Source organism: Streptomyces sp. NPDC006923 (genome assembly GCF_040635655.1).
Taxonomy (GTDB): Bacteria; Actinomycetota; Actinomycetes; order Streptomycetales; family Streptomycetaceae; genus Streptomyces.
In genome coordinates this window covers 1-57,671 of sequence record NZ_JBEYIF010000015.1, presented here as the reverse complement: position 1 = coordinate 57,671, position 57,671 = coordinate 1, and the positions used below count along the sequence as shown (strand labels likewise).

The 57,671-nt window shown below is 71.9% G+C and carries 42 protein-coding genes and 1 pseudogene (1 of these 43 running past the window's edge); 17 read left to right on the top strand and 26 right to left on the bottom strand.

Going from position 1 to position 57,671, the window contains the following annotated elements; translation table 11 throughout:
* Both ABZ707_RS26005 and mltG read left to right on the top strand, forming a co-directional pair.
* Positions 1–339, top strand: the 3' portion of a protein-coding gene (locus ABZ707_RS26005; protein ID WP_360179422.1) for an ABC transporter ATP-binding protein. 1,569 nt of this gene lie to the left of the window's left edge; only the last 339 of its 1,908 coding nucleotides appear in the window; its start codon lies beyond the left edge, outside the window; the stop codon is at positions 337–339.
* 189 nt (positions 340–528) lie between these two features.
* Complete coding sequence (gene mltG / locus ABZ707_RS26000) at positions 529–1,380, top strand: endolytic transglycosylase MltG (protein WP_360179420.1); 852 nt, start codon at positions 529–531, stop codon at positions 1,378–1,380.
* A 33-nt stretch (positions 1,381–1,413) separates the two neighbouring features.
* On the opposite strand, the gene ABZ707_RS25995 is transcribed toward mltG, so the two are convergent.
* The 7 genes from ABZ707_RS25995 to ABZ707_RS25965 all read right to left on the bottom strand — a co-directional run bounded on the left by ABZ707_RS25995 (position 1,414) and on the right by ABZ707_RS25965 (position 7,886).
* On the bottom strand, positions 1,414–2,487 hold the full coding sequence (locus ABZ707_RS25995; protein ID WP_360179602.1) for an NAD(P)-binding domain-containing protein: 1,074 nt from the start codon (positions 2,485–2,487) through the stop codon (positions 1,414–1,416).
* 101 nt (positions 2,488–2,588) lie between these two features.
* On the bottom strand, positions 2,589–3,773 hold the full coding sequence (locus ABZ707_RS25990; RefSeq protein WP_360179419.1) for an LLM class flavin-dependent oxidoreductase: 1,185 nt from the start codon (positions 3,771–3,773) through the stop codon (positions 2,589–2,591).
* Positions 3,770–4,819 (bottom strand): ABC transporter substrate-binding protein, encoded by a 1,050-nt coding sequence (locus ABZ707_RS25985; RefSeq protein ID WP_360179418.1) that lies wholly within the window; start codon positions 4,817–4,819, stop codon positions 3,770–3,772. Before ABZ707_RS25985 ends, ABZ707_RS25990 begins: the two co-directional genes overlap by 4 nt.
* 83 nt (positions 4,820–4,902) lie before the next feature.
* Entirely contained in the window at positions 4,903–5,661 is a 759-nt protein-coding gene (locus ABZ707_RS25980) for an ABC transporter ATP-binding protein (protein ID WP_360179416.1), read from the bottom strand.
* Positions 5,634–6,500, bottom strand: coding sequence for an ABC transporter permease (locus ABZ707_RS25975; RefSeq protein WP_360179414.1), 867 nt, complete (start codon positions 6,498–6,500; stop codon positions 5,634–5,636). Before ABZ707_RS25975 ends, ABZ707_RS25980 begins: the two co-directional genes overlap by 28 nt.
* A 209-nt stretch (positions 6,501–6,709) precedes the next feature.
* Positions 6,710–6,793 carry a putative leader peptide gene (locus ABZ707_RS25970; protein WP_329223698.1) on the bottom strand — a complete coding sequence of 28 codons (84 nt, stop codon included), beginning with the start codon at positions 6,791–6,793 and terminating at the stop codon, positions 6,710–6,712.
* 136 nt (positions 6,794–6,929) lie between these two features.
* Complete coding sequence (locus ABZ707_RS25965) at positions 6,930–7,886, bottom strand: NADP-dependent oxidoreductase (RefSeq protein ID WP_360179412.1); 957 nt, start codon at positions 7,884–7,886, stop codon at positions 6,930–6,932.
* Positions 7,887–8,017: 131 nt separating this feature from the next.
* Between ABZ707_RS25965 and ABZ707_RS25960 the strand changes: the two genes are divergently transcribed.
* Together ABZ707_RS25960 and ABZ707_RS25955 are read left to right on the top strand one after the other, a co-directional pair.
* Positions 8,018–8,905 carry a helix-turn-helix transcriptional regulator gene (locus tag ABZ707_RS25960; protein WP_360179410.1) on the top strand — a complete coding sequence of 296 codons (888 nt, stop codon included), beginning with the start codon at positions 8,018–8,020 and terminating at the stop codon, positions 8,903–8,905.
* Positions 8,906–9,420: 515 nt separating this feature from the next.
* Complete coding sequence (locus ABZ707_RS25955; RefSeq protein WP_360179408.1) at positions 9,421–10,146, top strand: alpha/beta hydrolase; 726 nt, start codon at positions 9,421–9,423, stop codon at positions 10,144–10,146.
* Positions 10,147–10,270: 124 nt separating this feature from the next.
* On the opposite strand, the gene ABZ707_RS25950 is transcribed toward ABZ707_RS25955, so the two are convergent.
* Positions 10,271–10,702: a secondary thiamine-phosphate synthase enzyme YjbQ gene (locus ABZ707_RS25950; protein WP_360179406.1), complete on the bottom strand. Its 432-nt coding sequence runs from the start codon at positions 10,700–10,702 to the stop codon at positions 10,271–10,273.
* Between the two features lie 161 nt (positions 10,703–10,863).
* On the opposite strand from ABZ707_RS25950, the gene ABZ707_RS25945 reads away from it, so the two are divergent.
* Positions 10,864–11,640, top strand: coding sequence for a SpcZ (locus tag ABZ707_RS25945; RefSeq protein WP_360179404.1), 777 nt, complete (start codon positions 10,864–10,866; stop codon positions 11,638–11,640).
* Between the two features lie 112 nt (positions 11,641–11,752).
* On the opposite strand, the gene ABZ707_RS25940 is transcribed toward ABZ707_RS25945, so the two are convergent.
* The 5 genes from ABZ707_RS25940 to ABZ707_RS25920 form a co-directional block, all read right to left on the bottom strand.
* Positions 11,753–12,643: a TauD/TfdA family dioxygenase gene (locus ABZ707_RS25940; protein ID WP_360179402.1), complete on the bottom strand. Its 891-nt coding sequence runs from the start codon at positions 12,641–12,643 to the stop codon at positions 11,753–11,755.
* Between the two features lie 78 nt (positions 12,644–12,721).
* Positions 12,722–13,417 (bottom strand): hypothetical protein, encoded by a 696-nt coding sequence (locus ABZ707_RS25935; protein ID WP_360179400.1) that lies wholly within the window; start codon positions 13,415–13,417, stop codon positions 12,722–12,724.
* Positions 13,380–14,423, bottom strand: a complete 1,044-nt coding sequence (locus ABZ707_RS25930) for a GSCFA domain-containing protein (protein WP_360179398.1) — start codon at positions 14,421–14,423, stop codon at positions 13,380–13,382. The genes ABZ707_RS25935 and ABZ707_RS25930 overlap by 38 nt, the downstream gene beginning before the upstream one ends.
* A gap of 190 nt (positions 14,424–14,613) precedes the next feature.
* Positions 14,614–23,802 (bottom strand): amino acid adenylation domain-containing protein, encoded by a 9,189-nt coding sequence (locus ABZ707_RS25925; protein ID WP_360179396.1) that lies wholly within the window; start codon positions 23,800–23,802, stop codon positions 14,614–14,616.
* Positions 23,799–27,803 carry an amino acid adenylation domain-containing protein gene (locus tag ABZ707_RS25920; RefSeq protein WP_360179394.1) on the bottom strand — a complete coding sequence of 1,335 codons (4,005 nt, stop codon included), beginning with the start codon at positions 27,801–27,803 and terminating at the stop codon, positions 23,799–23,801. Before ABZ707_RS25920 ends, ABZ707_RS25925 begins: the two co-directional genes overlap by 4 nt.
* A 1,080-nt stretch (positions 27,804–28,883) precedes the next feature.
* On the opposite strand from ABZ707_RS25920, the gene ABZ707_RS25915 reads away from it, so the two are divergent.
* The 3 genes from ABZ707_RS25915 to ABZ707_RS25905 all read left to right on the top strand — a co-directional run bounded on the left by ABZ707_RS25915 (position 28,884) and on the right by ABZ707_RS25905 (position 34,936).
* Positions 28,884–31,925 carry an amino acid adenylation domain-containing protein gene (locus tag ABZ707_RS25915; protein ID WP_360179392.1) on the top strand — a complete coding sequence of 1,014 codons (3,042 nt, stop codon included), beginning with the start codon at positions 28,884–28,886 and terminating at the stop codon, positions 31,923–31,925.
* A gap of 113 nt (positions 31,926–32,038) precedes the next feature.
* On the top strand, positions 32,039–32,407 hold the full coding sequence (locus ABZ707_RS25910; RefSeq protein WP_360179390.1) for a DUF6059 family protein: 369 nt from the start codon (positions 32,039–32,041) through the stop codon (positions 32,405–32,407).
* 309 nt (positions 32,408–32,716) lie between these two features.
* Positions 32,717–34,936: an NADP-dependent isocitrate dehydrogenase gene (locus ABZ707_RS25905; protein ID WP_360179388.1), complete on the top strand. Its 2,220-nt coding sequence runs from the start codon at positions 32,717–32,719 to the stop codon at positions 34,934–34,936.
* Between the two features lie 471 nt (positions 34,937–35,407).
* On the opposite strand, the gene ABZ707_RS25900 is transcribed toward ABZ707_RS25905, so the two are convergent.
* Positions 35,408–36,106, bottom strand: a complete 699-nt coding sequence (locus ABZ707_RS25900; protein WP_360179386.1) for an HAD family phosphatase — start codon at positions 36,104–36,106, stop codon at positions 35,408–35,410.
* A 144-nt stretch (positions 36,107–36,250) separates the two neighbouring features.
* On the opposite strand from ABZ707_RS25900, the gene ABZ707_RS25895 reads away from it, so the two are divergent.
* The gene (locus ABZ707_RS25895) at positions 36,251–37,309 is read left to right on the top strand and encodes a lactonase family protein (RefSeq protein WP_360179384.1); all 1,059 of its coding nucleotides are present in this window, start codon (positions 36,251–36,253) and stop codon (positions 37,307–37,309) included.
* A 197-nt stretch (positions 37,310–37,506) separates the two neighbouring features.
* Here the strand turns inward: ABZ707_RS25895 and ABZ707_RS25890 are convergent, their stop codons facing one another.
* From ABZ707_RS25890 to ABZ707_RS25880, 3 genes are all read right to left on the bottom strand, one after another.
* The gene (locus ABZ707_RS25890; RefSeq protein ID WP_360179382.1) at positions 37,507–38,427 is read right to left on the bottom strand and encodes a hypothetical protein; all 921 of its coding nucleotides are present in this window, start codon (positions 38,425–38,427) and stop codon (positions 37,507–37,509) included.
* Positions 38,428–38,522: 95 nt separating this feature from the next.
* Positions 38,523–39,524 (bottom strand): BadF/BadG/BcrA/BcrD ATPase family protein, encoded by a 1,002-nt coding sequence (locus ABZ707_RS25885; RefSeq protein WP_360179380.1) that lies wholly within the window; start codon positions 39,522–39,524, stop codon positions 38,523–38,525.
* Entirely contained in the window at positions 39,521–40,198 is a 678-nt protein-coding gene (locus ABZ707_RS25880; protein WP_360179378.1) for a uracil-DNA glycosylase, read from the bottom strand. Before ABZ707_RS25880 ends, ABZ707_RS25885 begins: the two co-directional genes overlap by 4 nt.
* 163 nt (positions 40,199–40,361) lie before the next feature.
* Between ABZ707_RS25880 and ABZ707_RS25875 the strand changes: the two genes are divergently transcribed.
* Entirely contained in the window at positions 40,362–41,369 is a 1,008-nt protein-coding gene (locus ABZ707_RS25875; protein ID WP_360179376.1) for a zinc-binding alcohol dehydrogenase family protein, read from the top strand.
* Between the two features lie 65 nt (positions 41,370–41,434).
* Here ABZ707_RS25875 and ABZ707_RS25870 read toward each other — a convergent pair whose 3' ends face one another.
* Both ABZ707_RS25870 and ABZ707_RS25865 read right to left on the bottom strand, forming a co-directional pair.
* Complete coding sequence (locus tag ABZ707_RS25870) at positions 41,435–42,406, bottom strand: DUF389 domain-containing protein (RefSeq protein ID WP_360179374.1); 972 nt, start codon at positions 42,404–42,406, stop codon at positions 41,435–41,437.
* 143 nt (positions 42,407–42,549) lie between these two features.
* On the bottom strand, positions 42,550–43,638 hold the full coding sequence (locus ABZ707_RS25865; protein ID WP_360179372.1) for an exo-alpha-sialidase: 1,089 nt from the start codon (positions 43,636–43,638) through the stop codon (positions 42,550–42,552).
* Positions 43,639–43,971: 333 nt separating this feature from the next.
* Here ABZ707_RS25865 and ABZ707_RS25860 point away from each other — a divergent pair, with 333 nt between their 5' ends.
* The 4 genes from ABZ707_RS25860 to ABZ707_RS25845 all read left to right on the top strand — a co-directional run bounded on the left by ABZ707_RS25860 (position 43,972) and on the right by ABZ707_RS25845 (position 47,559).
* Positions 43,972–45,078: an NADH:flavin oxidoreductase/NADH oxidase gene (locus ABZ707_RS25860; RefSeq protein WP_360179370.1), complete on the top strand. Its 1,107-nt coding sequence runs from the start codon at positions 43,972–43,974 to the stop codon at positions 45,076–45,078.
* A gap of 379 nt (positions 45,079–45,457) precedes the next feature.
* On the top strand, positions 45,458–45,913 hold the full coding sequence (locus tag ABZ707_RS25855; RefSeq protein WP_360179368.1) for a cyclic nucleotide-binding domain-containing protein: 456 nt from the start codon (positions 45,458–45,460) through the stop codon (positions 45,911–45,913).
* Between the two features lie 263 nt (positions 45,914–46,176).
* Positions 46,177–46,989, top strand: coding sequence for an MIP/aquaporin family protein (locus ABZ707_RS25850; RefSeq protein ID WP_360179366.1), 813 nt, complete (start codon positions 46,177–46,179; stop codon positions 46,987–46,989).
* Between the two features lie 219 nt (positions 46,990–47,208).
* Positions 47,209–47,559: a helix-turn-helix domain-containing protein gene (locus tag ABZ707_RS25845; protein ID WP_360179364.1), complete on the top strand. Its 351-nt coding sequence runs from the start codon at positions 47,209–47,211 to the stop codon at positions 47,557–47,559.
* A 33-nt stretch (positions 47,560–47,592) separates the two neighbouring features.
* Here the strand turns inward: ABZ707_RS25845 and ABZ707_RS25840 are convergent, their stop codons facing one another.
* On the bottom strand, positions 47,593–48,951 hold the full coding sequence (locus tag ABZ707_RS25840) for an FAD-dependent oxidoreductase (protein ID WP_360179362.1): 1,359 nt from the start codon (positions 48,949–48,951) through the stop codon (positions 47,593–47,595).
* Between the two features lie 199 nt (positions 48,952–49,150).
* On the opposite strand from ABZ707_RS25840, the gene ABZ707_RS25835 reads away from it, so the two are divergent.
* On the top strand, positions 49,151–49,975 hold the full coding sequence (locus ABZ707_RS25835; RefSeq protein ID WP_360179600.1) for a DUF6214 family protein: 825 nt from the start codon (positions 49,151–49,153) through the stop codon (positions 49,973–49,975).
* A 38-nt stretch (positions 49,976–50,013) separates the two neighbouring features.
* Here ABZ707_RS25835 and ABZ707_RS25830 read toward each other — a convergent pair whose 3' ends face one another.
* Positions 50,014–50,691, bottom strand: coding sequence for a DUF305 domain-containing protein (locus ABZ707_RS25830; protein ID WP_360179360.1), 678 nt, complete (start codon positions 50,689–50,691; stop codon positions 50,014–50,016).
* Positions 50,692–50,849: 158 nt separating this feature from the next.
* Between ABZ707_RS25830 and ABZ707_RS25825 the strand changes: the two genes are divergently transcribed.
* Positions 50,850–52,346 carry a hypothetical protein gene (locus tag ABZ707_RS25825; protein ID WP_360179358.1) on the top strand — a complete coding sequence of 499 codons (1,497 nt, stop codon included), beginning with the start codon at positions 50,850–50,852 and terminating at the stop codon, positions 52,344–52,346.
* Here the strand turns inward: ABZ707_RS25825 and ABZ707_RS25820 are convergent.
* The 5 genes and pseudogenes from ABZ707_RS25820 to ABZ707_RS25800 form a co-directional block, all read right to left on the bottom strand.
* Positions 52,340–52,975, bottom strand: a complete 636-nt coding sequence (locus ABZ707_RS25820) for a helix-turn-helix domain-containing protein (protein WP_360179356.1) — start codon at positions 52,973–52,975, stop codon at positions 52,340–52,342. The genes ABZ707_RS25825 and ABZ707_RS25820 overlap by 7 nt on opposite strands.
* Before the next feature lie 191 nt (positions 52,976–53,166).
* Positions 53,167–53,901: pseudogene (locus ABZ707_RS25815) on the bottom strand (HAD-IA family hydrolase).
* Positions 53,902–54,029: 128 nt separating this feature from the next.
* Entirely contained in the window at positions 54,030–54,722 is a 693-nt protein-coding gene (locus tag ABZ707_RS25810; RefSeq protein WP_360179355.1) for a phosphatase PAP2 family protein, read from the bottom strand.
* 33 nt (positions 54,723–54,755) lie between these two features.
* Positions 54,756–55,691, bottom strand: coding sequence for a M56 family metallopeptidase (locus ABZ707_RS25805; protein ID WP_360179353.1), 936 nt, complete (start codon positions 55,689–55,691; stop codon positions 54,756–54,758).
* A gap of 117 nt (positions 55,692–55,808) precedes the next feature.
* Positions 55,809–56,432 (bottom strand): DUF5134 domain-containing protein, encoded by a 624-nt coding sequence (locus ABZ707_RS25800; protein ID WP_360179351.1) that lies wholly within the window; start codon positions 56,430–56,432, stop codon positions 55,809–55,811.
* Positions 56,433–56,785: 353 nt separating this feature from the next.
* On the opposite strand from ABZ707_RS25800, the gene ABZ707_RS25795 reads away from it, so the two are divergent.
* The coding region (locus ABZ707_RS25795; protein ID WP_360179349.1) for a glycoside hydrolase family 71/99-like protein at positions 56,786–57,671 on the top strand (886 nt) is incomplete at its 3' end.

The window sequence follows — 57,671 nt, the reverse complement described above, 5'->3', positions numbered from 1 at the left end:
GAGGCGACCAGTGCGCTGGACACCCGTACCGAGCATGCCGTGCAGCAGGCCATCGAGGCGCTCTCCCGGGGGCGCACCACGATCACCATCGCGCACCGGCTCTCCACCGTCAGGGACGCGGACCAGATCGTGGTCCTGGACGGTGGGCGGATCGCCGAGCGGGGCACCCATGACGAGCTGCTCCGGCAGGACGGCCGTTATGCCGCACTGGTCCGCAGGGACGGCCGGGCGGCGGGCGCGGACGCTCCGGGGGCTCCCGGCGACGGGGCAGGCGAGGGCGAATCGACGCCCGGCGACGACGTGACACCGGCTCAGGACCTGGCGCCGGCCGCGCCCTGAAACCCCGACAGGCTGGAGGAGGCCGGACGGCCGACCAGGACAACGAGGGCGCCGTATTCGATCGTGCGTGCGAGCGCGTCGAGGGGTGCTCGCTCTCCGTGTCCGGGGTTGCCGTCCGTCCGTATGCCTTCCGTGTCGCCGGGACCTCAGGTGCCGGGATCGGTGATCACCCCGGGTTAGCGTGCGCGCATGATGAACGAGCCTCCGCGAGCCAGGCCCAGGCGCAGACCCCGTCTGACCCGCCGTGGCCGACTCGTCCTGCTGATGAGCACCGCCCTGGTCGCCGGGGCCGCGGTGCTGGTCCCGGTGCTTCTGGTGGACGGCGACCCGCCCACAGTGGAACGGACAGCGCTGGTCGTCCCGGAGGGCCGGCGCGCCATTCAGGTGTACGCCGCCGTCGACAAGGCCCTGGGCGCGCCCCCGGGCGCCACCCAGAAGGCGGCGGTCGGCGCGCGGCTCAAACTGCCGCCTGCCGCCCGGGACAATCCCGAGGGCTATCTGTTCCCGGCGACCTATCCGATCAACTCCTCAACAACCCCGCGCAGCCTGCTGAGCTATATGGTCAACACCGCGAACCAGCGGTTCGGGGCCGAGCGCATCAGAGCAGGCGCCCAGCGCAACGGTGTGACCGTCTATCAGACGGTCACCATCGCCAGCATCGTGCAGGCCGAGGCCGAGACGGCGGCCGACATGGGCAAGGTCGCCAGGGTCGTGCACAACCGGCTCGCGCAGGGGATGCCGCTCCAGATGGACTCGACACTCAATTACGCGCTCAACCGCTCCACCCTGGACACCACCCAGCAGGACACAAAGATCAACAGTCCGTACAACACCTATGTCCGCAAGGGCCTGCCGCCCACGCCGATCGGGAACCCGGGGGAGGAGGCGATGAACGCGGCGATCGCTCCCGCGCAGGGGGACTGGCTGTACTTCGTGACCGTGGCGCCCGGCGACACACGCTTCACGAACAGCTATGAGGAGCATCAGAAGAACGTCGAGGAATTCAACGAGATCCGCAGGAGCTCGCCCGCTCCCGGCTGATCCGCGGACGTGATCCGCGGGCGGCACGCGGTCTCAGGCCGCAGCCGGTTCGCGCTCCAGCAGCCGCGTGATGTCCCGTACCGCCGTCCGTCCGGCCCGGTTGGCGCCGATCGTGGAGGCCGAAGGCCCGTACCCGACGAGATGGACACGTTCGTCCCGCACGGCCCGGGTCTCCTCGACCTTGATGCCGCCGCCGCGCTCACGCAGTCCCAGGGGTGCGAGATGGTCGACGGCCGCGCGGAACCCGGTGGCCCAGAGGATCGCATCGGCCCGCACCGTGCGTCCGTCGGCCCAGACCGCTCCGTCCGGTGTGATCCTGGCGAACATCGGCAGCCGGTCGAGCACCCCTTCCTCGCGGGCCCGTGCGATGGCCTCGTTCACCGGCAGACCGGTCACCGACACCACGCTCTCCGGCGGCAGACCCTGGCGTACCCGCTGGTCGACCAGGGCGACAGCGGCCCGCCCCTGCTCCTCGCCGAAGGGCCCCTCGCGGAAGACGGGCGGCCGGCGTGTCACCCAGGTCGTGTCCGCCGCCACCTTCGCGATCTCCATCAGATGCTGCGTACCGGAGGCCCCGCCGCCCACCACGATCACCCGCAGCCCGGCGAACCGCTCGGGGCCCGGGTAGTCCGCCGTGTGGAGCTGGAGACCCCGGAACGTCTCCTGACCGGGATAGCGCGGCCAGAACGGACGGTCCCAGGTCCCCGTGGCGTTGATCAGCGCCCGCGCCGACCAGATCCCCTCGGACGTCTCCACCAGCAGCCGGCCGCGGGGCCCCTCGCGCACCGCGGAGACATCCACCGGCCGGTGGACGCGCAGCTCGAAGCGCTCCTCGTACGCGGTGAAGTACGCGCCGATCACCTCGGAGGAGGGCCGGCCGTCATCGGCCTCCGCGGTGCTCAGCTCCATCCCGGGCAGCGAGTGCATGCCGTGCACCTTGCCGTAGGTCAGCGAGGGCCAGCGGAACTGCCAGGCGCCGCCGGGCCGCGGGGCGTGGTCCAGTACCACGAAGTCCCGGTCGGGTTCGAGGCCCGCCCGCCGGAGATGGTAGGCGCCGGACAAGCCCGCCTGTCCGGCGCCGACGACCACCACATCGATGTCCCGCACCCCGAGTCCGCTCACGATTCTGCCAACAGCCCGGTGACCGGGGATCTTCCCGCCGGGCGGCCCGGGGCCGGTCCCCCACCCGGCGGGTCGCGGCAGGCCGGTCAGCGGCCTCCGGCGAACAGCAGCGGGGCGCCGCCGGGCGCCGGCCGCCCGTTCGCCGCCGCTGAGGGCGCCTGCGCGAGCAGACCGCGCGCCGCCAGCTCCGGAGTCACGCCCTCACCGAACCAGTACGCCTCCTCAAGATGCGGATAACCGGAGAGCACGAAGTGCTCGATGCCCAGCTCGTGGTACTCCTCGATCCGGTCCGCCACATCGGCGTGGCTGCCCACCAGCGCGGTGCCCGCACCGCCCCGTACCAGCCCCACACCGGCCCACAGATTGGGCGAGATCTCCAGCCGGTCGCGTGAACCGCCGTGCAGCGCGAGCATCCGCTGCTGGCCCACCGACTCGCTCCTGCCCAGCGCCTGCTGGGCGGCGGCGACCGTCTCCGGATCGAGATCGTCCAGCAGCCGCCGCGCCGTGGCCCAGGCGTCCTGCGCCGAGTCCCGCGAGAGGGTGTGCAGCCGGATCCCGAAGCGGACCGTGCGGCCCCGCTCCTCGGCCAGCCCACGGATCCAGTCGATCTTCTCCTTGACCTGGGCGGGCGGCTCGCCCCAGGTCAGATAGACATCCGCGTGCTCCGCGGCCACCGGCCCGGCCGCCGCCGACGAGCCGCCGAAGAAGATCTCCGGCAGCGGGTCCGGCGGCAGCGCCGTCAGGCCGCCCTCCACCTGGTAGTGCTCGCCGTCGAAGTCATAGGGACGCCCGCCCCAGGCCCCCCGGATCACCGAGAGGAACTCCGCGGTCCTGGCATAGCGCCGGTCGTGGTCGAGATGGTCACCGAAGCGCCGCTGTTCGGTCGAGTCACCGCCGGTCACCACATTGAGCAGCAGCCGGCCACGGGTGATGCGCTGATACGTCGCCGCCATCTGCGCCGCCAGCACCGGCGAGATCAGCCCGGGCCGGAAAGCCACCAGGAACTTCAGCCGCTCGGTCTGCTGCGCCAGCGCCACGGCCGTCAGCCAGGCGTCCTCGCACCAGGTGCCGGTCGGGGTGAGCACCGCCTCGAAGCCCAGCCGCTCGGCCGCCTTGGCGATCTGCGCCAGATACTCGATGTCCGGAGCCCGGACCCCGCTCACGGGTGTGATCCCGGAGCGCCCGATGCCCCCGTCGGTGTACGCGTGGCGGTCCACGAGCGTACGCCCGTCGCCCCCGGTCGGCAGGAACCAGTGCAGATGAACGCTCATCGGGAAGAGACCTTTCCATAGCTGCGCGCCGGTGAGGTCGACGGCGGCAGATCCTTGTTGAACCGGTCGTCCACGTACGTGGCGAAGTCGAAGCGGCGGGGGATGAGCTTGAGCTCGGCGAAGGTGTCCGCGATGTCCTGCTCGGAATCGATCGCGGCCTGGTCCAGTGCGACCGGCACCCGGGTGCCGTAGCTCAGCTTCACCGCGTCCAGGGCGACTTCGTACGGCAGGCCGGTGTCCTTCGCCCAGACCTTCGCCCACTCCTCCGGATGCTCGAAGACCCAGTCCTGTGCCCGGCGCAGCCGCTCGACGTAGTCGCCGATCGCGGCGGCCTTCTCCTTGTCCTTGAGCGCGGCCGGCGCGGCCACCTGGAGGTTCAGACCGTTGACGACCCCCCGGCCGTCGGTCAGCACCCGGCCCCTGCCGCCGTGCAGCACCTGCGAGGTGTACGGGTCCCACACCGCCCAGGCGTCCACCTTGCCGCTGGTGAACGCGGCCAGGGCGTCGGCCGGCTGCAACAGGGTGACCTTGATGTCGTCGAGGGTGAGACCGGCCTTCTTGAGGGAGGCGATGAGCTGGTAGTGCGCCGAACTGCCCTGGGCGACCGCGACCGACCTGCCCCTGAGATCGGTGGTCCGCTTCAGCGGTGAGTCCTTCCGCACGAGGATGGCCTCGCCCCGGGAGTCGCCGTGTGTCGCGGCCACCACCGTGATCTTCGAGTCGGCCCCGGCGGCGAAGACCGGCGGGGTGTTGCCGACGGAACCGATGTCGACGGCGCCGGCGTTGACGGCTTCGAGCATGGGCGGCCCGGAGGTGAACGTCGACCACGAGACCTGGTACGGGAGATCGTCCAGCTCGCCCGCCGCGCGCAGCACGGCTTCCGAACCGCCCTTCTGGTCACCGACGTTGAGGGTCAGGGAGCCCTTGCCGTCGGTATTGCCGCCCGAGCCGCCCGAACCGCCCGAGACATCACCGGACGAGGCACCCGAGCAGGCGGCGAGGAGCAGGGCGAGTGGCAGCAGGACGGCGGGCAGAACGCGTTTCATGGGAGGCCGGCTTTCTGACGGGGGCGGGGGACGGGGACTCCGCAGGGGGATGAGTGTGGGACGGGACCTGGGGCCTCTCGTTTCTAGGCGGCGGTGCCGGGCGCGGCCGGTTCGTCCACGCCCAGTTCGGTGAGCAGCCGGGAGCGCAACGCGGCGAAACCGGGATCGCCGACGGAGCGCGGACGGTCCAGCGGGACCTGGGTCTCGTAGGCGATGACGCCGTCCCGCATCACCAGTGCGCGGTCCGCGAGCAGCAGCGCCTCCTCCACGTCATGGGTGACCAGCAGTACCGCGCAGCCGCGCCGTTGCCACAACTCGGCCACCAGCCGCTGGGCCTTGATCCGGGTCAGCGCGTCCAGCGCGCCGAAGGGCTCGTCGAGCAGCAGAAGGTCGGGCTCCCTGACCAGGGCCCTGGCGAGCGAGGCGCGCTGCGCCTCGCCGCCGGAGAGTGTCTTGGGCCAGGCGCCCGACCGGTGGCTGAGGCCGACCTCCGCCAACGCGCTCTCGGCCACGGCCCGTTCCGGGTTACCGTCCAGTCCGAGCAGCACATTGCGCCAGACCCGTTTCCAGGGCATCAGCCGCGGGGCCTGGAAGGCGACCGCGCGCCGTTTCGGTACGAGCACCGTGCCCTCGATGTCGCGGTCGAGGCCGGCGAGCACGCGCAGCAGAGTCGACTTGCCGCAGCCGCTGCGGCCGAGCAGTGCTGTGAACTCGCCCGGCCGCAGGGTCAGATCGAGTCTGTCGATCACCGGACGGCCGTCGAAGGCGCGGCTGAGCCCCTCGACTCGTACCGCCGCACCGGAGGACACCGGACTCACTGGCCCGTGAAGGTCGGTCGCCATTGCAGCAGCAGCCTTTCGAGAGTGCGGACGACGGCGTCGGCGAGGAGGCCGAGAAAGGCGTAGACGACCAGGCAGACGACGATCACATCGGTGCGGAAGAACTCCCTGGCCTGGTTCATCAGGAAGCCGATGCCGGCGTCGGCGTTGATGGACTCGCCGAAGACCAGGGCCAGCCAGGCGGTGGCGAGCGAGTACCGCAGGCCGGTCATCGCGCCGGGCAGGGCGCCGGGCAGCACCACATGCCGGATCAGCCCCCAGCGGCCGAGCCCCAGCGACTGCCCCGCCTCGATGAGCTGCTCGTCGACGCCGCGAATCCCCGCGTACACGTTGAGATACAGGTGGAAGGCGACACCGAGCGCGATGAGCGCGATCTTGGGGGCCTCGCCGATGCCCAGCCAGATGATGAACAGCGGAATCAGACCGACCCAGGGCACGGTGCGCAGCATCTGTACGGTCGCGTCGACAAGGTCCTCGCCGAGCCGGGAGAGCCCGGAGACCAGCGCCAGCGCGATTCCCGTCACTCCGCCGAGCAGCAGGCCCACGGCGACACGCTGGAGCGAGATGGCCATGGCGGACGGCAGGGTCCCGTCCGCGATCAGATCACCCGCGGCCCTGGCGATGGTGCCGGGCGAGGCGAGGATGTCGGGATGCAGTACGCCGGTCGCGCTCAGCACCTGCCAGGCGATGAGGAGGATCAGCGGGCCCACGGTGCGGCGCAGCCAGCGGGGGACGGAGCGGCGCCGGGAGCCCGGCGCCGAGGCGGGGACGACCGGTTCCAGCTCGGGTGGTCGATTCGTTGACCGGGCGGGTATGTCCGGCGGGGCATGGTCGACGGTCATGGCGGCTCCACAGGCAGCGGAGGGGCGGGGGCGGGGAGCGGGAGAGAGGGCAGACCGGAGAGGCAGTGCCGGGGCGCGCCGGAAGAGAGCCGACCGGCCGTCCGCGCACGGCGGTGCCGGGACGGCGGGTGTGGCGCTCGGTCAGCGGGAAGCCGGGGAACCGGCGGGGCGCGGCCCGGAGGAGAGAACGGCGCGGCTGCGGGAAAAGGTCAGCGACCGCGACAACACGCGGCGGAAGCCACCCGCAGCAGGTCGATGTGACCGCGCGTGGTGAGCAGAGCTGAACGCAACATGGCGCCGAACGTAGCGAGCGTTTCCGGATCGGGTCAATGGCGTCTCGGTACGCGGACGCGCTGTCTCGGTGGCGGGACGGGATGGGCGACGCGTTACCGCGCGGGCCAGGACGCGGCCGGTCACGTGGTGTCAACGTCAGGATCCCGCCGTCACCGCGACCACGTGCTTGCCCACGACGCCGCCACGTTCGAAAGCCCGGTGGGCGGCGGCGATGTCCGCGAGCGGGAACACACTGTTGACCACCGGGCGCAGTGCGCCCGAGGTGACATGGCCGGCCAGCTCCCTCAGCACGGCGGTGTCGGGATTGGCGCTGAAGGTGCGGATGCGGCGGGCACCGTACACACTCGACGCCGCGATCGCGGCCAGAGCGGCGGCCGACAGGCCGACGGTGACCATCCGGCCGCCCTTGGTCAGCCGTCCTCGGTAGCAGTGCAGTTCCGACCCGACCGTGTCGACGATGACGTCGAACGGTCCGATCCGGTCCGAGGTGGTGGAGCCGTAGTCGAGGACCTCGTCGGCACCGAGACCGGCGAGGGTCTGGGCGTGCCGGTCGCGGGCCAGCGCGGTCACATGGCAGCCCAGCGCGTGTGCCAGTTGGACGGCGGCCGTGCCGACCCCGCCCGCCGCCCCGCGCACCAGGACGCGTTCCCCGCTGGTGAGGTGCACGCTGTCGCGCAGCGCGATCAGCGCCGTCGCGCCCGCGACCACCAGGGAGGCCGCGTCAACCGGGGAGAGGCTCGCCGGAGCGGGCGCGAGGCGGTCCACGGGGACCACCACGTACTCGGCCGCCCCACCGGTGAGGTGCCGCTGCCGGGGATGCACCGTGCCCCACACCCGCTCTCCGGCCGTGAATCCCTCCGCACCGGCACCGGTCTCGACGACGGTGCCCGCGAAGTCCAGCCCCACCCCGATCGGGAACCGGCGTCCCGACACGAACTTCAACTCCCCGGCACGGACGATCACATCGTGCCCGTTCACACTGGACGCCCCGACCGACACCAGGACCTCACCCGGACCGGGGACGGGGCGGTCGACCTCAAGGACCCGCAGGACGTCCGATGCGCCGTAACTCGTGATCTGAGCGGCCTTCATGTCGCTGTTCCTTCCGTGGACGGCTGTTGTGGAAGCGATCCTGGACCCTGCTCGCGACATCACGGTCGTTCGCTCTTTCCTGGGTCTGCCGGACCCACCCTCACCAGCCGCGCCGGGTGCATACTGCTGCCGTGACCGACACCCCCCTCACCGTGACCGACGACCCCCGACGCGAACTCGCCGAGTTTCTGCGGACCCGCCGAACCCGGCTGCGGCCGGAGGACGTCGGTCTGGAACCCGGCCCGAGGCGGCGCGTCGCCGGGCTGCGGCGGGAGGAACTCGCCCTGCTCGCCGGGGTGAGCTCGGACTACTACCAGCGCATGGAGCAGGGACGTGACGTACGGCCCTCCGAGCAGGTGCTGGACGCCCTCGCGCGCGCTCTCAACTTCTCCACCGAGGAGACCCGGCACCTGCACAGCCTCGCCGCTGCCGCGCGCACCCCGGCCCGCCGCCCGCGCCACCATGTGACGGAGGAGGTGCCGCCCACCACACAGCGGCTGCTCCGTACGATGACCTCGCCCGCCCTGGTCGTCGGCCGCTTCCTGGACGTGCTGGCCTGGAACCCGCTGGCCGGCGTCCTGCTGGGCGAGTTCACCCAGCGGCCGCCGACTGAGCGGAACCTGCTGTCACTGCTGCTGCACCCGGAGGCCGACCGGGCGTGTCCGGACCGGGCGGCCACCGTCGCCGAGCTGACCGCGATGCTGCGCGCACAGGTCGCGGCGGATCCGGGGCACCCGCGAGCCGTGCGACTGGTCGGTGAACTCTCGGTCCGCAGCGACGAGTTCGCCGTGACATGGGCCCGCCACGACGTGGCGGAGACAACATGCGGCCGGATGCGTGTCAACCACCCGCTGGTCGGAGAGCTGGCCCTGGACTGGGACGCCTACCCGATGCCGGGCGCCCCCGGTCCGGTGCTCATCGTCTACACCGCCGAGGAGGGCGGGCCCGATGACGAGCGCCTGCGACTGCTCGCCGGCCTGCTCGGCGCACCGGGCCCGTCGTCGGCTTCCGCCCGGTGACGGTGAGAGACCGGCGCCGGGCCGCGTCCGTTCGGGTCACCGGGTCGGACAGCCCTCAGGCAGGAAGGAAGGGCTGGTCGTAGGGGGCGGCGTCGGCGCCGTAGCGCTCATGACACGGCTCGGTGGCGTCCCCGGTGTTGTCCCGCCGTGACGGCCCCGCCAGGAATGTGCGCGGACGGGCAAAGCCCAGTACGCCGGCGGAACAATCGGGTGGCTAACGTAAATCCGGGGAATGCGGAATTCTCCAGTCTTCCGATGCATTCTCCTCTCCGAATTCGCCAACGAACAGTAATCGCAGCGCGTCCTTCACAATGTCCGGCCGGCGCGTCACCCCGAACAGCCCAGGCGGAGGCTGTCCTTCGTGGAACCGCCGGGATCAGTCGCCCCGTGCGAGAAGCGCCGTTCGTTCGGAGGGCGGGACTGCGGGGACGGCGCGCGACGCGCGCTGACTTTCCCCTTCCCGCGTCCCGTTCGGCAGCCCGCCGAACGGACTTTCCATGAAAAGGAACCACCCCATGTCCGATGCCTCCCGGCCCACTGTCGTCCTTGTCCACGGCGCGTTCGCCGACGCGTCCAGTTTCGCGAACGTCGTCCCCGCGCTGCTCGCGGAGGGCTACGGCGTGGTGGCGCCCGCCGTTCCCAACAGGAGTCTGATCGGCGACGCCGAGTACGTCGCCTCCGTGATCCGCCGCATACCCGGTCCTGTCGTCCTGGTGGGGCACTCGTACGGCGGCGCCGTCATCACCGTCGCCGGCGCGGAGGAGAACGTCAAGGCCCTCGTCTACCTGGCCGGTTACGCCCTGGAAGAGGGGGAGAGCCTCGGCGAACTCCAGGGCCGTTTCCCGGACTCGGACCTCGCCGCGGCGCTGGAGTACGCGCCCTTCCCCGTGCCGGGCTCCAGCGAGCCGGGCACGGACGTGTCGGTACGTCCGGACGCGTTCCCGTCCGTCTTCGCCGCCGACGTCGACCCGGCCCTGGCGGCGGTCCTCGCCGTCACGCAGCGCCCGCTGGCCGCTCTCGCCTTCGCCGAGAAGGCACCGGTCGCGGCATGGAAGACCAAGCCGTCCTGGGGCCTGGTGGCCTCCTCCGACCACACGATCAACCCCGATGTCGAGCGCTTCGGTTACCAGCGAGGACAGATGACCACGGTCGAGGTCGACTCGTCGCACCTGGTGATGTTGGCCCACCCCGAGGCTGTGGTGGATCTGATCCGCCAGGCCGTGAAGGGCGTGGGGGCCTGACACCGGTCACCACGTCGCACGAGCCCCGGGCGTGGCGGGTTTCCGCCTGCCACGCGCGGGGCTCGTCCCACGTTCCAGATGTGCGAGGGCTGTACCGCGGCCGTCGTCGCGAGCCCGGCGGGGATTACGGGGCAGACGTCAAGAAGCTCAGGCGGACCTGACGGTCAGGGTTGTCGGTGTTGGTGTCGACCAGGCAGACCGACTGCCAGGTGCCCAGCTCCAGCCGGCCGCCGAGCACCGGCAGGGTGGCGTGCGGCGGTACGAGGGCCGGCAGGACATGGTCCCGGCCATGGCCGCGCGAGCCGTGCCTGTGCTGCCAGCGGTCGTCACCGGGGAGAAGTGACTGAAGGGCCGTCAGAAGGTCGTCGTCACTGCCCGCACCCGTCTCGATCAGGGCCAGTCCCGCCGTGGCGTGCGGGGTGAAGACATTGAGGAGGCCGTCGCGGCCCCGGGCCACTTCCCGCAGGAACGACGAACATGCCTCGGTCAGATCATGAACGGTCTCGGCGGAACCCGTGCTCACATGGATGGTTCGCGTACTGAAGGTGTCACTCATGGACCCATCTTCGCGCCAGGGCCCTTTCCCGCCCGTGTGGCCCGGTCGTCCCCCGCGCACATGTCGCGGGTACGAGAGGACCGGCGGGCGGGCGTGCGGGGCGCCGCGGCGGGGCAGATTGTGCCCGCAGGAGCACAAGAAGCCCTGACAGGAGAGCGCACATGAGCCGTCCCCCGGCCGCCGTCGAGCCGTTCCCGCACTTCCTCGCCCGGCTCGAAGCCGTCCCCGAGCCCCCCGGCGACAAGGGTCCCGCGGAAACACCGCCCTGGCCGGCTCAGGTGGTCGCCGCGCTGTTCGAGGGGCAGGATCCCGCCGTGTCGAAGGACTGGGCGCGACGCGTCCACAGCGAGCTCGTACGACTCGGCGGCCAGGTGCCCTTCACCGTGGTGCACGACTGGCACGCCCGTGTGGTCGTACCGATGCTGGCGGAGGCGAGCGCCCGGGACGGCGGGGACACGGCCCCCCAGCGGGCCCTGCTGCATCTGCACACCAGGGCGCTGGCGGGTGAGCGGATCGGGGAAGCGGAGTGGAGCGCGGCGCTCGGCCCGGTGGTACGGGAGGCCCATCGCCGTGCCTACGCCTACGAGGACGCCTTCGCCACGGCGTACGCCGGTGCCCATGGCTATGCGAGGGCCAACGGTTTCGAGGAGAGCGCGGCGGCCGAGTACGCCGGCACCTACGCCACGATGAACACCGGCGCCAACGCCGAGTCCTACGCCGACGCCAATGCCCTGGCCAACACGCCGGTCCTGGCGCTCGCCTACGCGACGGGAGACGCCCGCGCCTACGCCGAGGCGTACCCCTTCGCTCAGGCGCGGGTGTGTGCCCACGCCCATGCCGGCCGACGGCAGGCCGAGGGCCGGCCCGAGCGGCTCCGGGCGGCCCATGGGCGGCTCGCGGACGGGCTGGCCGAGGCCCTGGCCCGCGCCGCGGCCTGAGCCACCCCGCCCGCTCCCGGCGCCGGTGTCATGGTGTGCTGTGAAACTGGCGCAGTCCGCCCGGAGGGCCTCGGGAGCCAGGTGGCACTTGCACACCACACCACGCATCCCCTTATGGCGCCGCGGTGCCTCCGGGCTGCGGCCGCAGGCCGTTGATGGCGACCCGCTGGCCGTAGCGCGAGTGCGGGTAGTAGTCCCAGGTCGCGTGGTGCTGGACACAGCGGTTGTCCCAGAACACCAGTGTGTTGGGCGCCCAGCGGACCCGGCAGTGGAGCATGGGCACCCGGGCGATATGGGCGAACAGCATGTCGAGCACGGCCCTGCTCTCGTCACGCGCGAGCTGCACGATGTGCGAGGTGTAGGCGCCGTTGACGAACAGCAGCTTGCGGCCGGTCTCGGGGTGGCGCGCCACCACGGGGTGTTCGGTCTTGGGGACGACATACTCGGGCGGCGGGGTCTGGCCCTGCCAGGCGAGCAGGCCGTCGTGGACCGCGGTCAGGCCGTCGAGGAAGGTCTTCATGGCCGGCGACAGCAGCTCGTAGGCGAGATGCATATTGGCGAACAGGGTGTCGCCGCCGCTGCCGATCTCCGGCGTACGGGTGATGTAGAGCATCGAGCCGAGTGAGGGTTCGGCGTCGGCCGTGCCGTCGGCGTGCCAGCCCGCTCCGGCCACCGCGCGCGATTCCCGGGTGGCGCTGATTTCGAGGATGAACTCGTCGGAGCCGTCGGGGGAGAGCGCGACGGGATGCAGTTCACCGAAGTGTGAGGCGAGGCGCTTGTGGTCCTCGCCCGACAGCGTCTGGTCGCGGAACACCAGTACATGATGGGCCAGAAAGGCCCGTTTCACCTCGTCCACCTGATCGTCCGTCAGTTCCTTGGCCAGGTCGAGGCCGGACACCTCGGCGCCGAGCAGCGGTGTCAGCGGATCGACCGCGATGGTGTCGTACACCTCCGGCTGCCTCGTGGTGACGCGTTCGACCGCGTCCAGTGCGTACTGTTCCATTGCGTCCTCCTGCGGTTGGGTGACCTCGGTCGTACGCGGCCGGTGACAGGGCGCCGGCCGGTGGTGTCGCGGGTTCGTTCACAGCCCGCGTGCCAGCAGGTCGGCCAGGATCAGCCGGCCGAACGCCAAGTTGCCGTGGATCGAGTCGTCCGCCTCGCACAGCTCGGGACGCTGGAAGCCCGTCCCGTCGGTGACCCGGGCGCGCAGATCGACGATCTCCACACCGAGGGGGACGAGCGCGCCGCGGACGGAGTCCTGCGCCGCCATGAAGACCACCGGATCGGACTGTGCGGGCACTCGCTGCGGTGGCATCACCGCGAGCACCCGCAGGCCCAGGCCGCGCGCGTGGCGGTAGAAGGCCAGCGCGTCGCGGACCATGGCCCGGACGATGTCGTCGAACAGCCGGCTCGTCAGGAACCCCGGCGCGAACCCGCCGCCGCGCGCCCGGTAGACCTGCCAGTTCTCCGTCGTGGCGACGAAGTGGGCGCTGAAGCCGAAGGTCGACACCAGCGGAACGCCGATCCGGCCGAGGCCGGGCACACCCAACTCGCCCAGGAAACGCCGGTAGAGCGTGTCCGCCTCGGGCTTGCGGAAGGCGAGATCGTCCCCGGCCGTGTCGAAGAAGCCGGCCGTGAATTCGCGCCCGGCGCCGATCGGGCCGCCGCTGAAGGGGATGCCGGCCGCCCGCGCCGCCCGGCCCACCGGACCGGCGTGCGAGTCGCCCAGCAGCAGAAACCTAGCCGTGGTTGTAGTAGTCGAGTACGGCGTCTTCACACCAGAAGTCCTCTCCGCTGACATGCCCGGCGCGGCGGGACGGCCGGGGTCCGGCCGGGCGCCGGTCGAGCGCGCCGAAGAACTGGCGCATGACGAAGGCGACGCCCTCCGGTGTGACGGTGCGCAGATTGGGCTCGAAGAACACCCCCTTGAAGGGGAAGCCGGTGATGAGCTCGTACGAGGGGAAGTAGTCGACATGGTCGTGTTCCTGGGCCAGTTGACCGGCCACGGCCCGCAGGACGGACTTGGAGTAGGTGGTGGCGGTCAGCGCGTGACCACCGGTGGCGGTCGCGGTGAGCGGTACGGGCGACACCGTGAGCAGGACGCGCAGCCCGGGGTTGGCGGTGCGGGCCAGCGCGACGGCGGCCGAGAGATCGCGGTGGACCTCGTCGAAGGTGTAGTTGTGGAAGACATGCCGCTCGGCGTCGAAGGTGCCGCGCACGGTGCCGGGGCAGACCGGGTGGACGGTGCCGTCGGCGCGGTCCTGCCAGGCTTCGGTCAGCCCCAGGGTGAAGATCAGGCAGCTCGCCTCGGCCACGGCGCGGCGAATCGCCGCCAACGTCGCCTGCCGGGCGGCGGACAGCGCCTCGGCCGACTCGTATCCGTCGGGCTCGACGGCCGGGCGGTACGCGTCGTAGTGGCGTCCGTTCTCGCTCCAGACCCCGTCGGGCGGTGTGGCGGTGTCATGGGCCCAGGTCAGCCACTGGAGCAGGGTGGCGGCGGTGTAGATGTTGCCGGTGCGGAAGGAGAACACACCGTAGTGCCGGGCCCGGCGCTCGTCCTCGGTGAGTCCCGGTGGGGCCGGTTCGGCGTCATGCCAGTTCATGCCCTGTTCGAGCAGGGCGCGGCCGATATGGCGGGCGAAGCAGGAGCCGGCGGTCAGGACGGGGTCGTCCTGGCCGATGGCGAATTTGGGTGTCCACAGGTCACCGATGCCGAGCGTGTCGGGCTCGGCGACGGCGGAGCGCCAGAACGAGCGGGGCGGCAGCGACTGGTAGGGGTTCATGGGAAAGGGCCTCGGCTCGTCAGTCGAGTGGCCGCGTGGCGGCGCGGCCCGCTGTCGGTGGTGGTCCGGACGGTGTGCGGACAAGGCGGTGGACCGGTCGCGGGCGCCGGGGACCACCGGGGCCGGGCCGGACCATCGGATGGGGCGTGTCCAAAGCGGTCTCTTCCTGGTGGAGTTGCGCGGGGACGCATCAGTGGGCTTCGGGGGCGGGCGGTGATGCCGCGTTGATGACCTCGGCCACCGCCTGGATCTGCGGCGGCCGGACGATGTCGTAGTGCGTGGTGTCCAGGCAGTGCCAGCTCGCCAGTCCGGGCAGGCGCGCCTGCCACAGCCGGTGTTGTGCTTCCGGTGTTCCCGGCGCCGGCAGACCGGCCACCGGCCGGCTCGCCAGCCACAGATGGCCGGAGGTGGCGGTCAGCCGGGGCAGCTCGTACTGGGCCATGCCGGCCAGATTGGCCCGGCAGCAGTGTGCCAGCCGCTCGGCGTAGGCCCTGCCCTCCTGGCCGGTCGCCGCTCCCTCCGGGCCCTGGCCCAGCTCATGGGCGAAGACCGCTTCGAGCTGGGCCTCGTCGTAGCTCTGGAAACGCGGCCCGGACCCCGGTGGCGGCGGGTCGAGCAGATAGAGCTCGTCGACCGGCCGGCCCGCCGCCTCCGCTTCCGCGGCCATCGCGGTCGCCACCCAGGCGCCGAAGGACCAGCCGGCCAGCCGCCAGCGCCACGCGCCGTGCGGGAACCGGGCCTGGAGCGCGGCGCGGTAGCGCACGGCCCGTTCGGTCAGCGACCAGGCCGGCAGCTCCGGCCGGCGCAGCGCCGGGTCGGCGATCAGGCAGACGGTGAGCCCGGGATCGAGCGCCGACACCAGAGCGCGGTACGCCTGGATGTCACCGCCGACGGGATGGATCAGGCAGAGCAGGTCGTGCCCCGTGCCCGCCTGCCAGACCTCCAGCGTCACCGGCTCCGCGCCGGCCGGATCCGGTGACCCCTGCTCGGCCAGCAGCGCCAGTACCTCGGACAGGCTGACCCGGTGGCTCAGCTGGGAGAGTTCGAGGTCGACGCCGAAGCGGCGCTTCACCTCGCCGATCAGGTCCAGCAGGGTCAGTGAGTCGGCGCCCAGCTCGTAGAGCGAGGCGTCCGGGTCGAGGAGTTCCAGCCCCAGCCAGTGACGCAGCCAGTCGGCGAGCTGCTCGGTGGCCGAGGCGGTGGCAGGGGCTGGCTCCGCCATGACCGCCGCCGCCTCGGCCGGCGCCGTGTAGAAGTCGCGGGTCCGCTCGATGTCGGTGGTGGAAACCAGCAGTTGGGGGAGTTGCAGCCGCAGCGCCCGAGCGAACAGCCGCTGTCCCTCCTCGACCGTGAGTCCCACCGCGAGATGGGCCTGGTGGCGGGTGTCCGCAGGCAGCGCGTCCCGTGCCATGCCGGCCTCGCTCCAGATGTCCCAGTCGATGCCGAGGCGCAGTGTGGTCTCCGCGTCGTCGGCCCGGTGCCGGGCGAAGCCGTCCAGGAGACCGTTGGCGGCGGCGTAGTCGAGCTGGCCGACACCGCCGAACAGCGCCGACATCGAGGAGCAGTAGGCGGCGTAGGCCGGCCGGTGGCGTTCGATCAGCCGCTCGGTGAGCAGGGCGCCGCGCAGCTTCGCCGCCGTCGCCTGACGCATCGCCGCCGCGTCGCGCCGCACGATGAGGCCGCCGGCCGCCACTCCCGCGGCGTGGATCACCCCGTCCAGCCGTTGGGTGAGCCGGCCGATTCTGGCCAGGACCGACTCGACCGGGGTCTCGGCCAGATCGGCCTCGATCAGCTCGACCCGGGCCGCCCAGGGCGCCAGCTCGGGCGGCAACTGCGCGCGCCGCGCCAGCAGGATCACCCGGCTGTCGCTCTGTTCCCGCAGCAGCCAGGCCGCGAGGGCGCAGCCGATGCCGCCGGTGCCCCCGAGGACGAGATGGACGCTCGGTCCGGCGGGGAGCACCGAGGGAGCCGCCGGGGTGGGCGCGGTCACCGGCAGTACCGTCGGCTGCCACCAGTACCCCTGCCGCAGCGCCAGCCGCCCCGGCAGTTCCGCCGGGACCTCGGCCTCGGCCAGGAGCGCGGACAACAGTGGTGCCCAGTCGGCGAGTTCGCCGTCCGGAAGATCCAGCCAGTGGCCTTCGAGGCCGCGTTCCTGCGGTGCCACCTCAGACACACCCGCCAGCAGGGCGAGTTCGGGCCGCTGTACGGCGCCGTCCACCGGCTGGGCCCGGTGCGACAGCCACCAGGCCCGGACGCGCGGGGCCCGTTCCAGGCCGGCCATCGCCTGGAGCAGCGCGGCGGGCGAGTCGAGACAGGCCCAGCGGGCGCGGGCCAGCGCGTCCTCGCCGACTGCCCCGTCGACCGTCAGCGGCAGCGCGTGCAGCCAGTCGACGCCGGTCTCAGCCGCGTCGCCCAGCGCGTCGAGCAGGAGCCGCAACGAGCCGGGATCGGCCGGATCGACCTCGTAGACATCGTCCGCCAGCCGGGCGAAGGCGTCGGCCGCGCTGACCCGGACGACCCGGGCCCAGCCCGCCTCGAACGGCCGCAACGCCTCCGGTGCCGGCGGCTGCGCCGTCATCGCGACCAGTACCCGGTCCGTCCTGGCGCCGGTGCCGGTGACGGCCCGGCGCAGCCGCACCCAGTGCGGCTGGTGCAGCCAGCCGGCCTCGGGCAGCCGCCGGGGACCCTCGTCGTGGGTGTCCTCGGGGGCCGGCGCGGCCGGCGGCGCGGCGCGCTCGAAGTCGTAGTCGGCCAGTTCGAAGGAGGGCGGCGGGAAGTCCCACGGCGCCTGTGCCGGTCCTGCCGGCCAGCGGATCTCCTGACCGGCCAGCCAGGCGGCCGCCAGCGCGTCGGCCGTACGGCCTTCGGCGGAGCAGGTCACCCCGCTCGGCCGGACCGCGACGCCGGCCTCCGTACGCAGCAGGCGCACCGCGTCCGCCGCGTCGGCGCAGGCCGCCGCCAGCCGCCAGCGGCCCGGCGGACGACCCGCCTGAAGGTGGCGCAGCACCTGGCCGTACGCCTCGGGCCTGGCCTCCAGATAGTCGGCGACGCGGGCGGCGTCGGAGCGCAGCGCCGCCGCGCTGCCGCTGGAGAGCATCAGACACGGTACGGCGGTGGGCCGCGCGGCCGGCTCGCCCGCTTCGATCACCACATGGGCGTTGGTGCCGCCGATGCCGAAGCTGCTCACCGCCGCCACCCGCTTCCGCCCGGCGGGCCAGGGCCGGGCCTCCGTCGGTATGTAGAACGGCGTCGGGTCGGGGCCGATCCGCGGATTGAGACCGCGGAAGTCGACATTGGGCGGGATCAGACCGTGGTGGACCGCGAGCGCGGCCCTGACCAGTCCGACCACACCGGCGGCGGCGCCCAGGTGACCGATCTGGCTCTTCACCGACGCCAGTGCGCAGCGGTCCGGCTCGGCGAGGTCGAACGCCTGCCGCAGCGCGCCGACTTCGACCGGGTCACCGAGCTGGGTCCCGGTGCCGTGCGCCTCGACATAGCCCAGGTCGGCGGCGGTCCGGCCACTGCGGCGCAGCGCGGTCCTGATCACCTCGCGCTGGCCGGCCAGCGAGGGGGCGCTGTAACTGAGCTTGTCGGCGCCGTCGTTGTTGATGGCGGAGCCTGTGATCACCGCGTACACCGTGTCGCCGTCGCGCCGCGCCGCGCTGAGCGGTTTGAGGACGACCACGCCGACACCGCTGCCGCCGACGGTGCCACTGGAGTCCTCGCTGAAGGGACGGCAGTGTCCGTCCTTGGAGAAGATGTGCTGCGGCCGGTACTCGTAGCCGTCACCGAGCTGGGTGTCGACCAGCACACCACCGACGAGCATCAGTCCGGCGTCGCCCTGCCGCAGCAGACCTGCCGCGACATGGACGGCCACCAGCGAGCTGGCGCAGGCCGCCTGCACGGTGAAGGCGGGGCCCCGCAGCCCGAGGTGGTAGGCGGCCTTGGTGGCGAGGAAGTCCTTGTCGTGGTGGAGGGCAAGCTGGAAGCCGTCGGGCAGTTGTGTTGGATCGGCCTCGCGCAGCATGGCCTGGAAGTAGGTGTTCTCACCGCAGCCGGCGACCAGTCCGACGCGCTCCCGCGCCGGGTCGGCGATGCCGGCGTGCGCCAGCGCCTCCACACAGCTCATCAGCAGATGGCGCTGCTGCGGATCCATCAGCCGCGCCTCCTGGCGGCTGATGCCGAAACGCTCCGGGTCGAAGGCCAGCAGCCCGGCCATCTGACTGCGGGCGCCGACCAGACCGTCGGCGGCGTCGAAGTGCTCGATACCACGGCCGCCGGTCCTGACCATCTCCCAGAAGGCGGCCAGGCTGTCGGCGCCGGGCAGCCGCACGGACATGCCGATGACGGCGACCGGCTCGTCGGCCGGGACCGGCTCGGACGCGTCCGGCTTCGCGGACACGTCCCGGCTCGTGCTGGCCGGCCGTCCTTCGAGGAAGCGGGCCAGCCGCCCGATGGTGACATGCTCGAACAGATCGGGGATCGTGAACCGCATCCCCAGCTCGGCGGTGCAGCGCAGGTGGAAGCGCATCAGCCCGAGGCTGGAGGCACCGGCGTCGAAGAACCGCTGCTCGGGCCCGATGGGTTTGCCGATCACCGCTTCGAACACCTCGGTGAGCTGGGCCTCGCGCGCGGAGAGGACCGGCGCGGCGGCGCCGCGCGGGCGCAGTTCCTCACCCGGTGCTGTCAGGGCCCGTCGGCGGTCCAGCTTGCCGCTGGGGGTACGGGGCAGCGCCGCCAGCCGGCGGAAGCGGCCGATCCGTACATACGCGGGCAGCAGCGGCGCGAGATGGCTCGCCAGCTCCTCCGGTGCCGGGCTCTCGCCACGGCACTGCAGACAGGCCACCAGGTGCTCGCCGTCGCGCACCACGACGGCGTTGATGATCCCGGGATGGCGCAGCAGGGCCGCCTCGACCTGGCCCAGCTCCAGCCGGTGGCCGCTCAGTTTGATCTGCTGGTCGTCGCGTCCGAGATAGTGCAGCAGGCCCTGCCGGTCGAAGCGGGCCCGGTCACCGCTGCGGTAGAAACGCCCGAGGCCGGGCAGCTCGGCGAAGCGGTCCCGGTTGAGCTCCTCGTCGTCCAGGTAGCAGGGCACGGCCATCGGGCCGCCGATCAGCAGCCGGCCGGGGCAGCCGGGCGGGACGGCCTCATCGGCATCGTCGACCACCCGGAGCCAGGCATTGGCCACGGGCCGGCCGATGGCAGGACGCTCGGGCCAGCTCGCCGGGTCGCCCTCCAGGAGGTGGCTGCTGACCACATGGGTCTCGGTCGGGCCGTAGTGGTTGAACAGACGCGCCCCCGGCAGCCCGGCGAACCAGCGGCGGATGGCGTCGGTGCACACCAACTGCTCGCCCGCGGTGACCACCTCCCGCAGCCGTGACGGATAGCGGCCCAGGTGGACGGCGTGTTCTGCCAGGAGTTGCAGCGCGACATACGGCATGAACACGCGCTCGACACCGGCCTCTTCGAGCTGAGCCAGCAGCGCCGGCCCGTCCTGTCGCCAGCCGGGCCGCACCAGGTGCAGCCGGCCGCCGCCGCAGAGGGTGCCGAAGATCTCCTGGAAGGAGACGTCGAAGGACAGCATCGAGAACTGCTGGGTGACGGCGGGGCCCGCCAGACCGCCCGACTCGCGCTGCCACCGCAGGAGATTGCACACGGTGCTGTCGGGCACCTGCACGCCCTTGGGGGTACCGGTGGAGCCCGAGGTGAACAGCGTGTAGAGCGGTCGCCCGTGGTGCGCGGGCGGCTCCGGTGCGGCGGCGGCCGACAGGACGACCGGATGGCGCGGCGGGCCGCCCGGCGTGACGGCGTCGAGCGCCGCCTCACCGCCCGGTGCCAGCAGGACGCAGAGCGGCTCCACCTGGTCCAGGATCTGCCGCAGCAGCGCCGGGGGATAGGCCGGATCGAGCGGCACGATGGTGAGATTGAGCCGGGCCAGCGCCAACAGCGCCACCACATGCTCCACCGAGGGGTCGAAGTGGAGCGCGACACAGCGCGGACGGTCGTCCCCCGGCGGCAGTGGATGGCGCTCCCGCAGTTCGGCGGCGAGCGCGGCGGCGTACGCGTCGAGTTCCGCGTACGTCAGCTCGCGGTCACCGGTCACCAGCGCCGTCGCGTCGGGCGTCAGCCCCACCTGGCGGGCGAAGCCCTCGGCGACCGTGGTGAAGTCGGGCGGCACCGACGCGCCCCGGCCGGGCTCGGCCAGACCGCGCCGGTGCGGCGCCACCAGCTCGGCAAGGGTGGTCGGCGCGCCCTCGGCCAGCCGGTCGAGTCCCTGCCGGAACAGGTCGGCCATCGCCGCCACCTCGTCGGCGTCGAAATGGTCGTCGGCGTACTCCCACAGGCAGTCGAAGCCGTCCTCGTGCTCGACCACCGACAGGGTCAGCGGGCACTTCGCCTCGGCCGGCACCAGCCATGCGGGCCGGGTCTCGCAGCCCGGCAGCGCCAGCGCGCCGAAATCGGTGTTCTCCAGGACGAACATGAAGTCGAACGGCGGGCCCTCGACACGGAATTCCTGGTCGGCGAGTACATCGGCCAGCGCCACGTCCTGCCGGTCCAGCACCGCCCGCACACCGGCGCCCTGCTTCCGCAGACGGGTGCGCAGCTCCTCGTGCGGCGCCAGCTCCACCGGCAGCAGCACGGTGTTGGCGAACATGCCGACGCCGTCGTCGAAATCCTGCACCGGCCGGTTGGCCACGGGACCGGCGATACGCGGATGGGTGCGGCCGGTCACGCCGTAGAGGCTCCAGGCGAAGACGCCCAGCAGCACCTGGAAACGGGTGAGTCCCAGCTCGGTGCTCAGCCGGTCGAGGGCGGCCCGGCGGACCAGGTCCAGCGAGGTGTGGAGCAGCCGGCCCTCGGCGCGGCCTCCGGAGCGCACCGGCTCCAGCGGCGCGGCCACCTCCTCCAGGCCGGCGTAGTGGGCCCGCAGGGCGGCGCGCTGCGCGAGATAGTCCGGGCGGCCGAACCACTCGGCCTGCCAGGCGGCGTAGTCCAGCGGTGTCGGCACGCCGGCGGCCGCCTCCTCCTGGCCCTCCTCCGGCGCGTGCCCGGCCCGCGCGGCCGTGTAGTCGGCCGAGATCGCGCGGAAGAGCACATTGAGCGACCAGCCGTCGACCGCGATGTGGTGCAGACGCAGCACCAGGATCCCGCCGTCGTCGCCCGGCAGCCAGTACGCCTGGAACATGCGTGGGTCCGCCAGGTCGAAAGGGGTGGCGAGGAGCCGGCCGGCGAACGCACGCCAGCGTGTCTCGTCCGCGCCGGGGCCCTGGCCGGAGCCCTCGCCCGAGCCCCGGCCCCAGTCCGGGCCGGCCTCCGTCCAGGGGTCGTAGGGCTCGGCCACCGTCTGGCGGAGCCCCTCGGCCGTGGCGTCGAAGGAGGTGCGCAGCGCCGGATGGCGTACCACCAGCCGCCGGAGGGCCCACCGCAGCGCGGTGATGTCGACCGTGCCGCGCAGCCGGAAGGCCAGCCCGACGTTGTAGGCGCAGGAGAGCGGATCCCGTTGTTGCAGGAGCCACAGCCGCTGCTGCTCGGAGGTGGCGGGCGCCGAGCGTGCCCCCGTCGGGACCGGCGGCGCCGGGTAGGACGAGCCGCCGGCCGCCGGTGCCGCCTCGATCGCGGCGGCCAGCTCCGCGAAATCCGCCCGCAGTACCAGCGCCTGGGGCAGTTCGCGGCCCCAGCGCCGGCGGACCTCGAAGCGCAGCCGCAGGGCCTTGAGGGAGTCGCCGCCGTTGGCGATCCAGCGGTCGCCCAGCCGCAGTTCCGGCACTCCGAGGATCCCGCCCGCCAGTTCGAGCAGTGCACGCTGGTGGGAGGTGGTGGCGGTGTCGGCAGGGCGGGTGCTGCGCCAGGGCGGGTCGTCGCGGTCCAGCAGCGCCGCCCGGTCGACCTTGCCGTTGGCGTTGAGCGGCAGCGCTTCGACGAGATGGATCCGGTGCGGGCGCATGTACGACGGCAGGGCCGTGGCGAGATGGCGGTCGAACTCGTCGAACGACAGATCGGCCCCCAGCACCAGGTGGGCCAGCAGCTCGTTCACCCCCAGCGCCTCGTCGCGCCGGGTGCACACATACGCCTGCCGCACCGCCGGATGGGTCAGGATCTGCCGCTCCACCTCGCCCGGCTCGATACGGAAGCCGCGGACCTTGACCTGGCGGTCGGCGCGTCCGACGTAGGCGACCCGGCCCGTGGCATCGCGGCGCACCAGATCGCCGGTGCGGTAGTAGCGGCGCCGGCCGCCGTCGAGCCAGGGCAGCCGTACGAAGCCGCGCGCCGTCTCCTCGGGCAGATCGCGGTAGCCGGCCGCCAGCGCCTCGCCCGCGAGGTGGAGTTCGGCCACCTCGCCGGGGTCGGCCTGCCGCGCGCCCTCGGCCACCAGCAGGGCCTCGGTGCCCGGCAACGGCCGCCCGATCGGCACCACCTCGCCGTCGAAGTCGCGCGGAACGGGGTGGCAGAAGGCGAAGGTGGTGGCCTCCGTGGGCCCGTAGACGTTGTAGAGCTGAGTGGTGCTCGTGGCGTTGTCCCGGTACCAGCGGCGGATCAGCGGGGCGTTGAGCTGTTCGCCGCCCACCAGCACCTGGCCGACTCCGGCGAAGCAGTCGGGCACCTTGTCGACCACCGCGTTGAACAGCGCCACGGTGATGAACATCGTGTCGATGCGCTCACGCGACAGCGCCGCCGACAGGGCGTGCGGCGACTGGACATCGGCGTCGCCGAGGATCACACAGCAGCCGCCGGTCAGCAGCGGCACCCAGACCTCGAAGCTCAGCGCGTCGAAGGCCGGATTGGACAGACAGGCGTAGCGGGCGGCCTCGCCCAGCCGGATGTAGCCGGGCCTGGCCAGCCGCAGGACACCGGCGTCCCGTACCTCGACACCCTTGGGCCGGCCGGTGGTCCCCGAGGTGTAGAAGAGGAACGAGACCGGTGCGGCGGCGAAGTCCGGTGCGGGGGTGCCGGGAGCCGGGGCGAGCAGCGCGTCGACCGCCAGCGGCCGTACGCCGTCGGGCAGGCCGTCGGGCACCGCGTCCCCATGGATCAGCGCCACACTCGCCGAGTCGGTCAGGACATGGCCCCGGCGCTCCGCCGGGCTCTGCGCGTCGAGGGGTACGACCACCGCGCCCAGCCGCAGGATGCCCAGCATGGCGCAGACAAGCTGCCAGGAGCGTGGCAGACAGACCGCCACCGCCTGGCCGGGCCGCACACCGTGGCCGCGCAGCGCACCGGCGACGGACGCGCTCGCGATGTCCAGCTCCGCGTAGTCGAGAGCGCGCCCGCCGTCGGTCAGCGCGACGGCCGCGGGGGTGCGGCGGGCCTGAGCGAGCACGCTTCCGGCCAGTCCGGCGGCCGGAGATCCGGCCGGCGGGTTCGATCCGGGCTCCATCATGCCTCCTGCGCCAGGGCGGACTCGGCCTGCCGTCCGGCGGACGGCAGCGGACGGGACGCCGGGAAGCGCGCCAGCTCGGCCCCGAGCAGCGCGGCCACATTCAGCACCTCGGCGGTTTCCAGGATTTCCCAGTGGTCGCAGCGCACCGGCTCGACCAGGAAGCCGGCCTCCGCGCGGCGGCGCCAGAAGTCCCGCACCGCGGCCAGGCCGGGGGTGTCATGCCCGTCCGCGGTGGCCTGCACCAGGACCGTCCGGGCCGGCGACGGCGGTGCCGGGTAGTCGCGCGCCGTCATCCGGTTGTGGTTGTAGAGGTGGAAGTACTGCTCCACCTGCTGGTCGTCGATACCGGGGTACATGCCGTTGAACTTGACCAGCTTCTCCCGGAATTCGGCCCTGTCCACCGGCGCGGTCAGGGCACGCTGTTCCGCGTCGTCCGTGCCCTGTGTGTCGAGGAGGACCACGCTCAGTTCGGTGTGGCCGGCCCGCGCCAGCAGCCGTCCCATCTCGTGGGCGACCAGGCCGCCGTAGGAGAGCCCGGTCAGCACCAGCGGGCCGTCCAGCAGCGGTTCGACGAGCCGCACATACGCCTCGGCCATGGCCTCGACCGTGGGCAGGAACTCTTCGCCCGGATTCACTCCCGGCGACTGGATGCCATAGACACCGCAGGTCTCCGGCAGCGCCTTGGCCAGCGACAGATAGCAGAAGGCGGTGCCGCCGGCCGGGTGCACACAGACGACCCGCCGATGGCCGTCGCCCGCACGGAACTCGATCAGATTGCTCGGCGGCTGCCCGGAGGCTCCCTGCCGCAGCCGCCCGCCCAGCGCCTCGATGGTCGGATTGAGGATGATGTCGCGCACCGGCAGGGTCACCCCGAATTCCGCACGCACGGCGTGGGCCATCTTGATGGCCGAGATCGAGGTGCCGCCGATGTCGAAGAAGCTGTCACCGATGCCGATGTCCGGCTGGAGCAGCAGACGCCTCCAGATCTGATAGAGCGTCATCTCGATATGGTCGCGGGGGCTCGCCTGGTTGACCTGGACGGGCCCGCTGTCGCGCGCCCGCCGGAGCAGCGCCGCGCGGTCCAGCTTGCCGTTGGCGGTCCGGGGCAGTCGCGGCAGCTCGACGAAGAGCGCCGGGATCATATGGGCGGGCAGCCGCCCCGACAGCGCGGTCCGCCATTCAGCGGCCGGCCGGGGCGCCGTCCCACCGCCGCCCACGCAGGCGACCAGCCGGGGTTCCCCGGCGGCGTCGTGGTCGGCGAGCACCACCGCCTCCGACACATCGGGCCGGTCGAGCAGCGCGGCCTCGATCTCGCCGGGCTCGATCCGGAAGCCGCGCAGCTTCACCTGGTGGTCGGCGCGGCCCAGGAAGTCGAGCTGCCCGTCGGCCCGCCGTCGCACCAGATCGCCGGTGCGGTACATCCGGGTGCCCGGGGGACCGTACGGATCGGCCACGAACCGCTCCGCGGTCAGCCCGGCACGGCCGAGGTAGCCACGTGCCAGGCCCGATCCGGCGACATACAGCTCGCCCGTCACCCCGACGGGGACGGGCTGAAGACGCCCGTCGAGGACATACACCCGGGTGTTGACCACCGGGGTGCCGATGGGCGGGGTCAGGGCGCCGGACAGGGGGCCGCTCATGGTGGCGCAGACGGTCGTCTCGGTCGGACCGTACGCGTTGATCATGCGGCGCCCCGCCGACCACCGGCCGGCCGTCGCCGGCGGGCACGCCTCACCCGCCACGATCAGCGTCGTCCCGTCGGGCAGGGCGTCCTCGGGCAGCACCGTCAGGGCCGCGGGCGGCAGCGTCGCATGGGTGACTCCGTGGCGGCGCACCACGGCCGCCAGGTCCTCACCGGGCAGCAGTTCCTCCGACGGCGCCATCACCAGCCGGGCCCCGGACAGCAGCGCCATGCACACCTCCCAGGCGGCGGCGTCGAAGCTCGGCGAGGCGAACTGCAGCACCCGGCCGGCGGAGGTGACACCGAGGCGCTCGGCCTGGGCCGCCGCGAGGCTCGCGATGCCCCCGTGGGTGACGACGACCCCCTTGGGCCGGCCGGTCGACCCCGAGGTGTAGATGACATACGCCGGAGACCCCGGCAGCAGCGGTGCGCTCCGGTCGGCGTCGGTGAGATCGGAGGGGTCGGCCGTCTCCGTCCGCGGGCTGTCCACCATCACCAGCGGGCCTGCCGTGCCCGGCAGCGCGGGCGCGGTGGCCGGGTCGGTGACCACGCAGACGGGCCGCGCGTCGTCCAGCATGTACGCGATCCGCCCGGCCGGGTACTCCGGATCCACCGGCAGATACGCCCCGCCGGCCTTCATCACCGCCACCACCGCCACCAGCCACTCCACCGAGCGCGGCAGCGCCACCGCCACGATCCGCTCGGGTCCCGTTCCCAGGCCCGTCAGATGCCTCGCCAGCCGGTTCGCCCGCGCGTTCACCTCCCCGTAGGACAGCGACAGCGAACCGAAGCACACCGCGACCGCCTCGGGCGAGCTGCGTACCCGCTCCTCGAACAGCTCCGGGAAACAGGCTGCGGGCACCTCCCGCGCGGTGTCGTTCCATCCCTCCAGCAGCCGCGCCCGCTCCGCCTCGGACAGCATCTCCAGCGCGTCCGCCGGCCGGTCGGGACCGGCGGCCATCTCCTCCAGCACCCGCCGCAGACAGCGGCCGTAGCGCGCGACCGTCCCGGCGTCGAACAGGGCGGCGGCGTAGTCCAGGGATCCGACGAGGCGTCCGTCCTCCTCCGCCAGCGACAGTGTCAGATCGAACTTGGCTACGGTGTAGGGCGAATCGAGCGAAGTGACCTCGACACCCGGCAGGGCCAGGGCGCCTTCCTCGTTGTTCTGCCAGGCGAACATCGTCTGGAACAGCGGCGTGTGGGCCATGCTGCGGTCCGGATTGACCAGCTCGACCACCTGCTCGAACGGCAGGTCCTGGTGTGCCAGCGCCGTCAGTGCCGTACGGCGCGTCCGCTTCAGCAGTTCGGCCACGGTCGGGGTGGCGGACAGGTCGATCCGCAGGGCCAGCGTGTTGACGAAGAAACCGATCAGCCCTTCGAGTTCGGCGCGGCGGCGGTTGGCGGTGGGGGTGCCGATCACCACCTCGCTCTGCCCCGACAGCCGCGAGAGCACCAGCGCCCAGCCGGCCAGCAGGGTCATGAACAGGGTGCTGCCGTGCCGCCGGCTCAGGGACGTGAGGGCCGTGGTCAGATCCCGGTCGAACACGAGCCGTAGCTGTCCGCCGCGATAGTCCTGCTCGGCGGGGCGCGGCCGGTCGGCGGGCAGTTCGAGCAGTGCCGGGGCGCCCGCCAGGGCCTCCTTCCAGTAGTCGCTCTGTCCGGCCGGTCCGCCGTCGGCCAGCCACTTCCGCTGCCACGCGGCATAGTCGGCGTACTGCACCGGCAGCGGCGGCAGCGGGTTGGCCTCACCACGGTGGAAAGCGGTGTACAGCGCGCTGAGTTCCCGGGTCAGCACGCCCATCGACCAGCCGTCCGACACGATGTGATGCATCGTCAGCATCAGGACATGGTGGTCCGCCGCCAGTACGGCCAGCCGGCCCCGCGCCAGGGGCCCCCGCGCGAGGTCGAAGGGCGCGGTGGCCTCCTCCCGCCGTACGACGGCCAGACACGCCTCGGCGTCGGGCCGGCCGGTCAGATCGTCGATCCGGCAGGCGAAGCCCACCTCCGCGGGGTCGATCCGCTGGAACGCCTCGCCCTCCGTGGTGACCAGACGGGTACGGAGCACCTCATGGCGGGCGACCAGCGCGTCGAGCGCCCGGGCCAGCGCCTCCCGGTCCAGCGGACCGCGCAGACGGAGGGCCAGCGGCATGTGGTACGCCTCGCTCGCGCCCCGCATCTGGGCCAGGAACCACAGCCGCTGCTGGGCGAAGGACAGCGCCAGCGGCGCGTCACGGTCCGCCAGAGGCTCGACGGCGGTCTGCTTCCGTATCGCGGGTGACTGCTCGGAGACCGAATTTCGAAACGTCTGATTCGCCGGCAAAGCGGGGTCTTCCCCTCTGGAGGAGGCTTGTTCACAGGGGTGACTGAAGGTCAGCGGCGCAGGCGGCCGGGACAGCTCCGGTCCGGCCGGGGGAGTCTGGTGTCGTCTGGACGAGTGCGGGGGATGCCGGGCGGGGCACCGTGGAACGGGGGCCGGGACGTGTGGGAGGCAGGGAAGGCCCGGTCATCGGGTGCGCGCCATCGCGCCGCTCGCCGGTGCCACCGCGGGAGCGCGTACGGGGCCAGGGGCGGGGTGAGGTCCGTCCCGGAGGTTCATGGCGCCGGTCGAGGGCGCCGAACGCTGGTCGAGGTGGTCAGGACGCTGATCACGGTGGTCAGGAGTGATCCTGCACGGGACACCGGCCGGGGACGCGGTCCGGCCATGGAGGCACGGGAGATACGGGAGGCACGGGAGATATGGAGGATGCGGGAGCTACCGGGATATACCGGGATAGGGGGGCGGGGCCCTGGTGCCGTCCGCGCTCGGCCCGGCGCGCCGGGCCGTTTTTTTGGGGGAGAGGGAGACCGACGACACCCGCCCCTGGGCGGCGCGCGGTGCTCGGTCACGCGGTCGGTGGCGGAAGCGGAAGGTCGTGCACGGTCGGAGAACGCGGCCGGCGGCGTCGGCCGGTGCCGCCGCGCCCACCACCCCATACGGTCATGACGCGCACCAACTTCCTTGTCCGCCGGACTGACAGATGGGTGAACCGGTGGTCCCTCCAGGTGCTCCTGCCGACCACCTGGAGTGCACCGAGATGATTGATCAGGGCTTCGGAACCTGTCAATGGCCAGTTGTTCCGGTACCGCTGCGAACTGGACCACCGGTATGTCGAGTTCGCCGTACGGAAGGACGTCGACCGGCGAGGCCCCGGGCCGGAGAACCCGGATCCGGAATCGTTTGGGACGAGCTTTCTGGGAAATGAAAAAAGCTAGTCAAGATCCATCGCGTCATTGCATATTTCGATCAGGCTCAGGCAGATTGAGTCAGCAGATCGGCACGGAGGAAGCTCCCGGCCGCACTACCCGGGACAGCTCCCCCCGTCCGGACCACCATCCCCACGACGGTGACAGGACGTGTTCGATGTCCGATGCTCCTGCCGGCCCTTCCCCCGCGATCCAGCACCGGCCGGAGGCGCGTCCGGCCTCCGCCGCGCAGAGCGGCATCTGGTTCAACGAACTGCTCGACGACTGCGGAGCGGTGCACCACGTCCCGTTCGTCGTGAGCTTCGAGGGCGATCTCGACATCGAGGCGTTCCGCCGCGCGTGCGCCGCCGTGCTGCGCAGGCATCCGGGCCTCACCAGCGTCGTCGAGGACCGGTCCGGCGCACCGTTCCTGATCCCGGGCGCCGCGCGGCCCGAGCTGGTGGTCGAGCGAAGGACCGGCCAGGACAGCGTCCTGGCCACCCGGCAGCACATCCTGGCGCCGTTCGACCTCGCCCGGGGGCCGCTGTGCCGCCTCATCCTGCAGATCGCGGGCCCGCGCGCACACCGGCTGCTCGTGGTCGCCCATCATCTGGTCTTCGACGGCAGGTCGATGGAGTTGCTGGTGGCCGACCTCGCCACGTACTACGCAGCGGAACTCGGCGGAGGCGGGCAGGGGCCGGCCGGACCACCGGAACTCCCACCGGACGAACCGGTGGGCGCCGAGGAGGAACGGATCGCCGCCAGGCTGCCCGCGGCGCGCCGGTACTGGGCGGAGCATCCGCCCGGCGCCGACGAGGTGGTGCTTCCCGGCCTGGACCGGCCCGCCCGGGGAGTCGGCGCGGGCGAGTCGGTGGAGTTCCGCTTCCCCGAGGAACTGCGGGCCCGGCTCGGCCCGACGGCGGAACGGATCGGGGTCACGCGGTTCGAGCTGCTCGTCGCGTCCGTGCACGCGCTGCTGTTCCGTTACGGCAACACCGCCCCGGTCACGGCGCTCGACCTCGGCACCCGGACACCGGATCAGCGGGACCGCGTCGGGGTGTACGTCAATGAACTGCCCTTCTCCTCCGCGCCGGAGGCCGGGACGCCGTTCGCGGACTTCGCCCGCGAGGTCAGGACCGCGCTCCGGGAGCTGTACCGGATACGCGACGTGCCGCTCGGACGGGTCGGCGCGGGAGTGAGGCCGGGCGTCGCCCTCGCCCCGGTCTCGCTGTCGTACCGCCGTCCGGCACCCCCACCGGAGTTTCCCGGGGTCACCGCGTCGGTGGACTGGGGACCGTCCAACCACACCGCCCGCAACGCGCTGCGCCTCGAACTGGTCGACGGAACGGATGAGTTGAGCGTACTGATGCAGTATCCGCCGCGGTCCATCGCGCGCGCGGAGGCGGAGAGCATCGGCCGGCACTGGCTCACCGCTCTCGGCCGGGTCACGGCCGCGCCCGGGACCACGCTGGCCGAGCTGCCGCTGCTGGACCCCGACGAGCGGGCCAGGACGCTCGCCGACGGGGACGACACGGCGGTGGCGTATCCCGGGCGGACCGTCCCGGAGCTGATCGCGGAACAGGCCGCGCGGGCACCGGACGCCACGGCCGTCATCCACGCGGACCGGCGCCTCACCTACGCCGAGCTGAACACCGCCGCGGACCGGCTCGCGGAGCGGCTGCGCGGCAAGGGCATCGGCCCCGGCGCGCTGGTCGCGGTACGCGCGAAGCGCTCGGAGCGCCTTGTGGTGGGCCTGCTCGGAGTCCTCAAGGCCGGCGCCGCCTACATCCCGCTCGACCCCGACTATCCGGCGGCACGGCTCGCATTCATCGCGGCGGACTCGAAGGCCGTCCTCGACCTGGGCGACGCCGACCTGACGATCGACCCCCTGTGCCGTGACGGATCCGCTGGATCCGCTGAATCCCGCGCGCCGGGCCCCGGCGATCTGGCCTATGTCATCTACACGTCCGGTTCGACCGGCCGCCCCAAGGGCGTGCGGATCGAACACCACTCGCTGACCAACCTGCTGCTGTCCTTCCGGGACCTGCTCGACGCCGGACCGGCCGACCGGTGGCTGGCGCTGACCTCCGTGTCGTTCGACATCTCCGCCCTGGAGATCTTCCTCCCGCTGATCACGGGCGCCACGGTGGTCGTGGCGGCCGAGGGCCAGACGCGTGACGGCGCGGCGCTCCGCGAGCTGGCCGCCCGGCACGGCGTCAGCCACATCCAGGCGACGCCGACCGGCTGGGCGATGCTCCTGGACGCCGGTTTCGACGCGCCCGGCGTCACCGCGCTCACCGGCGGCGAGGCGCTCCCGCTGACGCTCGCCCGGCGGCTGCGCCCGAGGACGGGAAGGCTTCTCAATGTCTACGGCCCCACGGAGACGACGATCTGGTCGACGGTGGACGAGGTCGGGCCCGACCCGGACCGGGTGACGATCGGCCGTCCCCTCGCGAACACCAGGATCCGGGTGCTCGACGAGCACCTCGCGCCGGTCCCGGCCGGCGTCCCCGGTGATCTCTTCATCGCCGGAGCCGGGGTCGCCAGGGGCTACCTCGGCAGGCCGGAACTGGACAGCGAACGGTTCCTGCCCGATCCGTACGGACCGCCCGGCGAGCGGATGTACCGGACCGGCGACCGGGTGCGCCGCCGCGTGGACGGACGGCTGGAGTTTCTCGGCAGAGCCGACGACCAGATCAAGCTCCGGGGCCACCGGATCGAGCTCGGCGAGATCGAGTCGCGGCTGCTCGCCGTGGACGGTGTGCACCGGGCCGCCGCGGCGGTACACGACGGCAGGCTGGTCGGCTATCACACCGGCGGCGCGGACGCGGGCGCACTGCGGAGAGAACTGGCGGCGGCGCTGCCCGCCTACATGGTGCCCGAGGTCTTTGTCGCTCTTGACGCGCTGCCGGCCACACCCAACGGCAAGCTCGACAGATCCGCGCTTCCGCCGCCGCCCGAGCCGGTGCCCGCGCCCGCGGCCGGCTCAGGGACCGTACGGGAGACGGTGCGGGTGATCTGGTGCGAGGTGCTCGGGCTGCCCGGCGTGGGCGACACCGAGGACATCTTCGACCTCGGCGGCCACTCGATCACCATGACCCAGATCTCGACCCGGATACTCGACCGGCTCGGCGTCGACGTCCCGTTGTACGCGTACTTCGAGGAACCGACCGTGCGGGGCATCGCCGACGTGGTCGACGACCTGCGCACACGGATGTGACGGTGCCTCGGCCGAGGGCCGTCCGGCAACCCCCGCCCGGCGCAAGAGGATTGGCCAAAGTTATTGCTGCGGCCACCCTGGCGTGGTCCTGGAGACTCGGGCATCCTCCGGACATGCGCACTCTTCTCGTCCGGTGCCGGCGATCCGTGGTGAACTGGCTGATCGCGTTCGGCCAGATCTGGGTCTACATCCCGCCGACGGCTCCCACGGCCTCGCCGGCGCCCGCCGGTCCCGCTCCGGGCCATCCCGAGCGGCTCTGCCCCGAAGTGCCCCTCAGCGAGGTGGAGAAGGCACTGCTGCGGCAGTTGCTCGGCGGCGGCGAGGAATCGTACGGCCCGCGAGGCGACGCAGGCGGTCCGGGGCGGCGCCGGCACGACACGGCGGACGGCGGTACCCGGCGGAGCCCCGGTCCGCTCCCCGGCGTGGACACCACCGGCCACCACCGCGCGGCGCCCCGGACGCCCAGGCCCCCGGCGGCATAGCCCCCGTCCCGTTCCGGGCCCGCGCACCGGCCCCGGATCCGCGCGCTGTGGCGGTCCGTGTCCGGCCGGGCACGGAGCGGCTCCGCACCTCTCCACCGCCCGGGCGGGAAGGCCGCCCGCCGCCCCGGCCCGGCGAGCGCCGCAGGTCAGGGGGGGGCGCACCGGCGCACGCCCCCGGACCCTGCCGACCGCCGCGCGGACGGGGTGACACGTTTCCGCCCACGGTGAAGCAGGGCCCTGTCGAAAGGGGCTCGAACAAGAGATATCTTGATGTCAAGCAATGTTGCGGACGTGGAGCGGAGCACCCGGGTGACTGACTCGACCATCATCTATACACACACCGACGAGGCCCCGGCCCTGGCAACGTATTCGTTCTTGCCTGTGATCGAAGCGTATGCCTCGACAGCCGGGGTCACTGTGGAGAACCGTGACATCTCTCTCGCGGGGCGGATCATCGCCGGCTTCCCCGAGCGCCTTGAGGAGAGTCAGCGGATCGACGACGCACTCGCGGAGCTGGGTGAGCTGGCCAGGACTCCCGGCGCGAACATCATCAAGCTGCCGAACATCTCGGCTTCGATCCCGCAGCTCAAGGCCGCGATCGCCGAGCTTCAGCAGCAGGGCTACGCGCTGCCCGACTACCCGGACGACCCGAAGTCCGACGAGGACCGCGAGGTCCGCGCCCGCTACGACAAGGTCAAGGGCAGCGCCGTCAACCCGGTGCTGCGCGAGGGCAACTCCGACCGCCGCGCGCCCGCCTCGGTGAAGAACTACGCCAAGGCGCACCCGCACTCGATGGGCGTCTGGGAAGCCAACTCCAAGACGAACGTCGCGCACATGGACGCGGACGACTTCCGCTCCACCGAGAAGTCCTCGGTCATCGCCGAGGCCGGCTCGCTGCGTATCGAACTGGCCGGCGACGACGGCAGCACCACCACGCTGCGTGAGTCGGTGCCCGTGCTGGCGGGCGAGATCGTGGACGCCTCCGTGATGCGGGTACCGGCGCTGCGCGAGTTCCTCACGGCGCAGATCGCCCGGGCCAAGGCCGAGGGTGTGCTCTTCTCGGTGCACCTGAAGGCCACGATGATGAAGGTCTCCGACCCGATCATCTTCGGCCACGCGGTGCGGGCCTTCTTCCCGAAGACCTTCGCCGAGTACGGCGAGACGCTCGCCGCGGCCGGCCTGAGCCCGAACGACGGGCTCGGCGGCATCCTCAACGGCCTGGAGTCGCTGCCCGAGGGCGCGAAGATCAAGGCGTCCTTCGACGCCGAGCTCGCCGACGGTCCCGCCCTGGCGATGGTCGACTCCGACCGGGGCATCACCAACCTGCACGTACCGAGCGATGTCATCGTCGACGCCTCCATGCCGGCGATGATCCGCACCTCCGGTCACATGTGGGGCCCGGACGGCCAGGAGGCGGACACCCTCGCCACCATCCCGGACAGCAGCTACGCCGGCATCTACCAGGTCGTCATCGACAACTGCCGTGCGAACGGCGCCTTCGACCCGGCGACGATGGGCTCGGTGGCCAACGTCGGCCTGATGGCGCAGGCGGCCGAGGAGTACGGCAGCCACGACAAGACCTTCGAGATCCCGGTCACGGGCACGGTGCGGGTCCTCGACGACCGCGGCGACGTCGTGCTCGAACACGCGGTGAGCGCCGGCGACATCTGGCGCATGTGCCAGACCAAGGACGTACCGGTCCGGGACTGGGTCAAGCTCGCCGTCACCCGCGCCCGCGCGACCGGCGACCCGGCGGTGTTCTGGCTCGACGAGGGGCGCGCGCACGACGCGAACCTCATCGCGAAGGTCAAGGAGTACCTGCCCGAGCACGACACCGAGGGGCTGCGCATCGAGATCATGGCCCCGGTCGACGCGATCGCCTTCTCCCTCGACCGTATCCGCCGGGGCGAGAACACGATCTCGGTCACCGGCAATGTGCTGCGCGACTACCTGACCGACCTGTTCCCGATCCTGGAGCTCGGCACGAGCGCCAAGATGCTCTCGGTCGTTCCGCTGATCAACGGCGGCGGACTGTTCGAGACGGGTGCCGGCGGCTCCGCGCCAAAGCACGTCCAGCAGCTCGTCAAGCAGAACTACCTGCGCTGGGACAGCCTGGGCGAGTTCCTGGCGCTCGCCGTCAGCTTCGAGCACCTCGCGCAGAAGACCGGCAACGCGCGCGCCCAGGTGCTCGCCGACACGCTCGACCGTGCCACCGGCACCTTCCTCAACGAGGACAAGTCGCCCAGCCGCCGGGTGGGTGGCATCGACAACCGGGGAAGCCACTTCTACCTGGCGCTCTACTGGGCGCAGGAGCTGGCGAAGCAGGACGACGACGCCCAGCTCGCGGAGGCGTTCGCCGGGCTCGCCAAGACACTGGCCGACCAGGAGCAGACGATCGTCGACGAGCTGATCGCCGTCCAGGGCTCGCCGGCCGACATCGGCGGCTACTACCGCCCCGACGCGGCCAAGGCGTCGGCGGTCATGCGTCCGTCGGCGACGTTCAACCGGGCCATCGCGACCCTGGGCTGAGCGGGAGCCGCAGCGACGGCACCGTGCGGTGACCGCGCCCCGGCCGGACTTCCCCGTCCGGCCGGGGCGCGGTCGCGTTCACGGGCAGCCGGGGCGGAGATGCTGTCCGCCGGCTCCGACTCCGTCATTCCGGGGGAGATGACCGCGACACGGAGGTGGCCGGCCTCCTGCCGCGGCCCGTCGGAGATCGCCCGGCACCCGGGCCGTGCTGTGCGTCGTCCATGACACGCCGAGGCTCCCGCGATCGCCACCACCCCGAGCCCCGTCGCCGGCAGAGCCGCGATGCCCAGCCGTCGTCCGGCCCGCATGATTCCCCTCCCTCGCCCGCCCGGGACGGGCGGAGCAGCCGATGTGCGCCGGCCGTCCGGCCCCACCGCCGGATCGCCGTCTTCGCACGTCAGGGCCCATGATCCGGTAGCACTCGGGGCGGTTCACGGGCGGGTGCCGGGGGCGTGGTCCGGACGAAGGGCCCTACGCGCCGCCGCCGTCCGCCGGGAAGATCCATTCGTACGCGGCCCGCGCCGTGAACTCGCGCCGGCCGCCCGGAAAGACCAGCCCGGCCGTGCGGTATGCCGGGTCCGAGGCGGTGTCCGGCAGATACGGGATCGCGACGCAGCGCATCCCGGCGGCATGCGCCGCCAGCACCCCCGGCGCGGCATCCTCCACCACCACACAGTCCGCCGGCCGGGCTCCCAGCCGGCGCGCGGCGTCCAGGAAGACATCGGGCTCCGGCTTGCCGTGAGGGACCTCGTCGGCCGAGACGGTCGCGGCCATGTACGCGTCCAGGCCGGTGACCGACAGCGCGGCATCGATGGCGGCGCGCGACGAGCCGGACGCCACGGCCAGGGGCACGCCGCCCGCGTGCAGCAACTCCACGAGCTCGCGCATCTCCGGGAACACCTCCGTCGAGGTGCGTACCAGCTCCAGATAGAGGCGGTCCTGCTGAGGGTGCAACTCATCGACGGGCGTGGCGATCCCGTACTCCTCGCGCAGCGTCTCCAGCGTCTCCCGGGTGCTGATGCCAAGGAAACGGCTGTGCTGCTCCCAGCCGAAGTCGTGTACGCCGTAGTGGGCGAGGAGCCGGCGACCGGCTTCGTAATAGTTTGGCTCGCTGTCAACGAGCGTTCCATCGAGATCGAAGATGACCGCCGGGGTACGCGAAGTGCTCATGCGTCTCAGCATGCCAAGTCGGTTCTCCCCGGACGACGCCGGACGATGCCGGACGAGGCGGGGAATTGGTCCAGACCGCCTGCTACCGTCGGCCGGGCAGCGGCGCCGGACCGTTGAGGATCAGCCGAAGAGGGGACACACACTGTGAGTGGCAGGAACGACGGGCGGGCCTTCATCGGATCGTTCACCTCGCCGGGAGGACGGGGGATCATCGTCGCGGCCGTGGACGCGGAGACCGGGGCCCTGACGGAGCGGGGAGCGACCGACGCCGTCGCGGACCCGTCCTTTCTCGCGCTCGCGCCCGGCGGATCCGTGCTCTACGCGGTCAGTGAGCAGGAGGAGGGCGCGGCGGCGGCCTTTCTGGCTCCGGCCGCCGACGCCGTGGACGCGACACCCCGGCTGATCGGGGAGCCCGTACCGGTGTGCGGCGCGGGCCCCACACATCTCACGCTCACCGCCGGCCATCTGCTGACCGCCAACTACGGTTCGGGCAGTGTCTCGGTGCTTCCTGTCGGCGGCGACGGCGCGCTGCGCGCCGTGAGCGGTGTGCTCCAGCACGAGGGCGGCGGACCGCACCCGGACCGGCAGCGCGGCCCGCACGCGCATCAGGTGACCGCCGATCCGAGCGGGCGCTGGGTGCTGAGCACCGATCTCGGCACCGACTCCGTCCGGATCTGCGCTCTGGACGCGGCCTCGGGCGAGCTGACCACGCACGGCGAGACAACACTGCGCCCCGGCGCCGGTCCGCGCCATCTCGCCTTCCACCCGGCAGGCGGCCACGCCTATGTGCTGTGCGAGCTGGAACCGACGCTCACCGTCTGCCGCTGGGACGCCGCGACAGGGGTGCTCGAACCGGTGGGTGAGACGTCCGTCCTGCCCGACAGTGCCGCCGTCGAGAGCTTCGCCTCCGCGGTGGTCGTGGCGCGGGACGGCAGGTTCGTCTGGGTGGCCAACCGGGGACACGACAGCATCGCCGTCCTCGCGCTCGACGAGACGTACGAGAAGGCGGAACTGGTCACCACCGTGCCGTGCGGCGGCCGCTGGCCGCGCGACCTCGCACTGGACCCGGCAGGCCGCCGTCTCTACGCCGCGAACGAGCACTCCGGGGATGTGACCTGGTTCGACATCGACCCGCACACCGGTGTCCCGGTCCGCGCGGGCTCCATAGAGGCCCCCGCGGCCTCCTGTGTGATCTTCGGCTGACCGAAAGGCCCCGAGGTACCCCGCTCCGTACGGCGCGGACGCGGGGAGCCGTACACGCGCCGGGGAGGGCGCGCGGCGGCCGGCTCGCGGAAGGGCCCGCGCCGGAGCGATCCGGTGCGGGCCCTTTCCATGCGCGTACGGGTGAGTCGCCTCCCCGCAGGCAGGGGTGTCTCCCCGGGTCCCCGTGCGGGGACATGTCAGTTCGCCGACGTGCCCTGCGGCTGCGGCGCGATGCCCAGCGCGGTCGTGTACTTCGACAGCACCAGCTTGCCGATCGCGGGGTAGGCGCCGAGCGGCTCGGCCGCGGCGCAGTCCGCCTCCTTGAGAGCCACGTCGAGCAGCCCCTCGGGCAGCTCGGGGCCGACCAGGTAGGGAGCGAGCGCGAGCTGGGTCGCACCGGCGTCCCGGAGCTGTTCGGCGACCGCGGTGACCGAGCCCTCGACATCGAGCGCGGCGGCCATCACCGGCACGGCGAGGCGCGCGGCGAGCAGCATCCCGGTGATCCCCGCGGTCTTGACCGCCTCCTCGCCACCCACCGTGACCAGGATGATCCCGTCGGCCGCCGTGGCGACGGTGAACAGCCGCGCGCGGTCGGCACGGGCCAGACCCGCCTCCGAGAGGCGCACATGCAGACCCTCCGCGAGCAGCGGGTGCGGCCCGAGGACATCGGTCAGCTCCGCGGCGGCGGAACTGTCCGCGACCGCCTGCTGTATCCGCCCGGCCAGGTCGCTGTCGGGACCGGCGAGCAGCGGCACGACGACGGCGGCGGGGCCCTCGGGTTCGGCGACCTCACGGCCCGCGGCCTTCGCCAGCTCATAGCGTTCCGTACGCTGCGTCGCCGTCCGGGTCAGGACGCTCCCCAGCGTGGGGTACTCGGAGTCGTCGCCGTCCAGGAAGCCGATGGCGGCGTCCAGGCCGGGCAGCTCCGAGCGGGCGATGCTGACGACCTCCTCGGCCAGGCCCCGGACGGCGGGCGAGGGCGTGCCGGGAACGGCGAGGATCAGCGCGGGCGCACCTTCGGGCGCCGCCACGGGTTCGGGACGGCGGTGGCGCCCCGACTGGCGGGGTCGCGGCATTCGTACGGGCAGGCCGGATGCGGGCCCAGTGGGGGTGCTCATGGCGCCGAATGTTACTGGTTTTGTGGGAGCGACTGTTCGGGGAGGGGGCGGTCGTGAACCTTCTGTCCTTATTTATCCGTTAGGTATTTTTCTGCTCATCTATCGTGTTGTGTCGGGACGTTCAGCATGCGGGGATCCCCCGGCAGCCGTAGGGAGTCCGTGGCGAGCGCCGCCGCGATCAGCAGTGCCCCGGCGAGCGGATCATGAGCCGCGGCGACCGTCGTGGCGTGCGGGAGCTGACCGGCCAGTTCCGCCCGCAGCGGCACGAGCAACGGATCGCCCAGCTTGAACAGCCCGCCCGTGAGCGCGACTTCGCATGCACCGGACGGCGGGCAGACAGCCGCCGCGGCCTCCGCGATATGCCGCGCCGCTGTCGCGAGAATGCCCTCCGCGACCGGGTCGCCGGCGGCGCACCGGGCCACTTCGGGTGCGAACGAGGCGAGCACGGCGGGCCGGTCCGTACGCGGATAGAGCAGCCCCGGCATTTCGATGGCGGGCCCGAACGCCAGCTCCATTCTGGAGAGCAGCGCTGGCGATCCGCCGCGCCGGCCGTCGTGGGCGCGCATCGCCGCCTCCAGTCCGGCCCGGCCGATCCAGGCTCCGCTGCCGCAGTCACCGAGCAGATGACCCCAGCCGTCAGCTCGGCGCCAGCGCCTCAGATCGGTACCCAGCGCGATCATGCCCGTACCTGCGGCGACAACCGCTCCGGGACGCTGTCCGAGCGCCCCGGCGTATGCCGTGACCGCGTCGGCGGCGAGTGCCAGCCGGCGTACGCCCAGGGCCCGCTCCAGCGCCGTCGGCAGCTCGGCGCGGAGTCCGTCGCCGAGCGTCGCCATCCCGGCCGCGCCGATCGCGACGGCGGACAGGGTGTCCGCTCCGGACTCGGCCAGCAGCGCCTCCACCGAGGGCAGGAGCTGACCGAGCAGGTGACCGGCGTCAATGCCGGCGGGGCCGGTGCGCACCGGCACGGTGGAGACGGTGGTGCCCACCGTGGCAACGGCGGCAGACGGGGAGCCGGCCGTCCCGGTGGGGGCCGTGCGGCCGAGTGCGACGCGCACACCCGAACCGCCGGAGTCCACACCGAGCACCCAGCTCACGGCAGTTGCCAGTCCACCGGCTGTGCTCCCTGCCGGAGCAGGAGGTCATTGGCACGACTGAACGGACGCGAGCCGAAGAAGCCGCGGTCCGCCGACATGGGGGAAGGATGGGCCGACTCGACCGCCGGGAGATCCCCGAGGAGCGGCCGCAGATTGCGGGCGTCACGTCCCCACAGCACGGACACCAGCGGCTTGCCGCGGGCGACCAGGGCGCGAATGGCCTGCTCGGTCACCTCTTCCCAGCCCTTGCCCCGGTGCGCGCCCGGCTTGCGGGGCGCCGTGGTGAGGGCCCTGTTCAGCAGCAGCACCCCCTGCCGCGTCCAGGGAGTCAGATCACCGTTGGAGGGACGGGGCAGGCCCAGATCCGTGTGCAGCTCCCGGAAGATGTTCTCCAGGCTGCCGGGCAGGTTCCGCACGTCGGGAGCGACCGAGAAACTGAGCCCGACGGCCATTCCCGGGGTGGGGTAGGGGTCCTGACCCATGATCAGGACCCGTACGTCGTCAAAGGGTTGCTGGAAAGCGCGGAGCACGTTCGCCCCGGCGGGTAGGTAGGTGCGGCCGGCCGCGACCTCGGCCCGCAGAAAGTCCCCCATCGCCGCGACACGTCCGGCCACGGGGGCCAGCGCCTCTGCCCAGCCGGGCTCAACAACTTCACTCAAAGGTAGTCCCGCCACGACGCGCCACTTTACCCGTGCGCAGAGGGTGCGCCCTGCCCGGGACAGCCCCGTGGAGCCGCTGCCGCCTTTCTCCGTTGTGCGCTTACGGTCTCCGAGGCGGACCCTGGAAGGGGTGGCGGGCGGACGTCCGGTCCGCCCGGACCGTCCGAAGGAGCCCACCATGGCCAGGCAGATGATGCACGCGATCGCCAGCTACAAGGGACTGCCGATCGATGACCCGGAGAGTCTTCAGGATGTCGAAGTGCCCGTCCCGGCACTGCGGCCCCGCGATGTCCTGGTGCGGGTCCGGGCCGTGTCGGTGAATCCGGCGGACGTGAAATCGCGGGCCGGACTCCCGGAGGGCGAGGAACCGCGGATCCTGGGGTTCGACGCGGCGGGGGTGGTGGAGGCCGCCGGGCCGGAGGTGAGCACGCTCTCGGTGGGAGACGAGGTCTGGTACGCGGGTGATGTCACCCGCCCCGGAGCCAACTGCGATCTGCACGCGGTGGACGAGCGGATCGTCGCTCTCAAGCCCGCCTCCCTCGGCTTCGCCGAGGCCGCCGCGATGCCGCTGACGACGATCACGGCGTGGGAGACGCTCTTCGACCGCTTCGGGCTGACGGCGGACTCCACCGGCACACTGCTCGCGCTGGGCGGGGCCGGCGGGGTGGGATCGATCATGATCCAGCTCGTCAAGGAGCTCACCGGCCTGCGGGTACTGGCGTCGGCCGGCCGCCCCGAGTCCCGGGAGTGGGTGAGGCAGTTCGGCGCCGACGATGTCGTCAACCACCATCAACTCGCCGCCTCCACGCGTGAGGTGGCTCCCGATGGCGTGGACTACCTGTTCAGCCCGCACTCGCGCGGCAATGTCGAGGCGTTCGCCGAGATCGTCCGGCCCTTCGGGCACATCACCGCCATCGACGAGCCGGAGGGACTGGACCTGCTGCCGTTGAAGGCCAAGAGCATCGCCTGGCACTGGGAGCTGATGTTCACCCGGTCCATCTACCAGACCGAGGACATGATCGAGCAGAAGAGGCTGCTGGAGGCGGTGAGCGCACTGGTCGACGACAAGCGGATCCGCACGACCCTCAATACGTCCATCGACGACTTCTCCGCCGCCGGTCTGCGCGAGGCACACCGCCTGGTCGAGGCCGGTCGCTCCACCGGCAAGGTCGTTGTCACCCGCTGATTCCCTCCGGCCGGCGGTGCTGTCCGTGCGGCGGTTTCCCGTACCGGGACGCGCCCGCGGGGATGTCACGCGGTCGGGCCGGCTTCCAGCGGGCCGTCGGGGGGAATGGGGGCCACGCGCATGCCGTACCGGGCCCACAGGGCCCGCTGCAGAAGCAGGGTGAGGGTGCCGGCGAGGAACATTCCGGCGAGGTTGACGCCGAGCTGTACGAAGGAGGCGCCCACCTCGTGCCAGTGCGCGAGCGCGATCGCCACGGCGATGTTCCCCGCCGCGGGGACCGTGGTGACGGAGATGAAGACGCCGATCAGCGCGGACGACTTGCCGGCTGTCAGGGACAGGATCCCTGCCACCCCCGCCAGGACCGCCACGATGAAGGACCACTTGTCCGGGTGGATGATGAAGTCGGACAGTGGTCTGTTGTCGAGCATGTCCGGAGTGATCCAGCCCAGCAGGCGGCTGACGGCGGCGCATGCCAGCGTGATCGCGATCGCCACCGTGAAACCGACCGCGAGCGCGCGCACGGCCGCGCCGATCAGGCGCCAGTCCCGGCGCATGAGCCCGAAGCAGATGGCCGCCACCGGACCGAACTCCGGGCCGAGCACCATGGCGCCGACGATGAGGATCGGCTGGTCCAGCAGCGTGCCGATCGCGGCGAGCTGCGTCGCGAGCGCGAGAAACGCCAGGAACCCCCAGGTGATGCGCGTATCGGTCGCGGTCCGGGCGGCCAGTTCATGCCAGACGACGGCGTCGTCCGGGTCTCCGGGAGCCACTTTCTCGGCCTCTTCGGCCGCCGTGGAGAGGGACAGCGCCAGTTGTTCGACCGTGATGGCACCGGTGTCCTTGAGCCCGAGAGCACTCAACTGCTCCAGTACGCCGTTCGCGGCCTCTCTCGCCACGTCGAACTCCACGAAGTCACCGGCGGGCGCGTAGGCGGCACCGACGATCCTGATCACATTGACGATCGCGGGATGGGTGTCGGCGATCCGCAGCACCTCTTCGGTGCGGGCGGTGGGACTGATCACTCGGACATGCAGCACGAGAGGCATTGTGCCGGGGCCCGGCCCCCGGCTCGCTCAGGGGCGTCCGTACGGGGAACCGATCAGCCCGATGCGCGCGACCGGACCCCGCACGCGGAGCCGCCCGGGTATGTGCGGTACGCGGGCGACACACCCGAAGGACCCTAATCCCCGATGGCCGCCGCCCGGACGCAGAGGACATCCGGCAGATGCGAGGCGAGCCGCTGCCAGCGGTCTCCGTCGTCCGCGCTCGCGTAGACCTCGCCATTGCGATTGCCGAAATACACGCCCGCGGGATCCGCGTCGTCCGTGCACATCGCGTCGCGCAGCACCGTGCCGAAGTGGTCTCCCTCGGGCAGCCCCGCCGACAGCGGCTCCCAGCTCTGGCCCGCGTCCTCTGTGCGGTAGACCCGGCAGCGCCGCCCGGCCGGGACCCGGTCGGCGTCGGCGTTGATCGGGAAGACATAGGCCACATCGGCGCGGTGCGGGTGTGCCGCGACCGTGAAGCCGAAGTCGGACGGCAGGCCGGCGCCGATGTCGCTCCAGCGTGCTCCCGCGTCGTCGCTGCGGAAGACCCCCCAGTGGTTCTGCAGATACAGCCGGTCCAGATCGCCCGCGTCCTGCGCGATCTTGTGCACGCACTGGCCGAACTCCGGATGCGGATCGGGCAGGAAGGACGCCGACACGCCCTTGTTGGACGGGGCCCAGCTCCGGCCGCCGTCCCGGGAGCGGAAGACCCCGGCCGCGGACACCGCGACGGTCAGCGCGTCCGGATCGCGGCGGTCGGTCACCACCGTGTGCACCGCTTCCCCTCCGCCGCCCGGCTCCCAGCGTGAACGCGTCGGATGCTCCCAGAGCGGCCGGACCAGCTCGAAGGTCTCGCCTCCGTCGTCGGAGCGGAACAGCGCGGCGGGCTCGGTGCCCGCGTACACCACGTCCGGCTCCGAGGGCCCGGCCGGATGGAGCTGCCACACCCGCTCCAGCGACGCGCCCGTGTCCTGGGGGAACCTGACCGCCGGTTCGGCCGGCTCCGTCCAGCTCGTCCCGAGGTCGTCGGAGTGGAACACGGAAGGACCCCAGTGCGCGCTGTCCCCGCCGACCAGCAGCCGCGGCACGGACCGGCGCGTGTCGATCGCGATCGAATAGACCGCCTGCGCGTTGAAGTGCGGTCCGTCGAACCGCCATCGGCCGCTGTGCCTGCGGCCGATGAAGAGCCCTTTGCGGGTACCTACGGTGAGCAGTACGTCGGTCATGACCGACCACCTCCAGGACGACGTTGTCTCGGACGGAGGACAGTCTGTACCCGGCCACTGACAGTGCCCTCGGGAGCGGGCGTCCGCGCAGGCCGGACGGTATGTCGTTGCTGCGGCGACATACCGTGTCGGGCCGGCTCCGGTCGGTGCCGGTCGGTGCCGGCCCGTGGCGATCGGTGCCGGCCGGTGGTGGCCGCGTGTGCGATCCCGAATTCGGACGGCGGAACCGGAATGGTTCGCCCCGCGCGTGGCTTCTCGTTATTTGGTGGACGTCGTAGTACGACGTGTACCGTACAAAGAGTTCAGTCGCGCGAGTCGAAAACGGAGCCCGGAATGAGCGCTGCCCTTTTTGAGCCGTACACCCTGCGGTCACTGACGATCCCCAACCGGGTGTGGATGGCGCCCATGTGCCAGTACTCCGCCGCGCCGGACGGCCCCGAACAGGGTGTACCCACCGACTGGCACTTCCAGCACCTGGCCGCGCGGGCCGTCGGCGGCACGGGCCTGATCCTCACCGAGGCCACCGCCGTGAGCCCCGAGGGCCGCATCAGCCCGTACGACCTGGGGCTGTGGAACAGCGCCCAGACCGACTCGTTCCGCCGGATCACCTCCTTCCTCAAGAGCCAGGGGACCGTTCCGGGCGTCCAGATCGCCCACGCCGGGCGCAAGGCGTCCACCGAGCGGACCTGGGTGGACCGCGGCGCGCCGATCCCGCCCGGAGACGGGTACGGATGGACCCCGGTGGGCCCGAGCCCGCTCCCGTTCGGCGAGACCTCCACCGTCCCGGAAGAGCTGTCCACCGAGCGGATCGAGGAGATCGTGGAGCAGTTCGCCGCGACCGCCCGCCGGGCCCTCGCGGCGGGCTTCGAGGTGGCCGAGATCCATGGCGCCCACGGCTACCTGATCAACCAGTTCCTCTCGCCGTACACCAATCGCCGGACGGACGAGTACGGCGGCTCCTACGAGAACCGCGTCCGCTTCGCCCTGGAGGTCGTGGACGCCGTACGCGCCGTGTGGCCGCAGGAGTTGCCGGTCTTCTTCCGTATCTCCGCCACCGACTGGCTCACCGAGAACCCGGACGACGAGCGCGAGGGCTGGACGGCCGAGGACACCATCCGGTTCGCCGGCGACCTCTCCGCCCACGGCGTGGATCTGCTGGACACCTCCACGGGCGGCAATGCCCCCAACGCCAAGATCGACGCGGTCCCCGGCTACCAGGTGCCGTTCGCCGAACGCGTCAAGAAGGAGACGGAGCTGGCCGTCGCCGCGGTCGGCCTGATCACCGAGGCGCGGCAGGCCGAGGAGATCATCGCCAATGGGCAGGCGGACGCCGTGCTCCTCGGCCGTGAGCTGCTGCGCGATCCCTCCTTCGCCCGGCACGCCGCGCGGGAGCTGGGCGTCGCGATCTCCGGTCCTGACCCGTACCACCGGGCACTCTGACCGGCGGGGCCCCGTCCGGCACCTCCCGTCCGGCCCCCGGGCCGGTGGTGCCGGGTGCCGGACGGGGCCCGAGCCCCGTCCGGCCGTCCAAAGAATCTTCAACGGTCCGCTCCCGGCACTCGAAGAGGACCGCGCGGCGGGGATACGCTCGTAGGGAGAGCCGTCTCGCCCAATGCCTGGCTGGGACGAAGACCTGCCGGAACGGCGGGTCACGATGCCGTTCAGAACGGGTCCGTTCGAAACGGCTCTCCGCCTCGCGCGCGCGTCGGCCGCGGCCGGCCCGGGGCGCCGCGGGTGAACAGCCGCAGATGCCGTCGAGAAGACCGGGGTGCCCCGGCCGTGGCGTCCTGCGGGCCGCTTGGCGAGGAGGTTCGCGACCATGGCTTCCCCAACGCGTCTGATGACCGTGCTGCCCGTCGGTCATCGCGAACTCCTGATGGGAATGGCCCGCGACGTCTTCTTTCCCCAGGACACCAGGATCTTCGAGGAGGGAAGCCCGGCGGACAGATTTTGGATCATCCACACGGGCACCGTCGCACTCGATCTGTATGTCCCCGGCCGGCGGCGGGTGATGGTCGATACGCTCGGCATGGGGGAACTGCTCGGCTGGTCCTGGCTCTTTCCCCCGCACGAGTGGCATTTCGGGGCCGAGGCGTTCAGCCCGGTGCGGGCCCATGAATTCGACGGAATCGCGGTACGGACCCTGTGCGAGGACGACCCGGCTCTGGGCTTCATCCTGACCCGCTCCATCGCCGCGATTCTCGCCGGACGGCTTGAGGTGGCCCGTGCGCACCTGCTCGACCGCTACATGCTCCATGGCGGCCCCGGGCTCTGACCGGGCAGGCCGTTCACCGGCTGACGGCCCCGCACGGCCCGGGGCACACCCCAATGGCCCCACGGCCCGGCGGCCGTCCGGCCGGGGGAGCGCGGCCCGCGACGGATCGACGGCCAACGATTGACCTGCGGCGCCGCCGTTCACGCCGCTCTCCGCCGACGGCTCTGCCGCGCGGTCGCGCGTCGCGGAACTCCTCTGCCCGGCACAGAATGCCGATGAGACGCAGCACTATCGGTCCGCGGATCGGCAGAAGGCGGGATCCCATGGCGGAAAGCGCGGAAAAGCGAGGTCTTCTCGGTGAGCTGTCCGCGGAATTCGCGGGCACCATGATCCTCATTCTCTTCGGCTGCGGTGTGGTGGCGCAGGTGGTGGCCGCCGGCGTCGGCGACCACGACAGCATCGCGTGGGCCTGGGGGCTGGGCGTCACGTTCGGTATCTATGTCGCCGCCCGGGTCAGCGGCGCCCACATCAACCCGGCCGTCACGCTGTCCCTCGCGCTCTTCAAGGGCTTCTCGTGGCACAAGGTCGCCCCCTATGTGGTCGCGCAGACCGCCGGCGCGTTCGTCGCCGCGCTGCTTGTGCGCTGGAACTACACAGAGGTCCTGGCCAAGGCCGATCCCGGGCACACCGACAAGACACAGATCGTCTTCTCCACCCTTCCCGGCAACGGCACACTGCCGGTGAGCCAGTGGGGAGCCCTGCGCGACCAGATCATCGGGACCGCCCTCCTGGTGCTGGTCATCTTCGCCGTCACCGACCTGCTCAACCAGCCTCCGGGGGCCAACCTCGGCGCGCTGATCGTCGGTCTCGTCGTCGTGGCGATCGGTATGGCCTGGGGCGCGGACGCCGGCTACGCCATCAACCCGGCACGCGACTTCGGCCCCCGGCTCGCCAGCTTCATCACGGGATACGGAGGCGCGTGGCGGGACCAGTACGGCGGCTTCTACTTCTGGGTGCCCATCGTCGGCCCCCTCGTGGGCGGCCCGCTCGGCGCGGCGCTCTACCGGCTGCTTGTCGGCCGGCACCTGCCGACACGGGGCAAGCAGGAGCCCGGCCGCATCCCGGTCACCGACTGACCCGAAGACATGGCGCCGCGCCGCCACCGGCAGCCCCCGCACGCGGGAGGCCCCGTCGATCTGGGCCAGCGTCTGGTCCGCGAAGGAGGGCAGCCCCCCGCACGCGGGAGGCCCCGGCGGCACGGCAGGCTCCGCCGCCGCGTACGGCGCCCCGCACCCTAGGGCGAACTACGACGGATCTCGTACGATAAGGCTCCCACCCAAGGAAGTGGAGCCGCTGTGACCACCCCGACCCGTACCCGCGAACTCGCTCATCCCCCGCGGGAGGCGATCCTCCTGGAGGGAGTGCTCCACGCCCTCTCCGACCCGCTGCGCCTGCGCGTCGTCCGCGAACTGGCCGCGGCCGGCCGGGAGCTGTCCTGTTCGCACTTCGATCTGCCGGTCACCAAGTCCACCACCACACACCACTTCAGGGTGCTGCGCGAGAGCGGTCTGATCCGGCAGACCTACCGGGGCACGACGAAGCTGAACGGCCTGCGCGGTGACGATCTTGACGGCCTCTTCCCCGGACTGCTCGACAGCGTTCTGGCGGCGGCCAGGAGCCAGACGGAGCGCCTCGGCGGCGCCTGACCGGAGGCCGCGTCCCGCCGGAGGCTTCCGGCTTCAGCGCCCCACCCGCTGGGCCCGCAGCGCGGCCTCCAGCAGGCCCTGCCAGTCGGCGATCTTCACCGACCGCCGTCCCAGTGACCGCCCGAGCGCCGCTTCGGCCTTCTCGATCGCCAGCCAGCCCGGCCACTCCACCGGCGCCTGGCCCCATTCGCGCAGCACGGCGACCGGATCCGCCGCCACCCGGCGCGTGACCAGCGCGGGCGCGTCGGCGAGCAGTGAGGCGACCGTCTCCTTGGCATCGGACCGATTGGTCCCGATCACTCCGACCGGGCCGCGCTTGATCCAGCCCGCGACATACTCGCCGGGGGAGGGCGCGCCGTCCCTCAGTACCCGCCCCGCCGTGTGCGGCACCGTCCCCGTGCTCTCGTCGAACGGCAGCCCCGCGAGTGGTACGCCCCGGTAGCCGACCGCCCTCAGCACAAGCTGTGCCTCGATGTCCTCGTACGCGCCGGTGCCGCGTACGCCCCCGGTCCCGTCCGGCGCCGTACGTTCGAACCGCACCCCGGCGGCCCGGCCGCGCGCCTCGAGAATCTCCACGGGGCGCAGGAAGAACCGCAGGTGGATCCGGCGCGGCTTGTTCCCGGGCGGCAGTGCGGCCCAGCCGCGGACGACCTCCAGATTGCGCCGGTTCACCGCCGGCAGCGTGATGTCTCCCGCGTGCGCGGGGTCCAGTGCCAGGTCCGCCCGGTCCACCCGGATCTCCGCCGCCGGGAGCGACCCCAGCTCCCGCAGCTCCTTGGTGGTGAACTTCGCCTGTGCGGGACCGCGCCTGCCCACCAGGTGTGTGTCGCGTACACCGCTGGCGGCCAGCGCGCCCAGGGCGGCATCGGGCACATCGGTCGCCCTGAGCTCCTCGGCGCCGCGCGCCAGGACGCGGGCCACGTCGACGGCGACATTGCCCGCGCCGATCACCACGGCCGACCGTCCGTGCAGCGCGAAATCCCTGCTCGCGGCGTCGGGGTGGGCGCTGTACCAGGAGACGAAGTCGGTGGCCGAGAAGCTGCCGGGCAGTGCCTCGCCCGGCACGTCGAGCGACCGGTCCCTGGCCGCTCCGACGCAGTAGACGACCGCGTGGTACAGCTCCCGCAGCCGCTCGGGCGTGAGGCCCCGCGCCCCCACCTCCACATTGCCGAGAAAGCCGACCCGCTCATGCTCCAGCACCGTGCGCAGACTGCCCTGAAGCGATTTGATCTTCTCGTGGTCGGGTGCGACACCGTAGCGCACCAGCCCGTACGGGCAGGGGAGCCGGTCCAGGATCTCCACCTGGACATCCGGCACCCGGGTCTGCTCGACCAGGGCCTGGGCGGTGTAGACGCCACTGGGACCCGATCCGACAACGGCGACGCGCAGCACGGCGCACTCCTTCCCGCCGGGACTCCAGCATCGCACCGGCGCGCGAATCCGGTGCGATGAGCCGACAGGGTGCCGTACGGGGCGGGCGCGTGCGCGCCATGGCTATAAGGGCGGATTGCCTTATTAAGTTGTGAATGTGTCGGAACACGAATTGATTTCCGCCCAGGACCCCGATGAGAGTGACGGGTACGAGTGGCCCATGTGGGAGGTGCAGGGACACGGCACCGTGACCGGTGCCGGTGATCCCCGCGACGGCGCCGCGCGGCGCGAGATCCTCCCGCCCTGGGTCGATGTCCGGCTGACCTTCGCCGACGGCGCCCGGCTCGATGTGCTCGCGGTGGTACGGGACGGCCGCATCGCCATCGAGGGCGCGCAGGCCGACCCCCCGCTGGCCCTGGACGGCTTCGCCGCACTCGCCGAGGCGATCGAGACACCGCTGCAGAACGCCTGCCGGATGGTCATCGGCCAGCTCCGCCGACCCGCGCCGGAGGGGTTCCTCGGCGAGCCCGTCTCCGGTGAACCGGCCGAGCCCACGATCGGACCCTTCGGCGCCGGGACCGTGGACATCGAGGCGCCCGAGGCGGGAGTCCCCGGGGGCGAGACGGCCGGCGGTGTCGCGGACGGCGCGCCGTCCGGCCATGAACCGGCCGTCCACGAGTCCGCCGCCCGGGAGCCGGCGGCCACCGAGTCCGCCGGCGCCGAGCCCGGCGCCGGGCAGGAAGCCGTCACGGCCGCCGTGGAACCGGCCGCGGGCGATCCGGCCGACCATGATCCGGCCGACTCGTCACCGGGCTACGGCGAGGACCAGGAACCGTCCGGCCGACACCGGGGCCGGCCGGCCGCGCCGCGTGGCAGCGCCGCCCGGCGGAGCGTCGCCGAGATCTACCGCGCGGCCCAGCGGGAGGGCCGGGACCCGGTGCTCGCGGTGATGTCAGCGACCGGATTCAGCCGCCGCAAGTCGCTCAGGCTGATCGCCGGGGCCCGCGACGCGGGACATCTGACGCCTCGTCACCACCGTCGCTGACGGGCCGTCATATCGGCTGCGGGCGGGCGGTGTCGGCCTCACATGGAGCGCATCCGGTTCATCTCTGAGGTCTGCTGGGCTATGACGTCGGCCGCCATCTCCTCGATCAGGATGTTGTTGCCCTGCGAGAGCGCGTCGGTGGCCATGGTGATCGCCCCCTGGTGGTGAGTGATCATCAGCTTGAGGAAGAGTTCGTCGAAGGCCGCGCCCCGGGCCGCGCGCAACTGCGTCAGTTGGGCCTCGGTGGCCATTCCCGGCATCGTGCCGTGGTCATGTCCTTGCTGCCGCTTTGCCCCGCCATTGGTTTTCAGCCAGCCGTTCATCGCACCGATCTCCGGCTTCTGCGCGGCCTCGATCCGCTCGGCGAGCCGCTTCACCGGTGTCGATCCCGCCCGTTCACCGGCGAGTCCGGCCATTTCCAGCGCCTGCCCGTGATGCACGATCATCATCTGCGCATAGGCGAAATCAGCGGAGTTGGGGCTGTCGTCCGGCGCCTCCTTGGCCGCCTCCTCGGGGGAGAGCGTCCGCGCGGGCTGCCCCGGCTTACCGGGAGCCACCACGCCGGGACCCTTGCTCCCCCCGGCCTCCGCCTTCTTGTCGCCCCCCGACTCGCAGGCTCCCAGGGCGAGCAGGGCGGCAGCGACCGCTGCCGCGACGGCGGACCGGCGGACACGCGGGCTTCTGCGGTGGATCAACACAGCGACCTCCAGCGGCACATGGTGTGGTGGAACACCGTACTAACACGCTTCCGCATGTGGTTGATCAAAAACTTTCATTACGTCTGTGTTGCCGTCTGTTGAGATGTACATGAGAAGGACCATACTGCCGAGGTCCGAGACTCGTTCAACTCGGAACGGTTTCTAGGGAGGACGTAGTGATCTCGTTGCACACCACCCGCGTGCGGCGCAGACGTCTGGGCGTGGCGGCAGCCGCGGCCGGGCTCTTCGCCACTCTGCTGACAGCCGGACCCGCGGCTGCCACACCCGACCCCGGCACCGGCCCGGCCAAGGGAAAGATCTCCGCCGGCCAGGCCGCCGAGGTGAAGGCAGCCGTCCAGAACGGCGAGATACCCGGCGTGGACGAAGTCGTCCACAGTCGCAACATCACGCACCTGAACAACACCCCGAAGGACGCGCTGGCCGGAACGAACTCGGACCTGACCTTCCAGGGCAAGTACGCCTTCTCCGGTAATTACGACGGCTTCCGGATCTTCGACCTCAGCAACCCGAAGTCCCCGAAGACGGTCGCCCAGGTCCTGTGTCCCGGATCGCAGAACGACATCTCCGTCTCCGGCGATCTGCTCTTCCTCTCCACCGACTCCTCGCGCAGCGACAACTCCTGCACCAGCGCCACGCAGCCGGCGTCGGAGAAGTCCTCGTGGGAGGGCATCAAGATCTTCGACATCCGCGACAAGCGGAACCCGAAGTACGTGGCCGCTGTCGAGACCGCCTGCGGCTCGCACACGCACACGCTGGTGCCGGAGCGCAAGGACGTCTACGTCTACGTCTCCTCGTACTCGCCCAGCACGTCCTTCCCGGACTGCCAGCCGCCGCACGACGGCATCTCCATCATCAAGGTGCCGCGCAAGGCCCCGCAGCGGGCCGCCGTCGTGGACTTCCCGGTGCTCTTCCCGGACGGCGGAAACCCGGGCGCGCCGACCAACCCGGGTGTCTCCGCGACCACTGGCTGCCACGACATCACCGTGCTGCCCTCCAAGGACCTGGCAGCCGGTGCCTGCATGGGTGACGGCATCCTCTTCAACATCAAGAACCCGGAGCGGCCCAAGGTCATCGACCGGGTCCAGGACAACACCAACTTCGCGTTCTGGCACTCGGCGACCTTCAACCAGGACGCCGACAAGGTCGTCTTCACCGACGAGCTGGGCGGCGGTGGCGCCGCGACCTGCAACGCCGAGGTCGGCCCGGACCGCGGTGCCGACGGCATCTACGACATCGTCGGCCGCGGTGACCACCGCAAGCTGGTCTTCCGCAGCTACTACAAGATCCCCCGTCACCAGGCGGACACCGAGAACTGCGTCGCCCACAACGGCTCGCTGATCCCGGTCAAGGGCCACGACATCATGGTCCAGGCCTGGTACCAGGGTGGCGTCTCGGTGTGGGACTTCACGAACTCCTCGAAGCCGAAGGAGATCGCCTACTTCGAGCGCGGTCCGATCTCGACCACGACCATGACGACCGGCGGTTCCTGGTCGGCGTACTACTACAACGGCTACATCTACTCGAACGACATCGCCAAGGGCTTCGACGTGCTGAAGCTCGACGACCGCAGGACGGACGCCGCGAAGCGGGTTCGGCTGGACGAGCTCAACGTCCAGACGCAGCCCGAGTACTTCCGCGGCTCCGGTCACTGAGGGACGATGCTCTGACCTGTTCCGCCGGGCGGTTCGCCGCCCGGCGGAACACCCAGCTCCCAGTCCAGCCCGTAGCGTGTGAACAGCTCGGCGCGGAGCCGCTCAGGCGGCATCGGCGCACCCGGCATCAGCACCGCGAAGACCGCGCCCATCAACAAGGCGCGCAGCATCGGATAGTCGCTGTCCGGATCCGGTGACCCGTATGCCACGACCGTCTCCCGCAACAGCCGTGCGAGCCGCTGCTGTTCGGGGCACTGCACAAAACCCTCGGCCGCCAGGATGCCGGCCATGTGCGTCCGCATCAGGACGGGACTGCCGGCGGCGAGCCCGAGAATGGCGTCGATCGCCCGCGCCATCAGCTCCCGGCCGTCGTCCGTCGCCGGCTCACGCCGCAGGGCCGCCTCCAGCGTACGGTGCATCAGACGGTGTACGGCGGACTGCAACAGGTGCCGTTTTCCCGGGAAGTAGTACGACACGAGACCGCGTGCCGAACCGGCCCGGTCGGCGATGTCGGCGAGTGTCGTGGCCTCGTAACCACGCTCGGCCACCAGCTCCACCGTCGCCTGCAACAGCCGCTCCCGGGAACGCCGACGGAGCTCTTCATTGACCGATGCGCTCCGCGGGGACATGCTTGACTCCTGCGTTGACTGGCTCTCAGCCAATATACTCAGTGCGTCCCGCCGCAGGCCCTTCCGGGCCTGGTCAGCGGGGCTGCCGCCTGCCTTGGGCGACGCGGGGGATCGTCCAAGTCAGGCGGCTTCGGCATGCCCCGGCGCTCGGGGCCGCCCGTTTCGGCGGCCCGGAGCGCCCGTTTTTGGGGCTACGGCAGTGGTGTGGCCCGGGGCTCGGGCAGCGGCCCCTGGCCCGCGAGGGCGACGACGGGCCGCAGTCCCGCCGGCCGCTCCTCCACCGGCAGGTGGTCCACGAAATGCACCGAGCAGCCCAAGTCGGCCGCTCCGCCGTCCGCTTGCCGGTCGTCGCCGACCATCAGCACATCGTGCGGATCCTGGCCCAGCTCCTCGCAGGCCGCCCGGAAGAGCCGCACATCCGGCTTCTGCACGCCGTGCTCGTACGAGAGCACATAGGTGTCAATGAACGCGTCCAGCCCGTGGGCGCGGAAAACGGGCCGCAGGTCCCAGCCGATATTGCTCACCACCGCGACGCCGACACCGCCGCGCCGCAGGGCGCCGAGCACCTCGGCCGCGTCGGCGTACGGGCGCCAGGCGTCGGGCGTCATATGGCGGTCGTAGAGCGCGTCGTACAGGGCCGGATCGGGCAGCGGCACCTGTTGGGCGAGTCCGGTGTACACGGCCCGGTGCCGCTCGGCGCTCTCGTCACGGGTCGGCCACAGCCGCGCCAGCTCCGGCGGCATCTGCTGCGGGGAAGAACCGCCGGGCAGCGCCCCGGCCACGGCCAGGCGCATCGCGTACCGCCGCAGCTCATGAGGCGGCATGGCCAGACCGGCCTCGTCGAGCACCGCACGCAGTCAGGAGCCGGCGGATTCGATACGGAAAAGGGTTCCGGAGAAATCGAAGAGCACACCCTTGTAGGTCATGTGCTCGATCCTTCCGGTGGCAGCGCTTCCCAAACAAGGCGTGCGCCGTATACGGCCGCCGTCGCGCCCGGGAGGCTCCTGCCGGGCCCGACGGCGTCCCGGAAGGGCGCCCCCGGCGTTCTCGGACGTCATCGCTCCCCGGACCGGGCCAGGCGGCCGTACGCGGCCAGCGAGAGGGCGACGACGCAGCCGCCGAGCAGCCAGCCGCCCAGCACGTCCGAGCCCCAGTGCACCCCCAGCCACAGCCGGGTCAGGCCGGCCCCGGCCACCGAGACGGCCGCGAGAGCCAGCGCCGTACGCCACGTCCGAGGGCCCGTCCCATGGCCCCGCAGCAGCCACAGCAGCAGCCCGCAGGTGACCGTGGCCGTCATGGCGTGCCCGGACGGGAAGGCCGCGAAGTCGGCGGAGTCGACCGGGTCGGGCCAGTGCGGGCGCTCCCGGCCCACCGCGGACTTCAGCGCCGTGGAGAGGGCCGCGCCGACCGCGCTCGTCGCCGCGACCCACAGGGCGAGCAGCCGGTCCCCGCGCAGCCACACGGCGATCACGGCGGCGGCCGTCAGCAGACGCATCGTCCACGGGTCCCAGACCCAGTCGGTCAGCACCCGGTTCGCCCAGGTCGCCCCCGGCTGCGCCACCGCCCGGTCGTGCAGTCTCTCGGCGAGCGTACGGTCGAAGAGCAACAGCGGATCCCATCCCGCCACCACGAGCGTCACCAGGACGCCCGAGAAGGAGGCCAGCAGAGCGGCCGTACGGGCGGGTGTGACACGCACGGGACGCGGCGGGGGAGTGGGCGCGGGTGAGGGAATCGACGGCGAACGCATGAAGTGATCCTTGCCGATGAGCCGCCGGTCAAGCTATCCCAGCGCGCGCAGCGCCGGTACGAAGGCGATCAGCAGCGGTACCACGGGCACCAGCGTGGCGGCAGCGGTCAGCCGCAGCCGGCGTCCCGCCGTCAGCCGCTCCACCGGAGACAGCAGCCGGCTCACCCGCCGCGGGAGCTGGGCGTCCGGTGCGGTACCCGGACCGAACACCCCCCGGTCCTCGTTGAGTTCGACCAGGGCCAGCGCGATCGTCCGCCGGCCGAAGCGCCGTGAGGCGGCGTCGTCAGCGGCCAGTTCGACCAGCCGGTGCATCTCGTCGCGGAACGCCGCGAACACCGGCACCTGGGGGAAGCCGTTCGCGAGCGCTCCTGAGCAGTGCAGCAGCCAGTCGTGCCTGGCGCGCGCGTGCCCCTGCTCATGGGCGAGGACGGCATCGAGCTGGCGGCCCTTCAGACGGCGCAACGCGGCGGTGGTGACGACGAGTTGGGGTGCTGCGCCGGACAGCCACCAGGCGTCGGAGCGCTCGCTCTCCAGGACGACGAGCGGATCGCAGCCGGCCTTCTCGCCGGGCAGCGCGGGGGAGCGTACGAGCAGTGCCGCGCGGCGGGTGCGGCGACGGCGCCGGGCCCGGTGGATCTCGCGGGTGAGCATCGCCGCCGTCCACAGTCCGCCGCTCGCCAGGACCACCGCGAGTACGGCCGACCACGGCCGGTTCGCGCCGAGGGAGTACGCCTCCATCACACCGTGCGGAGCCGGGGCGAAGACATGTCCGCGTACCGCCTGCCAGGCGGCGGCCGCGCTGAAGGTCATCGAGAGCGCGAAACTCAGCAGGACGGCCGCCACGACGCACTGCCACACCCACAGCGCCACCACGGGCTCGCGCTCCGGCCACTCGGCTCGCGACAGGAGCCGCGGGGCGGCGACGGCGGCCAGTGCGCCGAGCAGCAGCAGCGCCAGGGAGACCATCATGGTTACCAGACTAGGAGGGCCGGGTCACCAGGGGTATGGGCTCGCCGGGCAAGTGACCCACGACACGTTTCGGCCGGTCCGGTCCGCCCGGTCCCTGTCGGATACCGGGCGTGGGGCTCAGAGCGTGAGCAGCATCGCCAGCATGGCGAGCCCCATGGAGAGTCGGCAGGCCAGCGCCAGCTCGGGGCGGTCGCCCCAGCCGACCCCGGCGGCGATGCCCCCGCCCGTGCCGGCCGGGGCAGGGGCACCGGCCGCGAGGCCGATGCCGGCTCCGGCCGAGACACCGCCCTCGGCCGCCGAAGGCAGCGGCAGCAGGCGTCCTCCCGTCCACAGCACATATCCCGCGTAGTAGATCAGCAGCAGCCCGGTGATCAGCGGGGTGCCGCCCGCCAGATGCGCGCCGTGCTCCCCGGCGGGCGCCCGGGCCATGGCCCAGGCCATGTAGACCATGGCGAGCGTCCCCAGAAGATGGTGCAGATGGTGCGGCGTGCCCCGGGCCGACGCCATCGCGTACAGCGCCGCGCCGCCGAACACCACCACATACACCGGCCAGACCCACCGAGGTGGTGTCACCACGGCGGTGGGCACGGCCATGGCCGCCATCCCGAAGGCCATCAGCGCCTCGCCCCCCGCCGAACTGCGCTGTTCGTCCACGCTGCTGCGCAACCGGAGCAGACAGTAGCCCCCGGCCGCCGCGCAGAGCGCGACGAGCAGCCAGCCGGCCGTCGCCGGTCCGTGCACCGCGCACCTCCCCCGCTCAACGGTGTCAGGGAGGTGATGCCCGCCACACCCCGGGCGCATACGAGCGCAGAGGGACACAAGGGGAGCACACCGGGGTGAAAACGCCGCTTCCCCGGGCGCCCCGCACTAATTCGTATTTCGCTGGAAACGGTAAGTGTAAAGAAAATCGACTGACAGTCCGGGTAATTCTGGGGCGAATTCCTGGTGCCCGTGGCCTTGTGCGGGCCCGTCCGGTCCGACTACTTTGCACAGGCGTGTCCCGGGGAGCCGGGCGGGCTGCCGCCGCCTGTAAATCCCCCCACTCCCGGGGAATTGCGCATTTCTGGCAGATATCTAGTGGGAGGAAATCCTCCATGAGTGTGTCACGACGGTCCGTCATCGCTTCCGCGCTGGCCGCATCGGCCGCGATCGGTGGCGTCGGTGCTGCCCAGCAGGCCACAGCCGCGTCCGCGCCGAGACGCCGAGTGAATCCGGGAACCTTCGCGTCCCCGCCGGGTGATGTGGTCGGTAAGATCACTGTGGGTTATCAGGGCTGGTTCGCGTGTATCGGTGACGGTGCGCCGATCAACAGCTGGTGGCACTACAGCCAGAACGCGGGCCAGCCGCCGTCGCCCTCGAATACGACGCTGGTGTCCTGGCCGGACATGCGGGAGTACACCCGTACCTATCCCACGGCCTATCCGAACCTGGGCAACGGCGGCACGGCGACCCTGTTCTCCTCCTGGGACCAGCAGACGGTCGACACCCACTTCCGCTGGATGCGGGAGAACAACTGCGACACCGCCGCCCTCCAGCGGTTCAACCCCTTCAGCCCCGAGGGCCCCACCCGCGACGGAATGGCACAGAAAGTACGCCAGTCCGCCGAGGCCCACGGCCGCAAGTTCTACATCATGTACGACGTCACGAGCTGGACGGACATGCAGGCCCAGATCAAACAGGACTGGACCTCCACAATGAAGGCCCACACCGCCTCCAGCGCCTACGCCCGCCAGAACGGCAAACCCGTCGTGTGCATCTGGGGCTTCGGCTTCAACGACCCCGGCCGCCCCTTCCAGCCCGCCCCCTGCAAAGACGTCGTCGACTGGTTCAAGGCCCAGGGCTGCTACGTCATCGGCGGCGTGCCCACCCACTGGCGCAACGGCACCAACGACTCACGCCCCGGCTTCTCCGACGTCTACCACTCCTTCGACATGATCTCCCCCTGGATGGTCGGCCGGATCAGCAACGTCAGCCAGGCCG

What these genes read in the sequence shown, in the direction of transcription:
- mltG (WP_360179420.1), top strand. Translation starts at nt 529, where the DNA reads ATGATGAACGAGCCTCCGCGAGCCAGGCCCAGGCGCAGACCCCGTCTG.
- ABZ707_RS25990 (WP_360179419.1), bottom strand. Translation starts at nt 3,773, where the DNA reads ATGAGCGTTCATCTGCACTGGTTCCTGCCGACCGGGGGCGACGGGCGT.
- ABZ707_RS25985 (WP_360179418.1), bottom strand. Translation starts at nt 4,819, where the DNA reads ATGAAACGCGTTCTGCCCGCCGTCCTGCTGCCACTCGCCCTGCTCCTC.
- ABZ707_RS25980 (WP_360179416.1), bottom strand. Translation starts at nt 5,661, where the DNA reads ATGGCGACCGACCTTCACGGGCCAGTGAGTCCGGTGTCCTCCGGTGCG.
- ABZ707_RS25975 (WP_360179414.1), bottom strand. Translation starts at nt 6,500, where the DNA reads ATGACCGTCGACCATGCCCCGCCGGACATACCCGCCCGGTCAACGAAT.
- ABZ707_RS25970 (WP_329223698.1), bottom strand. Translation starts at nt 6,793, where the DNA reads ATGTTGCGTTCAGCTCTGCTCACCACGCGCGGTCACATCGACCTGCTG.
- ABZ707_RS25965 (WP_360179412.1), bottom strand. Translation starts at nt 7,886, where the DNA reads ATGAAGGCCGCTCAGATCACGAGTTACGGCGCATCGGACGTCCTGCGG.
- ABZ707_RS25955 (WP_360179408.1), top strand. Translation starts at nt 9,421, where the DNA reads ATGTCCGATGCCTCCCGGCCCACTGTCGTCCTTGTCCACGGCGCGTTC.
- ABZ707_RS25950 (WP_360179406.1), bottom strand. Translation starts at nt 10,702, where the DNA reads ATGAGTGACACCTTCAGTACGCGAACCATCCATGTGAGCACGGGTTCC.
- ABZ707_RS25945 (WP_360179404.1), top strand. Translation starts at nt 10,864, where the DNA reads ATGAGCCGTCCCCCGGCCGCCGTCGAGCCGTTCCCGCACTTCCTCGCC.
- ABZ707_RS25940 (WP_360179402.1), bottom strand. Translation starts at nt 12,643, where the DNA reads ATGGAACAGTACGCACTGGACGCGGTCGAACGCGTCACCACGAGGCAG.
- ABZ707_RS25930 (WP_360179398.1), bottom strand. Translation starts at nt 14,423, where the DNA reads ATGAACCCCTACCAGTCGCTGCCGCCCCGCTCGTTCTGGCGCTCCGCC.
- ABZ707_RS25925 (WP_360179396.1), bottom strand. Translation starts at nt 23,802, where the DNA reads ATGATGGAGCCCGGATCGAACCCGCCGGCCGGATCTCCGGCCGCCGGA.
- ABZ707_RS25915 (WP_360179392.1), top strand. Translation starts at nt 28,884, where the DNA reads ATGTCCGATGCTCCTGCCGGCCCTTCCCCCGCGATCCAGCACCGGCCG.
- ABZ707_RS25910 (WP_360179390.1), top strand. Translation starts at nt 32,039, where the DNA reads ATGCGCACTCTTCTCGTCCGGTGCCGGCGATCCGTGGTGAACTGGCTG.
- ABZ707_RS25900 (WP_360179386.1), bottom strand. Translation starts at nt 36,106, where the DNA reads ATGAGCACTTCGCGTACCCCGGCGGTCATCTTCGATCTCGATGGAACG.
- ABZ707_RS25890 (WP_360179382.1), bottom strand. Translation starts at nt 38,427, where the DNA reads ATGAGCACCCCCACTGGGCCCGCATCCGGCCTGCCCGTACGAATGCCG.
- ABZ707_RS25875 (WP_360179376.1), top strand. Translation starts at nt 40,362, where the DNA reads ATGGCCAGGCAGATGATGCACGCGATCGCCAGCTACAAGGGACTGCCG.
- ABZ707_RS25865 (WP_360179372.1), bottom strand. Translation starts at nt 43,638, where the DNA reads ATGACCGACGTACTGCTCACCGTAGGTACCCGCAAAGGGCTCTTCATC.
- ABZ707_RS25860 (WP_360179370.1), top strand. Translation starts at nt 43,972, where the DNA reads ATGAGCGCTGCCCTTTTTGAGCCGTACACCCTGCGGTCACTGACGATC.
- ABZ707_RS25855 (WP_360179368.1), top strand. Translation starts at nt 45,458, where the DNA reads ATGGCTTCCCCAACGCGTCTGATGACCGTGCTGCCCGTCGGTCATCGC.
- ABZ707_RS25850 (WP_360179366.1), top strand. Translation starts at nt 46,177, where the DNA reads ATGGCGGAAAGCGCGGAAAAGCGAGGTCTTCTCGGTGAGCTGTCCGCG.
- ABZ707_RS25835 (WP_360179600.1), top strand. Translation starts at nt 49,151, where the DNA reads ATGTGGGAGGTGCAGGGACACGGCACCGTGACCGGTGCCGGTGATCCC.
- ABZ707_RS25820 (WP_360179356.1), bottom strand. Translation starts at nt 52,975, where the DNA reads ATGTCCCCGCGGAGCGCATCGGTCAATGAAGAGCTCCGTCGGCGTTCC.
- ABZ707_RS25810 (WP_360179355.1), bottom strand. Translation starts at nt 54,722, where the DNA reads ATGCGTTCGCCGTCGATTCCCTCACCCGCGCCCACTCCCCCGCCGCGT.
- ABZ707_RS25805 (WP_360179353.1), bottom strand. Translation starts at nt 55,691, where the DNA reads ATGATGGTCTCCCTGGCGCTGCTGCTGCTCGGCGCACTGGCCGCCGTC.